At 68.5% G+C, this 57435-nt stretch carries 50 protein-coding genes, 1 tRNA gene, 2 pseudogenes and 1 other annotated feature (2 of these 54 cut by a window edge); of the genes and pseudogenes, 31 read left to right on the forward strand and 22 right to left on the reverse strand.

Annotated features, from left to right (window positions below; all coding sequences use genetic code 11):
* A protein-coding gene (locus QYM41_RS04970) for a fibrinogen-like YCDxxxxGGGW domain-containing protein (protein ID WP_368798640.1) crosses the window boundary here: on the reverse strand, window positions 1–131 show its start. The gene continues 3985 nt to the left of window position 1, outside the view; only the first 131 of its 4116 coding nucleotides appear in the window; it begins with the start codon at window positions 129–131; the stop codon falls past the left edge of the window.
* A 33-nt stretch (window positions 132–164) separates the two neighbouring features.
* Complete coding sequence (locus QYM41_RS04975; RefSeq protein WP_368798641.1) at window positions 165–878, reverse strand: hypothetical protein; 714 nt, start codon at window positions 876–878, stop codon at window positions 165–167.
* 393 nt (window positions 879–1271) lie between these two features.
* On the opposite strand from QYM41_RS04975, the gene QYM41_RS04980 reads away from it, so the two are divergent.
* Window positions 1272–2534, forward strand: a complete 1263-nt coding sequence (locus QYM41_RS04980) for an acyltransferase family protein (protein WP_368798642.1) — start codon at window positions 1272–1274, stop codon at window positions 2532–2534.
* 167 nt (window positions 2535–2701) lie between these two features.
* Window positions 2702–3148, forward strand: coding sequence for an FAD synthase family protein (locus tag QYM41_RS04985; protein WP_368798643.1), 447 nt, complete (start codon window positions 2702–2704; stop codon window positions 3146–3148).
* A gap of 3 nt (window positions 3149–3151) precedes the next feature.
* Here the strand turns inward: QYM41_RS04985 and QYM41_RS04990 are convergent, their stop codons facing one another.
* Window positions 3152–4849: a hypothetical protein gene (locus QYM41_RS04990; RefSeq protein ID WP_368798644.1), complete on the reverse strand. Its 1698-nt coding sequence runs from the start codon at window positions 4847–4849 to the stop codon at window positions 3152–3154.
* A gap of 215 nt (window positions 4850–5064) precedes the next feature.
* On the opposite strand from QYM41_RS04990, the gene QYM41_RS04995 reads away from it, so the two are divergent.
* Window positions 5065–6321, forward strand: coding sequence for a ScyD/ScyE family protein (locus tag QYM41_RS04995; RefSeq protein WP_368798645.1), 1257 nt, complete (start codon window positions 5065–5067; stop codon window positions 6319–6321).
* 92 nt (window positions 6322–6413) lie between these two features.
* Window positions 6414–6794 (forward strand): DUF1304 family protein, encoded by a 381-nt coding sequence (locus QYM41_RS05000; protein ID WP_368798646.1) that lies wholly within the window; start codon window positions 6414–6416, stop codon window positions 6792–6794.
* Window positions 6795–6814: 20 nt separating this feature from the next.
* Here QYM41_RS05000 and QYM41_RS05005 read toward each other — a convergent pair whose 3' ends face one another.
* Entirely contained in the window at window positions 6815–7999 is a 1185-nt protein-coding gene (locus QYM41_RS05005; RefSeq protein ID WP_368798647.1) for a phosphotransferase, read from the reverse strand.
* Between the two features lie 28 nt (window positions 8000–8027).
* Window positions 8028–9869, reverse strand: a complete 1842-nt coding sequence (locus tag QYM41_RS05010; protein ID WP_368798648.1) for an ABC-F family ATP-binding cassette domain-containing protein — start codon at window positions 9867–9869, stop codon at window positions 8028–8030.
* Between the two features lie 663 nt (window positions 9870–10532).
* Here QYM41_RS05010 and QYM41_RS05015 point away from each other — a divergent pair.
* The 6 genes from QYM41_RS05015 to QYM41_RS05040 all read left to right on the forward strand — a co-directional run bounded on the left by QYM41_RS05015 (window position 10533) and on the right by QYM41_RS05040 (window position 16312).
* Complete coding sequence (locus QYM41_RS05015; protein WP_368798649.1) at window positions 10533–11366, forward strand: calcium-binding protein; 834 nt, start codon at window positions 10533–10535, stop codon at window positions 11364–11366.
* A 293-nt stretch (window positions 11367–11659) separates the two neighbouring features.
* Window positions 11660–12427, forward strand: coding sequence for a hypothetical protein (locus tag QYM41_RS05020; RefSeq protein WP_368798650.1), 768 nt, complete (start codon window positions 11660–11662; stop codon window positions 12425–12427).
* Window positions 12428–12489: 62 nt separating this feature from the next.
* Window positions 12490–12562 (forward strand) — tRNA-Gln (locus QYM41_RS05025).
* Window positions 12563–12705: 143 nt separating this feature from the next.
* Window positions 12706–14241, forward strand: a complete 1536-nt coding sequence (gene glmU, locus QYM41_RS05030; protein ID WP_368798651.1) for a bifunctional UDP-N-acetylglucosamine diphosphorylase/glucosamine-1-phosphate N-acetyltransferase GlmU — start codon at window positions 12706–12708, stop codon at window positions 14239–14241.
* A 2-nt stretch (window positions 14242–14243) separates the two neighbouring features.
* Window positions 14244–15227, forward strand: coding sequence for a ribose-phosphate diphosphokinase (locus QYM41_RS05035; protein ID WP_368798652.1), 984 nt, complete (start codon window positions 14244–14246; stop codon window positions 15225–15227).
* A gap of 230 nt (window positions 15228–15457) precedes the next feature.
* Entirely contained in the window at window positions 15458–16312 is an 855-nt protein-coding gene (locus QYM41_RS05040; RefSeq protein WP_368798653.1) for a chitinase, read from the forward strand.
* Here QYM41_RS05040 and QYM41_RS05045 read toward each other — a convergent pair.
* The 4 genes from QYM41_RS05045 to QYM41_RS05060 all read right to left on the reverse strand — a co-directional run bounded on the left by QYM41_RS05045 (window position 16278) and on the right by QYM41_RS05060 (window position 23866).
* Complete coding sequence (locus QYM41_RS05045; protein WP_368798654.1) at window positions 16278–17747, reverse strand: acyltransferase family protein; 1470 nt, start codon at window positions 17745–17747, stop codon at window positions 16278–16280. The two genes, QYM41_RS05040 and QYM41_RS05045, sit on opposite strands and share 35 nt — an antisense overlap.
* On the reverse strand, window positions 17734–20166 hold the full coding sequence (locus QYM41_RS05050) for a bifunctional polysaccharide deacetylase/glycosyltransferase family 2 protein (protein ID WP_368798655.1): 2433 nt from the start codon (window positions 20164–20166) through the stop codon (window positions 17734–17736). Before QYM41_RS05050 ends, QYM41_RS05045 begins: the two co-directional genes overlap by 14 nt.
* Window positions 20167–20804: 638 nt before the next feature.
* Window positions 20805–21986 carry a CAP domain-containing protein gene (locus QYM41_RS05055; protein WP_368798656.1) on the reverse strand — a complete coding sequence of 394 codons (1182 nt, stop codon included), beginning with the start codon at window positions 21984–21986 and terminating at the stop codon, window positions 20805–20807.
* The gene (locus QYM41_RS05060; RefSeq protein ID WP_368798657.1) at window positions 21983–23866 is read right to left on the reverse strand and encodes a GH25 family lysozyme; all 1884 of its coding nucleotides are present in this window, start codon (window positions 23864–23866) and stop codon (window positions 21983–21985) included. Before QYM41_RS05060 ends, QYM41_RS05055 begins: the two co-directional genes overlap by 4 nt.
* 334 nt (window positions 23867–24200) lie before the next feature.
* Between QYM41_RS05060 and QYM41_RS05065 the strand changes: the two genes are divergently transcribed.
* Window positions 24201–24812, forward strand: a complete 612-nt coding sequence (locus tag QYM41_RS05065; RefSeq protein WP_368798659.1) for an arsenate reductase/protein-tyrosine-phosphatase family protein — start codon at window positions 24201–24203, stop codon at window positions 24810–24812.
* Between the two features lie 91 nt (window positions 24813–24903).
* On the opposite strand, the gene QYM41_RS05070 is transcribed toward QYM41_RS05065, so the two are convergent.
* Entirely contained in the window at window positions 24904–25146 is a 243-nt protein-coding gene (locus tag QYM41_RS05070; protein ID WP_095650412.1) for a hypothetical protein, read from the reverse strand.
* A 53-nt stretch (window positions 25147–25199) separates the two neighbouring features.
* Between QYM41_RS05070 and QYM41_RS05075 the strand changes: the two genes are divergently transcribed.
* The 3 genes from QYM41_RS05075 (at window position 25200) to QYM41_RS05085 (ending at window position 29139) form a co-directional block, all read left to right on the forward strand.
* Entirely contained in the window at window positions 25200–25529 is a 330-nt protein-coding gene (locus QYM41_RS05075) for a hypothetical protein (protein WP_368798660.1), read from the forward strand.
* A 120-nt stretch (window positions 25530–25649) separates the two neighbouring features.
* Window positions 25650–27839, forward strand: a complete 2190-nt coding sequence (locus tag QYM41_RS05080) for a M36 family metallopeptidase (protein ID WP_368798661.1) — start codon at window positions 25650–25652, stop codon at window positions 27837–27839.
* A gap of 10 nt (window positions 27840–27849) precedes the next feature.
* Window positions 27850–29139: a M28 family metallopeptidase gene (locus tag QYM41_RS05085; protein WP_368798662.1), complete on the forward strand. Its 1290-nt coding sequence runs from the start codon at window positions 27850–27852 to the stop codon at window positions 29137–29139.
* 38 nt (window positions 29140–29177) lie between these two features.
* Here the strand turns inward: QYM41_RS05085 and QYM41_RS05090 are convergent, their stop codons facing one another.
* Complete coding sequence (locus QYM41_RS05090) at window positions 29178–31592, reverse strand: ATP-binding cassette domain-containing protein (RefSeq protein ID WP_368798663.1); 2415 nt, start codon at window positions 31590–31592, stop codon at window positions 29178–29180.
* Window positions 31593–31788: 196 nt separating this feature from the next.
* Here QYM41_RS05090 and QYM41_RS05095 point away from each other — a divergent pair, with 196 nt between their 5' ends.
* On the forward strand, window positions 31789–32409 hold the full coding sequence (locus tag QYM41_RS05095; RefSeq protein ID WP_368798664.1) for a ClpP family protease: 621 nt from the start codon (window positions 31789–31791) through the stop codon (window positions 32407–32409).
* On the forward strand, window positions 32406–33008 hold the full coding sequence (locus QYM41_RS05100) for a ClpP family protease (RefSeq protein WP_368798665.1): 603 nt from the start codon (window positions 32406–32408) through the stop codon (window positions 33006–33008). Before QYM41_RS05095 ends, QYM41_RS05100 begins: the two co-directional genes overlap by 4 nt.
* A gap of 24 nt (window positions 33009–33032) precedes the next feature.
* Here QYM41_RS05100 and QYM41_RS05105 read toward each other — a convergent pair whose 3' ends face one another.
* Window positions 33033–33425 carry a helix-turn-helix domain-containing protein gene (locus QYM41_RS05105; protein WP_368798666.1) on the reverse strand — a complete coding sequence of 131 codons (393 nt, stop codon included), beginning with the start codon at window positions 33423–33425 and terminating at the stop codon, window positions 33033–33035.
* 130 nt (window positions 33426–33555) lie between these two features.
* Here QYM41_RS05105 and QYM41_RS05110 point away from each other — a divergent pair, with 130 nt between their 5' ends.
* The 3 genes from QYM41_RS05110 (at window position 33556) to QYM41_RS05120 (ending at window position 35378) form a co-directional block, all read left to right on the forward strand.
* Window positions 33556–33849 carry an ArsR/SmtB family transcription factor gene (locus QYM41_RS05110; protein WP_368798667.1) on the forward strand — a complete coding sequence of 98 codons (294 nt, stop codon included), beginning with the start codon at window positions 33556–33558 and terminating at the stop codon, window positions 33847–33849.
* Window positions 33846–34253: a VOC family protein gene (locus tag QYM41_RS05115; RefSeq protein ID WP_368798668.1), complete on the forward strand. Its 408-nt coding sequence runs from the start codon at window positions 33846–33848 to the stop codon at window positions 34251–34253. The genes QYM41_RS05110 and QYM41_RS05115 overlap by 4 nt, the downstream gene beginning before the upstream one ends.
* A 591-nt stretch (window positions 34254–34844) precedes the next feature.
* Window positions 34845–35378: a hypothetical protein gene (locus tag QYM41_RS05120; protein ID WP_368798669.1), complete on the forward strand. Its 534-nt coding sequence runs from the start codon at window positions 34845–34847 to the stop codon at window positions 35376–35378.
* Window positions 35379–36045: 667 nt separating this feature from the next.
* Here the strand turns inward: QYM41_RS05120 and QYM41_RS05125 are convergent.
* From QYM41_RS05125 to QYM41_RS05140, 4 genes are all read right to left on the reverse strand, one after another.
* Window positions 36046–37749: a tyrosine-protein kinase domain-containing protein gene (locus QYM41_RS05125; RefSeq protein ID WP_368798670.1), complete on the reverse strand. Its 1704-nt coding sequence runs from the start codon at window positions 37747–37749 to the stop codon at window positions 36046–36048.
* 44 nt (window positions 37750–37793) lie between these two features.
* Window positions 37794–38795, reverse strand: a complete 1002-nt coding sequence (locus QYM41_RS05130) for a GDP-L-fucose synthase family protein (RefSeq protein ID WP_368798671.1) — start codon at window positions 38793–38795, stop codon at window positions 37794–37796.
* Between the two features lie 14 nt (window positions 38796–38809).
* Entirely contained in the window at window positions 38810–39841 is a 1032-nt protein-coding gene (gene gmd / locus QYM41_RS05135; protein WP_368798672.1) for a GDP-mannose 4,6-dehydratase, read from the reverse strand.
* Window positions 39842–39920: 79 nt separating this feature from the next.
* Entirely contained in the window at window positions 39921–41156 is a 1236-nt protein-coding gene (locus QYM41_RS05140) for a glycosyltransferase (protein ID WP_368798673.1), read from the reverse strand.
* 174 nt (window positions 41157–41330) lie between these two features.
* Between QYM41_RS05140 and QYM41_RS05145 the strand changes: the two genes are divergently transcribed.
* The 9 genes from QYM41_RS05145 (at window position 41331) to QYM41_RS05185 (ending at window position 48903) form a co-directional block, all read left to right on the forward strand.
* Window positions 41331–41945, forward strand: coding sequence for an LbetaH domain-containing protein (locus tag QYM41_RS05145; RefSeq protein WP_368798674.1), 615 nt, complete (start codon window positions 41331–41333; stop codon window positions 41943–41945).
* Entirely contained in the window at window positions 41887–42807 is a 921-nt protein-coding gene (locus tag QYM41_RS05150) for a glycosyltransferase family 2 protein (RefSeq protein ID WP_368798675.1), read from the forward strand. The genes QYM41_RS05145 and QYM41_RS05150 overlap by 59 nt, the downstream gene beginning before the upstream one ends.
* 45 nt (window positions 42808–42852) lie before the next feature.
* Entirely contained in the window at window positions 42853–44088 is a 1236-nt protein-coding gene (locus QYM41_RS05155; RefSeq protein ID WP_368798676.1) for a glycosyltransferase family 4 protein, read from the forward strand.
* Window positions 44088–44648, forward strand: a complete 561-nt coding sequence (locus tag QYM41_RS05160) for a DapH/DapD/GlmU-related protein (protein WP_368798677.1) — start codon at window positions 44088–44090, stop codon at window positions 44646–44648. Before QYM41_RS05155 ends, QYM41_RS05160 begins: the two co-directional genes overlap by 1 nt.
* 156 nt (window positions 44649–44804) lie before the next feature.
* Window positions 44805–46043 (forward strand): MATE family efflux transporter, encoded by a 1239-nt coding sequence (locus QYM41_RS05165; protein ID WP_368798678.1) that lies wholly within the window; start codon window positions 44805–44807, stop codon window positions 46041–46043.
* Window positions 46044–46068: 25 nt separating this feature from the next.
* Complete coding sequence (locus tag QYM41_RS05170) at window positions 46069–46251, forward strand: helix-turn-helix domain-containing protein (RefSeq protein WP_368798679.1); 183 nt, start codon at window positions 46069–46071, stop codon at window positions 46249–46251.
* A gap of 5 nt (window positions 46252–46256) precedes the next feature.
* On the forward strand, window positions 46257–47201 hold the full coding sequence (locus tag QYM41_RS05175; protein WP_368798680.1) for an IS3 family transposase: 945 nt from the start codon (window positions 46257–46259) through the stop codon (window positions 47199–47201).
* Window positions 46535–46649: a sequence feature (AL1L pseudoknot), on the forward strand. It overlaps the preceding gene by 115 nt.
* Window positions 47202–47468: 267 nt before the next feature.
* Window positions 47469–48557 carry an IS110 family RNA-guided transposase gene (locus QYM41_RS05180; RefSeq protein ID WP_368798681.1) on the forward strand — a complete coding sequence of 363 codons (1089 nt, stop codon included), beginning with the start codon at window positions 47469–47471 and terminating at the stop codon, window positions 48555–48557.
* A gap of 37 nt (window positions 48558–48594) precedes the next feature.
* A complete protein-coding gene (locus tag QYM41_RS05185) occupies window positions 48595–48903 on the forward strand; it encodes an integrase core domain-containing protein (RefSeq protein WP_368798682.1) in 309 nt (102 codons plus the stop codon).
* Between the two features lie 8 nt (window positions 48904–48911).
* Here QYM41_RS05185 and QYM41_RS05190 read toward each other — a convergent pair.
* The 3 genes and pseudogenes from QYM41_RS05190 to QYM41_RS05200 all read right to left on the reverse strand — a co-directional run.
* Window positions 48912–49100 (reverse strand): annotated as a pseudogene (locus QYM41_RS05190) (IS256 family transposase); the annotation flags it as partial.
* Between the two features lie 77 nt (window positions 49101–49177).
* Window positions 49178–49921 (reverse strand): SGNH/GDSL hydrolase family protein, encoded by a 744-nt coding sequence (locus QYM41_RS05195; protein ID WP_368798684.1) that lies wholly within the window; start codon window positions 49919–49921, stop codon window positions 49178–49180.
* A 151-nt stretch (window positions 49922–50072) separates the two neighbouring features.
* Window positions 50073–50782: pseudogene (locus QYM41_RS05200) on the reverse strand (transposase); the annotation flags it as partial.
* On the opposite strand from QYM41_RS05200, the gene QYM41_RS05205 reads away from it, so the two are divergent.
* Window positions 50763–51089 (forward strand): hypothetical protein, encoded by a 327-nt coding sequence (locus QYM41_RS05205; RefSeq protein WP_368798704.1) that lies wholly within the window; start codon window positions 50763–50765, stop codon window positions 51087–51089. The pseudogene QYM41_RS05200 and the gene QYM41_RS05205 sit on opposite strands and share 20 nt — an antisense overlap.
* Before the next feature lie 259 nt (window positions 51090–51348).
* Here QYM41_RS05205 and QYM41_RS05210 read toward each other — a convergent pair whose 3' ends face one another.
* The 3 genes from QYM41_RS05210 to QYM41_RS05220 form a co-directional block, all read right to left on the reverse strand.
* Window positions 51349–52638 carry an O-antigen ligase family protein gene (locus tag QYM41_RS05210; protein ID WP_368798685.1) on the reverse strand — a complete coding sequence of 430 codons (1290 nt, stop codon included), beginning with the start codon at window positions 52636–52638 and terminating at the stop codon, window positions 51349–51351.
* Between the two features lie 276 nt (window positions 52639–52914).
* Window positions 52915–54450, reverse strand: a complete 1536-nt coding sequence (locus QYM41_RS05215) for a sugar transferase (protein WP_368798686.1) — start codon at window positions 54448–54450, stop codon at window positions 52915–52917.
* A gap of 302 nt (window positions 54451–54752) precedes the next feature.
* Window positions 54753–55214 carry a hypothetical protein gene (locus QYM41_RS05220; RefSeq protein ID WP_368798687.1) on the reverse strand — a complete coding sequence of 154 codons (462 nt, stop codon included), beginning with the start codon at window positions 55212–55214 and terminating at the stop codon, window positions 54753–54755.
* 635 nt (window positions 55215–55849) lie between these two features.
* On the opposite strand from QYM41_RS05220, the gene QYM41_RS05225 reads away from it, so the two are divergent.
* Complete coding sequence (locus QYM41_RS05225) at window positions 55850–56455, forward strand: hypothetical protein (protein ID WP_368798688.1); 606 nt, start codon at window positions 55850–55852, stop codon at window positions 56453–56455.
* 304 nt (window positions 56456–56759) lie between these two features.
* A protein-coding gene (locus tag QYM41_RS05230; protein ID WP_368798689.1) for a Mur ligase family protein crosses the window boundary here: on the forward strand, window positions 56760–57435 show its beginning. It continues 923 nt past the right edge of the window; only the first 676 of its 1599 coding nucleotides appear in the window; the start codon lies at window positions 56760–56762; its stop codon lies beyond the right edge, outside the window.

Consider the following 57435-nt stretch of genomic DNA (forward strand, 5'->3'; position numbering starts at 1 on the left):
GACGGGGCGAAGGTCAGCAGCGTGGCGGCGACGGCCATCACGGTGCCGATGCTCAGGCTCGCCCGGGTGCGGGCCGTGCGGGCCCGGCGCCGGGCCCGGTCCGCCCGGGGCGGGGTGTTCGTGTTTCCCATGGTGTGGTTCCTCAACAGGTTCGTGCGGACGGGTCAGCAGGTCGGGTCGTCGGGGAAGCCGTGCTGGACGACTTGCCAGGACTCGCCGGGCTGACGGAAGAGGTCGTAGTTGTGCAGGGCCTTCCGGCCCTTCTGCGGGCCGCTGACGACCACGCCGGCACGGTCCACCACGGTGACCGCGGAGGAGTCGAGGCAGACCGTCACGCGCACGGCCTCGCCCTCGTCCGTGGGCAGTGGGGCGGAGACGGGTTCGCCGACGACGACGGGCGTCCCGCGTTGCTCCCAGCCCTGGTGCTCGTACTCGGCCAGGGACGCGAGGATCTCCTGGAGCGCGGCGCCGGCGGCGGACTCCTGGGCCACCGCGACGGCGGCCGGGTCCAGCTCGGCGGGCTCCTCCCCGGCGTCGAGCTCCGCGGAGGACTGCGGGTTGCCCGGGTTCTCCGGGGCCGGCTCGTCCGAGGGGACGAAGGCCTCGTGGACCTCGAGCGCCGCCTGGATCTGCTCGACCTCCGGGGCGTCGGCGGCCACGGGCTCCGCCGAGGGCAGGTCCTTGGCGCGGACCTCCTGCGGCGTCTCCAGCTCCACCACGGTGTTGGCCTCCAGGGCCTCGGCCGCCGGGTCGTCGCCGGCGCCGCCGGCTCCGCAGCCGGCCAGCAGCCCGGCGAGCACGAGCCCGCCGAGCACCCGGTGCGCCGTTCGGACAGTGGGACCTCGAGTGCTCGATGCGCACGACAGGTCAAGGATCATGTCAGCTCCCCCCAGATCTGAACTTCCGGCGCCGAACAGCCGGCGCCGCGGTGATCCGCCGCGGGTCGTGGGTCGAGGGACCCCCGCAGCCTCCCGGACGACCCCCCGTCCGGATTCATTGGATCGCATGGAGTCTAACCCCGGGGTTAACGATCGGGAACGGATCGGGATGTCCCCTTTTGTGGCCATCCTTTTCGGATGCAAACGCGGGTTTCTCCGCAGTAGGGTGAGGCGATCACCGGAGTTCCCTGAAGCAAACGGGGGCTCCGGACGCAGCACGGGACGGCCGCGGCTCGGGGGGAGCGCGGCGTCCGGCGAACGTAGGGGGACGATGTGGCGGGGGAGACACCGGGATCGGCAGGGGCGCGCCGGCGCCGGAGGACGCGGCTGCCCGTGCGGCAGTTCGCGCACCTGGACGCGATGCGCGCCGCCGCGGTCATGCTGGTGGTGCTCGCGCACGCCGGGCTGGAGCTGGTGCCGGGCGGCAGCGGGGTGACGATCTTCTTCGTCATCTCCGGCTTCATCATCACGCACCTGGTGCTCAAGGAGCACCGCCGCACCGGCGGCTTCGACATCGGCGGGTTCTACCGCCGGCGGGCCCTCAAGCTCGCCCCGCCGCTGCTCGTGGCCCTGGTGCTGCCCACCGCCCTGTACGCCTGGCTGGTGCGGCCGCTGAACCCCGGGGACGTCCTGGGGCAGGTCTTCTTCTTCTTCAACTGGCGCTACACGGACTCCCAGGTGGACGTCCTGCCCGGCTCCATCGTGGTGTGGAGCCTGTCCATCGAGGAGCAGTTCTACGTGGCGTTCGCACTGATCTGGCTGCTGCTGGTGGGCCGGCGCCGCCCGGCCACCGCGCTGGCCGTCCTCGCCGGGACCGCCGCGCTCGCCTCGGCGGGCGCGCGGGCGGCCCTGCACCTGGGCGGGGCGAGCGCGGACCGGATCTACTTCGGCACGGACACCCGGCTCGAGGCCATCGCCATCGGGGTGCTCGCCGCGGTCTGGTACGCCCGCGTCACCCGGGAGGGCGCGGCCGGCGCCCCGCCGTGGTGGGGCCGGGACCGGGTCCTGGTGCTGGCCGTGCTGCTCTACCTGGGGTCGCTGCTGATCCGCGACGAGCTCTTCCGTGAGACCGTGCGCTACTCGGCGCAGGCGGTCGCGGCCTGCCTGGTGGTGCTCTGGGGCCTGCACGGGCCCACCGGCCGGCTCGGCACCCGGGCCTTGGCGGTGATGCGGTGGACGCCGGTCCAGCTGCTGGGACTGGCCAGCTACAGCATCTACCTGCTCCACGTGGGCACCGGGCACGCACTGACCGCCCTGGTCGGCGAGCTGCCCGGCCCGGCCGGGGTGGCCCTGCGCGTGCTGGCCGGCACTGCCGCGGGCATCGCCTGCTGGTGGTTCGTCGAGGAGCCGGTGGCCCGCTGGAACCACCGCCGCCGCGCCGGCCGGAGCGCCACGGGCACGGCCGTCCCCGTCCCGGCCTCGCAGCCGGCAGGGCAGCCGGCAGGACAGCCGGCCGGGCAGCCGGCCGGGCAGTCGGCAGGCCGCCCGTCCGGAGAGCCGGCGGGGCAGCCGCGCGGGCAGCGCGCGTCCGGGCAGCCCTCGGGACAGCCGACGGGTCAGCCCGCGGAGCAGCCGGCAGGGCAGCCGTCCGGGTGAGCCGCGCCCGTCCGTCCGCTCCGGGCGGACGGGCCCACAGATTTCCGCCGCGCGCCTTCCGGGGCCCGCGGCGAGCAGACCGAGAGGGACTCCCGGCGTGGCCGGGGCGGTCCACCGGGCCGGGGCACAGGAGGCCCCGGCAGGATTCCGAGGGGGGAATGACTGACATGAGCACCGACAAGCAGGCACCGCGCGTGGGGTACGCGGCCGGGGCGTTCGACCTGTTCCACGTGGGGCACCTGAACATCCTGCGCCAGGCGAAGCAGCACTGCGACCACCTGATCGCCGGCGTGGTCTCGGACGACCTGATCGAGATCACCAAGGGCCACCGGCCGGTGGTCTCCCTGCGCGAGCGGATGGAGATCGTGGAGCACATCCGCTACGTGGACCAGGTCCACGCCGAGGTGCTGCTGGACAAGCTGGACACCTGGGAGCAGCTGCGCTTCGACGTCTTCTTCAAGGGCGACGACTGGCGCGGCACCCCGAAGGGCGAGCGGCTCGAGCGGGAGTTCGCGGCGGTGGGCGTGGAGGTCGTGTACTTCCCGTACACGGTGCACACGTCCTCCACGAAGCTGCGCGCCGCCCTCGAGGTGCTCTCGCTGCCGGTGGCCTGAGGATCAGCGCGGCGGCTCCGGGGGGAGTCGGCGCCCGGGGTCCTCCCCGGACCAAGGCGGCCGTGTCGGGTGCGAGGACCCCTCCGGCGGTGCCGGCGAGGAGCCCTGGGCCCGAGGTCCCTGCGGCGACCTCGGCCCCTGCGGGTGGTCCTGCGGGGAGAGCCCGGGGCCGGGTCGCCCCTGGGCCGGCTGCTCCGAGGGCGGGCCCCACCGGGGCGGCCCCGCCGGGGCGCCGTGGCCCGGACCGGCAGGGCCCCGGCCCACCGACCCGGCGGTCCCCGCCCAGGTGCCGGTGTGCCGCGGGTCGCCGGCCGCCGCGGCGCCGGGTGCGCCGGGGTGGTCGTCCCGGTCCGCGCGCCGGCGGGCCCGGCCGCGGCGCGCGGCGTCCCAGGCCCACACCACCAGGGCGCCCACGCCGAACAGCGCCACGAGCAGCGCGACGACGGCACCCAGGAAGGGCACGGCCCGCAGCAGCACGTAGATCAGCAGGCCGAGGGCCAGGGCGAGCACACGCTTGCCGAAGCGTGCCGGGTCCCGGTCCCGCAGCAGCAGACCGCCCGCGGTGAAGCTGACCACGACCGGTGCCAGCAGGGCCACGGCGAGCACCAGGACCAGGACCAGCACGAGGTCGAGGACCACGCCGGTGGTCACGACCGCGGCCGCCAGCCCGCCGAGGGTCAGCCATCCCAGGGCGATGGCCAGCAGGACGGCCACGACCAGCACGGCGAACAGGGCGACCGCCGTTCCCGCGACCGCCAGCGCGCCCCAGCCCAGGCTGAGCCAGGGACGGGCGCGGAGCACGCCCGCGGCGCCGCGGGTGGCCCGGGGCATCAGCCACAGGGCGAGCAGCCCGACCAGGAACAGCGTCACGAACAGGCGCAGACCGTCGATCAGCAGGGCGAGCGGACCGGCGGGTGCGACCGCCTCGTCCTCGACCACCACCTGCTCGTAGTCGACCTGCCCGGCGATCTCGGCGCCCGGGGCGATCGTCGCCTCTGTCCCGGACCGGTAGGACAGGTCCCCGTCGAGGCGCGCGCCGTCGGTGAGGGTCAGGCCCGGGTCCACCCGGGGCACGGCCACACCGGTCGTGGGCGCCCACGCGGCCCCGACCTCGTCGGCGGAGCCCACGTCCGCCTGCACGTCCCCGCCGATCGCCCCGGCCAGGGCGAGCGCGGCGGCCCCGGCGGTCACGTCGCCCTCGACCGTGCCGGCCAGCTGGGCCTGGTAGGCGCCGAGGAGCACGTCCCCGCCGATCTCGGCCCCCGGGCGGGTCTCGATGCTGTAGCCGGCGGTGACCAGGTCGTCGGTCACCCGGGCCCCCTCGCCGAGGAGGAGCACCTGGGAGGCCACGCGGGCGTCGTCGCCCACGGTGCCCTCGATCACCACGGTCTGGGCCGCGGCCATGAGGTCCCCCTCGACTGTGCCGTTGATCGTCACGGTCCCGCCGGCGACCAGCAGGTCGCCGCGCACGGTGCCGTCGACCACCACGTCCCCGCCGGTCACGTACAGGTCGTCGTCCACGACCTCGTCGGCCGCGACCACCACGGTGTCCTCGCCGCGGATCTCGGCGGCCCCGGCGGCGGGGGCGGTGAGCAGGGCGCCCGTGAGGGCCAGGGCCAGCAGGGCCAGCAGGCTCAGCAGGGTGGGTAGGCGGCGGAGGAACGGGACGGGCGAGGTGCGGGGCACCGGCTGGGTCTCCATGCTCCCGAGTCCACGCCCGGGCCGGGACGGAGTCAAGGAACGGGCCAGTGTGACGGCCGCCCGCCGTGTACCAGCGCGTAGGTGTAGAGCTGGTCACGGTTGCGGATCGTCGCTGGTGGGGCGGGGGCCGCGGTCCTAGCCTGAGGCTGTCGTGCGGAGGGCGCGGCGGATCCGATCGGGGGTGGGTCATGTCAGGACAGAGACTCGGAGCAGGAGTGGCCGCGGCAGTCGTGGTGTTCGCGGGGCCGCTGCCGGCGGCGCTCGCGCACGGCGACGAGGACCCGCCGGGGCCGCGCGTGGTCGCGGAGGGCCTCGACAACCCGCGCCAGCTCAACCGGGACCAGGACGGCGACCTGGTCGTGGCCGAGGCGGGCCGCGGCGGCACCGAGTGCGTCGGTGCCCGGTGCGCGGGACCGAGCGCCGCCGTCACCCTCATCGAGGACCCGGGACGGGACACCCCCACGGTGACGACCGTGGTGGAGGGCGTGCTGTCCGTGGCGGCGCCGGACGGGAGCTTCGCGGAGGGACCCGGTGGCGCCGACGCCACGGACGTGGCGGGGCAGTACATCGTGGCGGGCTACGACCCCGAGCGGCTCGACCTCTCGGTGTTCACGGCCCGCGGTGGGGCGATGCTCGTGGCCGGCACCGAGGAGAACGGGGAGAAGTACCTGGTCTCCTACGCCGATCTGCAGGCGGCCGAGGAGGAGCTCAACCCGGACGGCGCCCAGATCGACTCGAACCCGTACGCGGTGCTCTACGTGGACGAGGACGACGAGGCGTCGCCGGACGGCTACGCGCTCGTGGCTGACGCCGCCGCCAACACGGTGTGGAAGATCGAGCCGGACTTCTCCACCGCGACGGATGACGCCCCGCCGGAGTACGAGATCACCGCGTGGGCCGCGTGGCCGACCACGGCCCTACCGGACGGGACGGACGACCCCCAGGGCCCGGCCGAGTTCGTGCCGACGTCCCTGACCGCCGACCCGCACGGCAACGTGTTCGTGGGCGGTCTGGGCTCGGAGCGTCCCGGGGAGGCCTCGGTCGTGCAGTTCGACGCGGACGGCACCGAGCTGGACCGCTGGGACGGCTTCACCGCGGTGACCGGTGTGGCCGTGGACCGCGGCCACCTGTACGTCTCGCAGCTGTTCGGGCTCACGCCGCCCATGCCTCCGGGGGAGACCCCGGCGGCGGAGGCGCCGCCGACCCCGGGGGAGGTCCCCGGCCAGGTGGTGGTCGTGCACCGGCACCATGAGGACGCCCCGCGATACGCGATTGACGTCCCCCTGCCCGCCGGTCTCGCCACCGGACGGCACGGCGAGGTCTACGCCTCCGTGAACAGCGTGGCCCCGGCCGAGGGCATCCCGGCGGGTCCGCAGAACCCGTTCGGTGCCGTGGGCGGCGGAGCGGTCTGGGAGCTGGACTTCTCCGACGCCTACCGCGTGGAGGTCCCGGCCCCGGCCGACGACCAGTAGGAGAGATCCGTGCGGAACGCCCGACGGCGGTAGCACAACGCGATCCGGCCACCGCCGTCGGGCGTTCCGTCCAGGGAACCGAGGGCACTCCGATGAACCTGCTCAGCCAGATCGCCGCCGGCGTCACCGTGGCCGGGCTCGCCTTCGCCTTCGTGCTGGAGGTCTTCTTCCACCGCGATCCACGGACGTACTCCTTCACGCTCATCCGCCCGGAGGACGTGCCGGCCGTGCGGCTGTGGGTGATCTTCATCGGCCTCTACAACCTGTGCTTCGCAGCCGGCATCGCCGCGGGGCTAATCCTGCTGAACACCGGCGCGGACGCGGCGGGACGCGCCCTGGTGCTCTTCGGCTGCGGAAGCCACATCCTGCTGGCTGTGCTGTTCCCGTTCGTCGAGCGCCGCCTGTGGCGCAACGCGCTGATGGAAGGGGTGCCGCCGCTGATCGCCGTCGTGGCCTACGTCCTCTGGGGGTGACACCTGTGGGTGCCGGCCGGCTACCGCGGGGAGCGGGCGCCCTCGCTCAGGAACCGCTCGGCGACCTCCAGGCGGCGCCGGGCCCGGTCGGGTGGGCCGCCGGAGCGGCGGGCGCCGGCCACCAGGGACAGGGCCACCCCTGCGCAGCGCACCCGCAGGGCCGCCGGGTCCACGACGTCGTCGAACCCGGCGAGCAGGCGCGCCACGGCCGCCGGGGCCTGCGTGTAGCGGCCGTGGACCGTGGGCAGGACCGCGAGGTGGGCCGCCAGGCAGGCGAGGTCGTCCACGCGGTGGCCGGGGCCCACGGCGTCCACGTCCAGCAGCCCCGACAGCGGCCCGAACCGCCCGCGGGTGTCCGCGCCCACGAGCAGGTTGGCCTCGTAGAGGTCCCCGTGCGCCGGAACGGTGGGGCCGGGGTCCGTGTCCCGGCGGGCGTGCTCGATCGCCGCGGCGAGCCGCTCGATCCGCGCGTGCTCCTCGGGCAGGGCCACCGCGGCCGCGTGCCCGTAGTCCAGGATCCGGTCCGTCCAGGACGGGCGGGAGGGCAGCTGGAGCACGGTGGCGGGCAGGGCGTCGAGCAGCGCGAGCACGTGCTCGGGGCGCAGGGCGGCCGCGCCGTCGTCCCGCACGGACGCGGCCAGCGGGGCGCCGGGCAGCTGCCGGAGCACCACCACGTCCCGGACCGGCTCGCCGCAGGGCGCCGGCACGGGCAGCCCCGCCTCCAGGAGCATCCGGTGCCGGGCGTGCAGCGCCGCGGCCCGGCCCTGCCGCAGCACCTTGAGATAGCGCACCCGGGACCCGTGGACCGCCCGCAGCACCGCCCGGCGGGTGGGCCGGTAGGAGACCTCGGTGAGCTCGGCGGGCACGTCCGCGGCGAACACCTCCCGCCCCACCTCCCCGGGCGAGGACGCCCAGACCAGACCGGGCAGCCACGGGTCCGCCGGGTGCCGCCACGCGACGAGCTCCAAACCCGAGTGCCGGCTGCGCACCGCGCCCGGGAACGCGCCGGCGGGCGGGGAGGCGGTGCTCACGCAGACCACCTCGGCGGTGGGCCGCGCGCCGTCCCGGGCCACGACGTCGAAGACCGCGGTGACCCCCGCACCGGGGCGGTGGTGGACCCGCCGCCGGGTCCAGCGCTGCACGGACATCCCGGCCAGCGCCTCCTCCAGGACCGGGCCCATGCCCGCGCCCGAGAGCAGTGCCACGGCCCGCTGTTCCGGGCCCGTCACCGGTCTAGACCAGGTCCTCGGACAGTTCGAGCCAGCGCAGCTCGAGCTCCTCGATCTCGTCCTGGACGGCGTTCAGCCGGGCGGTGATCTCGCCCAGACCGGTGTAGTCGGACTGGTCGTGCGCCGCCATCTCCGCGTGCAGGGAGTCGACCTTGGCGGCGAGCTTCTCCAGCTTCCGCTCGATCGAGCCCACCTCCTTCTGCGCGGCCCGGGCCTGCGCGCCGGAGAGCTTCGGCCCGTCCTCCGCCGTCGTCCCGGGGGAAGAGGCCGCCCCCGTGGCCGCCAGAGGATTGGACGCGCTCGCGGAGCCGACGGCGGTGCCGGTGCGGGACTGGGAGGCGAGCTCCAGGTACTGCTCCACGCCCCTCGGCAGGTGCCGGAAGCGGCCGTCGATCACGGCGTACTGCTGGTCGGTGACCCGCTCCAGGAGATAGCGGTCGTGGGAGACCACCAGCAGCGTTCCGGGCCAGGTGTCGAGGAGGTCCTCCATGGCCGCGAGCATGTCGGTGTCGAGGTCGTTGGAGGGCTCGTCGAGGATCAGCACGTTCGGCTCGTCGAGCAGGATCATCAGCAGCTGCAGCCGCCGCTTCTGCCCGCCGGAGAGGTCCTTGACCGGGGTGGCGAGCTGCTCGTTGGTGAAGCCCAGGCGCTCCAGGAGCTGGCCCGGGGTCATCTCCTTGCCGTCCGCGAGGTAGGTGCTGCGCTTGGACGCGACCACGTCCGAGACCCGGTCCTCGGCCACGTCCTCCAGCTCGGAGAGCTGCTGGGTCAGGGTCGCGATCTTCACGGTCTTCCCGCGCTTGACCCGCCCGCTCGTGGGCTGCACCTCGCCCGTGACCAGGCCCAGCAGCGTGGACTTGCCCGCGCCGTTGACGCCCAGGATGCCGGTGCGCTCGCCGGGGGCGATCAGCCACGTGACGTCCCGGAGCACCTCCCGCGGGCCGTCGTCCTCGGTGGGGTAGGAGACGGAGACCTTCTCCAGGTCCACCACGTCCTTGCCCAGCCGGGAGACCGCCAGCTGGGACAGGGCCACGGTGTCGCGCGGCGGGGGGACGTCGTTGATCAGCTGGTTCGCGGCCTCGATCCGGAACTTCGGCTTGGCCGTGCGGGCCGGAGCGCCGCGGCGCAGCCACGCCAGCTCCTTCTTCATGAGGTTCTGTCGCTTCGACTCCACGGTGGCGGCCTGCCGGTCCCGCTCCACCCGCTGCAGGACGTACGCCGCGTAGCCGCCCTCGAAGGGCTCCACCATCCGGTCGTGCACCTCCCACGTGTCGGTGCACACGGCGTCCAGGAACCACCGGTCGTGGGTGACCACGGCCAGGCCGCCCTGGTTCTTCGGCCAGCGGCTGCCGAGGTGACGGGCCAGCCAGGTGATGCCGTCCACGTCCAGGTGGTTGGTGGGCTCGTCCAGGAAGATCACGTCCCAGTCCCCGGCCAGCAGGGCGGCGAGCGCCACTCGGCGCTTCTGCCCGCCGGAGAGCTCACCCAGCTTCGCGTCCCAGTCGAGGTCCTTGACCAGCCCCGAGATCACGTCCCGTACCTTCGCGTCCCCGGCCCACTCGTGCTCCTCGCGGTCGCCGACGACGGCGTGCCCCACGGTCAGCTCCGGGTCCAGCACGTCGGCCTGGTCGAGCATGCCGATCCGCACGCCCGAGCGCACGGTCACCCGGCCCCCGTCCGGCTTCAGGCGTCCGGCGAGCAGCTTCATGAGCGTGGACTTGCCGTCGCCGTTGCGGCCCACGATGCCGATCCGGTCGCCCTCGTCGATGCCGAGGCTGACGGAGTCGAAGACCGTCTTGGTGGGGAATTCCAGGTGCAGGTTCTCGCCGCCGAGTAGATGTGCCACCCGTCAAGGGTACTCGCGTGCCCACCCGCCCCGACCCGCTCCGCCGAGCCCCGGGTTCCTCGCCCCTGGCGCGCCGAGCCCCCACCCTCCGGACGCGTGGCCCGCCGAGTCCCCAGCCTCGCGGGCCTCTGGCGCGTCGAGCCCCCAGCGCTCAGCCTTCTGGCGCGTCGAGTCCCCAGTCCGGACGCCTCTGGCGCGTCGAGTCCCCATCACCGGGCCCTTGGCGCGCCGAGTCCCCAACTTCTCGGGCTCCCTCGCGTCGAGCCCCCAACGCTCAGCCTTCTGGCGCGTCGAGTCCCCAGTCCGGTCGCGTTTCCCCAGGAAAATTCGTGGGGACACGGGAGGCAATTGGGGGCTCGGCGGAGCGGGGCGGGCTGGGAAGGCGCGGGCGGTCACTATCCGGGCAGACATCCGCGGATGTAGCCGATTCCTCATGCCGGGGGTGGACGCTTCGTGAATGCATGACTCCGCATCCTGTAGATGGCGTCACGAGGCGCCGCAGGGAAGACCAGCACATGCGGAGGCACCACCATGGAACCATCACAGCAGTCCGGCGCGGCACGACCCTGTCCGGATGGAGCGGGGGACCGGGGATCGTCGCGCCGGCGGCTCGCCGGAGTCCTTGCGGCCGGAGTCCTGGCCGGGTCCACGCTCGTCGTGGGGATGGCACCGGCCCAGGCCGTGAGCACCGGAGTGGCGGTGCAGAACGGCGTCCTGAAGATCGCGGCCAGCCCGGGCAAGAACAACGCCATCACCGTGACGCCCTACGTGCAGGGAGGGAGGGCCTACTACCGGGTCACGGACACCGGGGACTCCGTGGTGGCCGGGAACCAGTGCCGCAGGTTGAGCAGCACCACCATCCGGTGTGCCGCCGCGGGCGTCTCGTCCGTCCGGGTGGACACCGGCAGCGGCAACGACACCGTGAACCTGTCCGCCGTGAGCCGGCCGTCGGTCGTGGTGGCCGGGTCGGGCAACGACGTGGTCCACGGCGGGACCGCCAGGGACGTCGTCCACGGACAGGACGGCAACGACACCCTGCGGGGCCGGGCGGGCCACGACCACCTGGACGGCGGGGCGGGCACCGACTACCTGCTCGGTGGCAGCGGGAACGATGTCCTGCTGGGTCAGGCCGGCATCGACCACCTGTACGGCGGAACCGGCAACGACCACCTGCTGGGCGGAACGGACAACGACCGACTCACGGGTCAGGAAGGCAACGACATCCTGCGCGGGCAGGACGGCGACGACACCCTCTACGGCAGCGCCGGGGACGACACCCTCTACGGCGACGCCGGGCGGGACAGGCTCCACGGAGAGGCGGGGAAGGACCGGCACTACGGCGGCCCCGGCAACGACATCCTGAAGGGGGTGGACCGAGTGGCCTTCAACGACTACCTGAACGGCGAGCAGGGCTTCGACAACTGCGAGGCCGACGGCGGTGACACCGTGCTCAACTGCGAGATCAGGAGGTTCGTGGCTCCCTCCGTCACGGCATGACGGGTGCAGCGTAGCGCAGTGCAGTGCAGTGCGGCGGTGGCGGCGGGGCTCGCGCGCTCGTGAGGCACCGCCGCCACCGGCAGCTGATCCGCCGAGCCCCCACCCGTCACGAGGGCGGCCCACCGAGTCCCCCGTCCTGTCGCGTTTCCCCACGAACAATCCTGGGGATGCGCGACAGGACTGGGGACTCGGTGTGTCGGGGCTCAGGGATGTGGGCGCTCGGCGGGTGGGCAGGGGGTGTGCGATCAGAAATTTCTCAGCGGCGACACAAGCGTGGATGAGACCATGAGGCCATGGAGCAGAACCCTGCGGAGCGATCCTCCGCGACCCCGAGCACGCGTCCCCTGGGCACCCGGCTGGACGGCGTCAAGGACCTGGAGACCGCCGTCCGGACCGTGACGGAGCACCCCGGACCGGTGGAGATCCCGGCCGGACCCGGCCAGCTGGTCGGGCGCCACCTGGGCTCGGTGCCGCAGCGGCAGGTCGGCGAGGCCCTGCGCGGGGCGGGGGCCGACCCCTTGATGCTCCGGGCGGACATCTCGATCGACCAGGACATCCCGGACGAGGGCGTCATCGCGGTCCTGGACGACCACCTCTCGCTGGCCGCCGGCGTGGGCGCCGAATACCTCGTGGTGCCCCGGGCCGGCGTGGGCGGGCGGGGCCGCAGCGAGGACCGGATCTACTCCATGCTCGCCGCGCTCGCCGAGGCCGCCTCGGCCCACCAGGTGCACCTGATCCTCGAGACGGAGGGCGCCACCGCGGACGAGGTGGAGCTGGTCCAGTTCCTGGAGCAGGCCCGCGCGGCGGGCACCCTGGACGTGGACCCGCACTACCTCGCGTCCGTGGCCTGGAACGTCGCCGCGTCCTCGGAGGCGGGGGAGGGGCCGGCCGCCGCGTTCGAGCGGATGCGGCCCCTGCTGGACCTCGCCCCGCTGATCATCTCGGGGGTGGACGAGGACACCGTGGAGGACCTGTTCGCCGCCGTCCCGGAGCTGCGGGAGGCGGCCGCCCAGGCCCGGATCATCGTGGTCCTGGGGCGCCCGGGGGCGGCGGAGGCCTGACCCCCGAGTGGTAGGGTGACTGCCTGTGCACTGCGTGCACCACTGCCGTTCCACGGCGGTGCTCCGCCTTGGTGTAATCGGCAGCACCCCGGCCTTTGGAGCCGTGGAGTCTAGGTTCGAGTCCTAGAGGCGGAACGTCCGCATCCCGCCAGACAGCCCGGAAGCTCGCGTCCTGCCGAGCCGACGAGCCCGAGTGCCAGTGAGACGGAACGGAGCCGGAGCCGGTGAGCCCACCGGCTCCTCTCCCACGACCGACGACCGAGGAGCTGCATCCCGCCGTGAGCACCCCCCAGACCCCCGCGCACCGTCCGGGGCCGGCCGCCGGGCCCGCCGCCGTCATCGTCCTGGCCGCCGGCAAGGGCACGCGCATGAAGTCCAAGACCCCCAAGATCCTGCACCGGATCGGGGGTCGTTCCATGGTGGGGCACTGCCTGGTGGCCGCCCGGAGCCTGCACCCGCAGCGGCTGGCCGCGGTGGTGCGCTTCGAGCGGGACCTGGTGGCCCCGCACGTGCTGGAGGAGGACCCCGAGGCGCTGATCGTGGACCAGGACGAGGTCCCCGGCACCGGCCGCGCCGTCCAGGTGGCCGTGGAGGCGCTCGACTCCCAGGAGCTGCTGACCGGCACCGTGGTGGTCACCTACGGCGACGTCCCGCTGCTGACCCCGGAGGTCCTGCGGCGGCTGGTCGCCCACCACGAGGAGCGGGCCAACGCGGTGACCGTGCTGACCGCGGACCACGAGCAGCCCGGCGGCTACGGCCGGATCCTGCGGGACGCCGACGGCTCGTTCCGCGAGATCAAGGAGGCCAAGGACGCCACCGAGGCCGAGCTCGCGGTTGCCGAGATCAACTCCGGCATCTTCGCCTTCGACGCCGCCGTGCTGCGGGACAGCCTCGCGAAGGTCACCTCGGACAACGCCCAGGGCGAGATGTACCTGACCGACGTCCCGCTGCTGGCCCGCGAGGCCGGCCACGCGGTGGACGCGCTGAAGATCGAGGACCGCTGGGAGGTGGAGGGCGCCAACGACCGCGTGCAGCTCGCCCAGCTCGGCGCCCACCTCAACCGCCGGGTGCTCGAGGACCACATGCGCAACGGCGTGACCGTGGTGGACCCCGCCAGCACCTGGATCGACGTGCAGGTGCGCATCGCCGCGGACGCCACGATCCTGCCGGGCACCCAGCTGCACGGGGCCACCCGGGTGGGCGAGGACGCCGTGATCGGCCCGGACACCACCCTCACCGACGTGGAGGTCGGCCCGGGCGCCCACGTGGTGCGCACGCACGGCTCCGGCTCCGTGATCGGCCCCCGCGCCAGCGTGGGTCCCTTCTCCTACCTGCGCCCCGGCACGGTGCTGGCGGACGAGGGCAAGATCGGCACGTTCGTGGAGACCAAGAACTCCCGGATCGGCACCGGCTCGAAGGTCCCGCACCTGTCCTACGTGGGGGACGCCACGATCGGCGAGCACTCCAACATCGGGGCGGCCTCGGTCTTCGTCAACTACGACGGCGTGCGCAAGCACCGCACCGTGATCGGCGACCACGTCCGGATGGGTTCGGACAACATGTACGTGGCGCCCGTGCACGTCGGGGACGGCGCGTACTCCGGGGCGGGCACCACGATCCGCAAGGACGTGCCGCCCGGGGCGCTGGCCCTGACCGAGGGGGCGCAGCGGGTCGTCGAGAACTGGGTCGTGGAGCACCGCCCCGGCACCGCCGCGGCCGAGGCCGCCGCGCGCGCCCTGGGCAACGGCGCGGCCGGCACGGCCGCGCACACCACCGCGGAGACCACTGGGGACACCACCGAGGAGAGCGAGTAACAATGACCACAGCCATCACCAACGCAGGTGCCAAGCAGCTGGTCCTGGTCTCGGGACGGGCCCACCCGGAGCTCGCCGAGCGCATCGCCGCGGAGCTGGGCACGGAGCTGATCCCCACCGACGCCTACGACTTCGCCAACGGCGAGACCTACGTGCGGTTCGGGGAGTCGGTGCGCGGCACGGACGCCTTCCTCATCCAGTCCCACCCGGCCCCGATCAACCAGTGGATCATGGAGCAGCTGCTGATGATCGACTCGCTCAAGCGGGCCTCCGCGAAGTCGATCACCGTGGTGTCCCCGTTCTACCCCTACGCCCGGCAGGACAAGAAGCACCGCGGCCGCGAGCCCATCTCGGCCCGCCTGATCTCGGACCTCTACAAGACCGCCGGCGCGGACCGGCTGATGTCCGTGGACCTGCACACCGCGCAGATCCAGGGCTTCTTCGACGGCCCGGTCGACCACCTGATGGCCATCCCGCTGCTGGCGGAGCACGTGCGCTCCGTCGTCGACGTCGACAACGTCACCGTGGTCTCCCCGGACACCGGGCGCGTGCGCGTGGCCGAGCAGTGGACCGAGCTGCTGGGCGGGTGCCCGCTGGCGTTCGTGCACAAGACCCGTGACATCACCCGGCCCAACCAGGCGACCTCCAAGGAGGTCGTGGGCCAGATCGAGGGCCGCACCTGCGTGCTGATCGACGACATGATCGACACGGGCGGAACCATCTCCGGCGCCGTGCAGGTGCTGCGCGAGAAGGGCGCCAAGGACGTCATCATCGCCGCGACCCACGCGGTGTTCTCCGACCCGGCCGTGGAGCGGCTGTCCACGTGCGGGGCCATCGAGGTGGTCGTCACGGACACCCTGCCCGTGCCCCCGGAGCACCAGTTCGAGAACCTCACGGTCCTCTCCATCGCCCCGCTCATCGCCCGGGCCATCCAGGAGGTCTTCGAGGACGGCTCCGTGACCAGCCTCTTCAACGGCAGGTCCTGATCCCCCTGCACAGCACCGACGACGACGACGCAGCCCCCCGCCGCCCGGCGGGGGGCTGCTCGGCGCAGATCCGGCGCCGGCGGCGGCCGCTGGCGCTGCTGGGCGTCGCCGGCCTCGCGCTCACCGGCTGCGGCCAAGACCTGAACGAGCCCTGGTTCGGCGGATACGTCAACGCCACGGCCTACCCGTACTTCGACTTCGGCACGGAGGCCGCCGGGCAGACCCACACGGTGCTCGGCTTCGTGGTGGCCGATCCGGAGGAGCCCTGCACGCCCTCGTGGGGCGGCTACTACGGGCTCGAGGAGGCGGAGTCCACGCTGCGGATGGAGGAGCAGATCGCGTCCCTGCGGGAGCAGGGCGGGGAGGTGGTGATCTCCTTCGGCGGGGCCGCCCGGGAGGAGCTCGCCACCGTGTGCACCGACCCGGAGCGGCTGCGGGAAGCGTACGCGGCCGTGCTGGACCGCTACGGGGTGAGCACCATGGACCTCGACGTCGAGAACGACGACCTCGGCGACCCGCAGGCCCACGACCGCCGCGCCGCGGCCCTGGCGCAGCTCCAGGAGGAGCGCGACGAGCCGCCGGCGGTGTGGCTCACGCTGCCCGTGTCCCCGCAGGGCCTGGACGACGACTCCCTGGACGTGGTAGCCCGGACGCTGGCCGCCGGGGTGGACGTGGCAGGCGTGAACCTCATGACCATGAACTACAGCGAGAGCCGCGCCGAGGGGCAGTCCATGGTGGAGGCCTCCGAGGAGGCGGCCCGCGCGGGGCACGCCCAGCTGACCGGGGTGTGGGCGGCCGCGGGCCAGGAGCTGTCCGCCGAGCAGATGTGGAACCGGATCGGGCTCACGCCCATGATCGGGGTCAACGACGTCCCTGGCGAGGTCCTGGACCTGGACGCCGCCGCCGAGCTCGCCGGCTTCGCCCGGGAGCAGGGCGTGGGCCGGCTCTCCTACTGGTCGCTGAACCGGGACCGGGCCTGCACCGCCGAGGACGGGGACCCGGCCGAGGCCAACGACTTCTGCAGTGGACTCGAGCAGGAGCCCGGGGAGTTCACCCGAGTCCTGAGTGAGGGCTTCTCGGGCTGACCGCGGGGCGTGCGCTCGCCTCCCGCACCGAGCGCGGGTAGAGCCAGGACCGGACGGGGGCGCCCCCGCCGGGACGGGCCGGCGCCGCAACCGTCGCCGGAGCAGGACCCGGCGCCGGGACCGCGGCGGCACCCGGCGCGAGTGCCGGAGCCTCGGCGTGCAGCGGTCCCGGAGCGGCAGCGCGACCCGTGGCCGGGGGAGTGGCAGGGCCCGGGGCGTGCAGCGGTCCCGGAGCAGCAGTGCGACCCGTGGCCGGGGGAGTGGCAGGGCCCGGAGCAGCAGTGCGACCCGTGGCCCCGGGAGCACCCGGGGTCGGGGGCGCAGCCGGAGCCGAGGCGCGGGCCGGGTGCACCGGCCAGAGGCGCGGCGGCCGGCCTGCGGCGAGGTCCTCCGCCCAGCCCACGGCCAGGATCACGGCACCGAGCAGCGGCCAGACCAGGACGAAGGACAGCCACGGGCTCTCCAGCAGGCCGGGCACGGCCGTGGACAGGGCGTCGCTGCGCCACAGCAGGTCCACGAGCAGCACGGTGAGCACCAGCAGCAGGTTGTGCCACAGGTAGACGGTCATGGCCCGGGCGTTGAGCAGGGTCACGGCGCCGTCCAGGAAGCGCAGCGGCCGGGGCAGCTCCTGCCACACCGGGGAGATCCGCAGCAGCACGGCGCAGAAGCCGAGCGACCACAGGGCCTGGGCGAGCGGGATCTCGTTGAGGTCCCAGCCCGCCTCGCCGAGGTGCCCGGCCGCCCACCACAGGCCCAGGCCCATCACCGCTGGCCCGGCCGCCAGGACGACCCCGCGGGGGATCCGGCGCAGCGCCCCGCTCTGGTGGGCGAAGCCCAGGACCCAACAGGAGCCGTAGGTCGCGGCGTCCGTCACCGGAGCCTCGGCCCAGGACGGCAGCGGCAGCAGGCCGAGGGCGAGCACCCCGCTGAGGGCCAGCGGGGCGAGCAGCACCGGCCACGGACGGGCCCGGAACGCCCGCAGCAGCAGCGGCGAGAGGAGCATGAACCAGACGTAGGTGCGCACGTACCAGAGGATCTCCCCGGCCTGCACCGGCCACGTGGGGTCCACCAGGCCGGACCCGGCGCTCTCGGGCAGGACCGGGTCGCCGATCGGGACGAACCACAGGATGAGCTGCCCCCAGGAGCCCTCCGCACCGGGGGACCAGCCCTGCGCCAGCAGCAGGACCAGGACCGTGGCGGCGTACACCCACAGCGGCACCAGCACCCGGCGGGCACGGGAGCGCAGCACCGTGCCCGCGGGCCGGGTCAGGGACCGGGCCATCAGGGCCCCGGCGAGGGCGAACATCACGCCCATCGCCGGGAACAGGAGACTGAAGACGGCGCCGGAGAACGTGTGGTAGGCGACCACGCGGACCAGCGCGATCGAGCGGAGCAGGTCCAGGTACCGGTCCCGGCGGACCTCAGACCCGCTCACCGCGCCGGCCCTCCTGCCACGGAGCCGTGCGCTCGGCGGGGTCCGCCGCGGGGGCCAGATCGAGGACGCTGTTGGTGCGCTCGGGCTTGTACCAGCCGATCATCTTCCCCTTCAGCGCCTGCAGCAGCGAGGCGTAGAGCAGGTAGGCGCGCAGGGGCTCGTAGATGAGCCGGTAGACGGGGACCACCAGCAGGTGGGTCCAGGACTCGCCGACCATGCGGATGGCGAGCACGCAGATGATCGCGTGGATGGCCAGCACAAAGGCCGCGAAGGCGGCGATGGGCTGCCAGTTGCCGGCGGCGAGGTTGATCACCGCCATGAGCACGGTCAGGGGCAGGAACACCAGCGGCACGAGCGTGGCCAGCAGGGTGTAGGGCAGGGCGACCATGCCCAGTGCCCCGTAGCGGGGGCGGAAGAGCATCCCGGCGTGCTTCCACAGCGCCTGGAGGTTGCCGTAGGTCCAGCGCAGCCGTTGCTTGGCGAGCCCGCGCACGGTCATGGGCGCCTCGGTCCAGGCCACGGCCCGGTTCTCCTGGACCACGGCCCAGCCGAGCCTCTGCAGGGTCATGGTGAGGTCGGCGTCCTCGGCGAGGGTGTCGTGGGAGTAGCCGCCGGCGGCCTGCAGGGCCTCCTTGCGCCAGGCCGCGCACGCGCCGGGGACGATGGAGATGGCCCCGGCCACGCCCTCGGCCATGCGGGTCACGCAGATCCCGGAGATGTACTCCAGGGACTGCCACATGGTCAGCAGGCCGCGGCGGTTGCCGACCTTCACGTGCCCGGCCACGGCCCCCACGGGACGCCGGCCCGGAGGGGCCATGAAATGGCGGGCGAACATCCGCACGGTCTGGGGCTCGAAGAGCGTGTCCCCGTCGAGGGTCACCACGATCTCCCCGCGGGCGGCCATGATCCCGTGGTTGGAGGCGATGGACTTGCCGCTGTTGGGCTGGGTGAGCACGCTCAGCGCCGGCCAGTCGGCGGCGGTGGCCTCCAGGACGGCCAGGGTGCGGTCGGTGGAGCCGTCGTCGACCGCGATGACCTCCAGGTTCGGGTAGTCGCTGGCGCGCAGGGCGGCCAGGGTGCGGGCGATGACCGGCTCCTCGTTGAACACCGGCAGGACCACCGAGACCAGCGGCAGCTCGTCCTCGGGCGGCTCGGGCCAGGCGCGGCGGGACTGGCGGCGGTGGCCGATCAGGGCCAGCACCACGTACAGGGCGGACATCAGGGTCAGGGATCCGATGCCGAACCAGAACAGCCAGCCCATCACCACGTCCGGGGCCACGGTGAGACCGGCCACGGCCAGGGCGGTGGCGTCGTCGGCCAGGACGGGGTCGATGCTCGCCACCGGCAAATACTGCTCGGGGACCACGGGGGCGAGGGTGGAGAACGTGTAGCCCTCGGCCTTGGCCTTGGTAATCAGCTCTTTCAGCGCGGCCACGGTGGCGGTGCGGTCCCCGCCGCCGTCGTGCATCAGCACGATGTGGCCCGCGCCGTCGAGCTCGGGCAGGTCGACGGTCGCCCCGGGCGTGGCCTGCCAGTCCAGGGTGTCGTAGTCGAAGTCCACGTGCAGGTAGCCCAGCTGCTGGGCCTCGAGGATGGGCAGGGCCTTGTTGTCGGGGTCGCCGGTGGGCAGACGGAACAGGTGCGTCGCGTAGCCGCCGATCGAGCGCATGGCCCGGTCGGTGCCGATGAGCTCCTCCCGGTTGCGCCGCTCGTCGTCCCAGACCGTGGTGTGCGTCATGGTGTGGTTGCCCACCATGTGCCCCTCCCGGATGATCCGGCGGAAGAGGTCGGGGTGCTCGACGACGTTGGTGCCGACCCCGAAGAACGTGGCCGGCACGCCCTCGGCCGAGAGCACGTCGAGGATCTGGCCGGTGAAGGCGGCGTCCGGTCCGTCGTCGAAGGTGAGCATGAGCTGCTTCTCGGGCAGCTGCCCGAAGCGCTCCATGGCGTAGGGGCTGTCCCCGACGAGCTCGCGCTCCTCGTCAGTGAGCACCTGGAAGACCTCGTCGCTGAACGGGCTGCGCAGCACCGTCCCGGCGTCGGTCTGCTCCACGAGCCCGATCCGGCTGAACGGGTTGGAGGCGTCCCCGAGCAGCGGGATGTTCTCCGCGTCGCCGGTGGCGATCAGCTCGCGGGGGTAGCTGCTTTCCTGGTGCAGCGGACGCTCCCACGGCTGGGCGAGTGCCTGCGGCAGGATCCAGGAGACGGCTCCGGCCACGAGCGCCACCAGCACCACGAGGGTGGCGAGAATGCGGTACCAGCGCTTGCCGCTGGGGTCGAAGAAGACCGGCGGGGAGGCGGCGCTCCCGGTGCGCTCGGTGCTTCCGCTGAGCTCGGTGCTGCCGCCGCGCTCCGTGCGCGGATTCCGTGCGGCGCGCCCGCGGCGCGGTGGTCGTCGGTCGTCAAAGGCATCGTCCACGGCACGCTCGTTCCCCCGGTCGGCGGTCCGCCCCCTCGACGGACCGGCCGGCGCGTCCCCCCGGACGTGCCGACCGGGTCAGCCTGCCAAGCCGGAACCCGGCTGTCACAGGTGCAAATACACCGTCACAGGAACCCAGCGCATCGGCATGCATCAAAGTGCGAATGCAAAGATGCAGGACTGCAGGTTTGTTGATTACGCGTTGGTACTTAATGAACGGGAACGTGGACGCGTTGGGGGACAGTCGTTCCGGCGGGCTGTCCCCGGAAAAGACCACGCGCCCAGCGGCACATTCACAGATTTGCTGGAGAGAACACAGTCACGGTCTGTCACGAAGGTGACCTGGACTACAGGCTGACCTGCGGACACGTGCACGTGCTGCCACGGGGAGGCGAGAAGCCGGGCCGGCCCAGACCACCTCTCGGGGGACACCGATGCCGGGGACCGGAGGAACACCGGCGGACAGCACCGTCCCGGGGTCAGCGCAGCACCAGCGGACGGAGCAGCACCAGCAGACGGCGGAGCCCCCGCGGACGGCACTGCACCCGCGGACGGCACAGTGCCCGGCCGGGGAGCCCGGCCGGGCGCTGTGCGGGTGGTGCGGATGAGGTGGTGCGGATGGGGTGGTACGAACTGGGTCAGCGGGTGACCCAGTTCCGCTTGGTGATCGAGGACCAGTGCACGGTGTAGCCGTTGGAGAACCGCTGGCGGACCTCCGAGCCGTAGCGGTACTCGTCGGTGACCGGGTAGCCGTAGCCGCGCTCGGCCCCGGCGGCCTTCCACCGCTGGCCGATGGCACCGGACTCCTTCACGACCTTCGCCCCGGTCCGGGGGCTCCACAGGACCTTGTGCACGGCGGTGCCCTTGCGGAAGACCTGGTAGGCGCCGCCGCCGGTGAGCCCGGTGATCTCCCGGGTGGTGGGGTAGCCGAAGCCGTTCTCCCAGCGGTGGGCGGCGAACTTGCGGCCGATGGCGCCGTTGAAGTTCACCGGCCACGCCCCGGTGCCGGAGCTCCAGTAGAAGGTGTGCTTGTTCGCGAAGCCCTGGAGGGCGCCGCCGTAGAGCAGCCCGCCGCGCTCGTTGCCGGTCGGGGCCCCGAACACGGAGGCCCCGCCCATCGCGTGGTACTGCCGGCCGATGGCCCCGCGCACCGCGTAGTCCACCGAGGTGATCGGCGCGGTGGTCGGGGTGGGCTTGGGCGCGGGAGCCGGCGCGGGGGCCGTGCCCACCGTGGTGCGCGCGTCCGCCGGACCCTTGCCGTCCGGGTAGCCGTAGGAGGCGACCGTGCCCACCAGTCGCCAGCCCTGCTTGGACTCGGCCAGCGAGCCGTCCGCGTAGGTCAGGCCGATGCCGATGACGGTCATGTCCGGATCGGTGAGCACCTTGTTGTGCGCTTTCGAGTTCTTCCACCAGGTCATCAGGTCGCTCACCCGGCCCTGCCACGAGACCGCGTGGATCTCGCCCGCGGCGTTCCAGCCGGCGGCCCGGGAGTCCTTCAGGAACGTGTCGGTGTGGTCGATGACCTCCTCGCGGACCAGCCGGTCGGACTCGCCCTGGGCGATCCCCGAGACGGTGGCGGAGTACTTCACGGGGGCGAGGCCCTTGGACTTGCGGTGGGCGTTGATCAGCTCCAGCAGCTGCTGGGCGTCGGCCGAGCGGGTGCTCGAGGAGACCGTGACGATGTCCGAGGACGCCGCGGCGGCGGGGGCCGCCGTGAGGATCCCGGTGGCGGGGACCGCCAGGGCGAGGGCCGCCGCGGTGAGTGTCAGGGGGCCGGGGGTGCGGGTGCGCGCCGGGGCGCGGTGCTTGGCGTGGCTCATCGGGTCACCCAGGTCCTCTTCGTGGTGGTCGAGTAGTGCACGGTGAAGTTCTTCGAGAACCGCTGGCGGATCTCGGAGCCGTACCGGTACTCGTTGGTCGTCGGGTAGCCGTAGCCTCGCTCGGAGCCGGCGGCGATCCACTCGCGGCCGATCGCGCCGTTCTCCTGCACCGCGTGGGCGCCGGAGGAGGAGCTCCACAGGATGCGGTAGACCCTGCTGCCGTTGCGGAACACCTGGTAGGCGCCGCCGTAGAGCAGCCCGCCGCGCTCGGAGGTGACGGGGTAGCCGTAGCCGCGCTCGTGGCCGGCCCGCTTCCACGCCCCGCCGATCCCGCTGGTCTCCCGGACCGGCACGGCGCCGGTGGCGGGGCTCCACAGCACCTTGGTCACGTCGCGGCCCTTGCGGAACACCTGGTAGGCGCCGCCGTTCACGAGCCCGCCGGCCTCACGCGTGGTGGGGTAGCCGTAGCCGTTCTCCCAACGGTTCGCGGCGAACTTGCGGCCGATGGCGCCGTTGAAGTTCACGGGCCACGCCCCGGTGGAGGAGGTCCAGTAGAAGGTCTGCTTCTTGGAGAAGCCCTGCAGGACGCCGCCGTTCAGCAGGCCGCCGCGCTCGTTGCCGGTGGGGGTGCCGAAGACCGAGGAGCCGCCGAGGGCCCGGTACTGGTTGCCGATGGCGCCCTTGACCACGTACCCGGCGGGGGCCACCTCGGTGGGGGTCGCCGGTGCGCTGGCCGGGGCCCGTCCGCCGAGGGGCTTGTAGGAGGCGTTGCGGGCCAGGTCCCGCAGCTGCGTGGCGCTGCCGCGGTAGACGTTGGCGTCGATCTGCTCGGCGAAGCCGGCGTCGGTGTACTGCCAGAAGTCGTAGGTGGACCAGGCGCTGGGCACCGTGGGGGCCGCGGTCTCGTACGCGGCGATGTGCATGGGGTGGTCGTTGAAGGCGCTGGAGTTGCCCGTGCAGTCCCGCCACCAGTAGTAGTTCGTGTAGATCGCCGGCAGCCGCCCGGTGCGGGACTTGTACCGGTCGGAGAAGTCGCGGATCCAGCGCACCATCTCGGACGGGGAGAAGCCGTAGCAGGCGTTGCCGTAGAGGGAGGGGTACGGGTTGTTCTCGATGTCGAGCAGCCCGGGCAGGGTCCTGCCGTCCGCGGACCAGCCGCCGCCGTTGGCCAGGAAGTAGTCGGCCTGCTTGGCGCCGGAGGAGTCCCGGGTGGGGATCGCGAAGTGGTAGCCGCCGCGGTACATGCCCACGGCCCCCGCCCCGGCGTACTGCTGGGTGAACAGGCTGTTGCGGATGCTGTCGCCCTCGGAGGACTTCACGTAGGCGAAGCGGGAGCCCTGGTTCCACAGGCTCGACCAGTTCAGGGACGGCTGCCAGTTGGAGACGTCCGTGCCCTTGATGCCGCTCGGGGCCCAGGAGGCGGCAGCACCGAGGGCGGAGGCCGAGGCGACCCCGGCGCCGGCCTCGGCCGCGGGGTCGACGTCGTCGGCGGCAGCGTCGTCGGCGTCGTCGTCGGACTCCCCGGCGAGCTCCGCGGCGGTGCGGGCGGAGTTCGCGGCCAGCTGCTCGAAGTGCCGGTCGGACTTGGCCCACTGACCCAGCACGGCCCCGCCGAGGGGGTCGCCGGCGGCCGGCTGGGTGCCCGCCTGCTCCGGGTCGGGGAGCACGGCCTCGCCGGTGGTCCCGTCCACGAGGGTGGAGACGACCTCGCCCTCGGACTCCACGAGCTGGGAGACCAGGTTGCCCTCGCGCTCCTCGGAGAGGGTGGTGGATCGGGTGGTGGCAGCCTCTTCCAGAGCCGCGACCGGGGTCAGGGTGGTGATGGCCAGCACCGCCGCCGTGAGGGCGGCAGGCAGCGTCAGTCGGGGGGGTGCTTTCACGCTGGAACGCCTAACTCGCATGGATCGTTGGGGGAACGACTCGTGCAAGGCCATCGGGATGGGGGGAAGATCCTCAGAGCCACGACGAGTATAAAGGCGCGTTTGCATAAATAATCAATAACGATGGGCCGTGTTACGCACCCGTACATCTCTGGCCGTAGTGATTCTGTCCGCTGGGTGCGTTGCGGGGGAGGCGTGCCGGGGAACGACGACGACGGGACCCGGCGCGGCGCGGGTCCCGTCGGCGGCGCGATCCCGGTGGTCGGGTGAAGACCCAGCTCAGGACCCGGTGCCGGATACGATGAACCGGACTCGACCCCCCCAGAGGAGAACCATGGCCCCCACGCGCATCCTGACGGTCTGCACGGGCAACGTGTGCCGCTCGCCCATGGCGGCGGTCGAGCTCGACCACGGCCTCAACGAGATCTCGCCCGGCGGCTTCGAGGTGACGAGCGCCGGGATGCACGCGCTGGTGGACGAGGGCTTCGAGCACCGGGTGGGCAGGCTGGCCCAGGACCGCGGCCTGGAGGCCGCCGCCGCGCACCGGGCCCGGCAGGTCACCCCGGACGTGCTGAAGGACATCGACCTGGTGCTCGTGATGGCCCGGGAGCACACCCAGCCGGTGCTCCAGCAGTCACCGCGGCTGCTGAAGAAGGTCTTCACCCTGCGGGAGTTCGCCCGGATCCTGCAGTACCTCTCCACCGACCCGGAGCTCGACCGCGCGGTGCCGTCCGACCGTGCCGAGCGCTGGGCCTGGCTGGTCCAGCAGGCGCCGCGGCTGCGGCAGCGGGTGCCGGTGCGCCACCCCGAGCGCAACGACGTGATCGACCCCTACCGCCAGGAGGACGCTGTGCTCCAGCAGATGGCGGACGAGTTGTTCGAGGCCACGGACGCGATCCTCGCCTTCGAACGCCGCTACGCGGAGCCCGCGCCGGTGGCAGAGTAGTACTGCGTCAGGTGTGTTTTGCGCGGGTGCCTGTTCCACCCGGGTGGGGCGCCTTGTGGGGCGGGGAGTCCTGCACCGACCGCGCGGACGTTCAGTCCTGACCGAACCTCTGCTGGGCCGCTTGGCGCGTCGTGTCGAGAGCGGAACCGATCAAGGCCCAGGAGTCGCCGGCCGCACGGGCGGCCTTCACCGCCTCCCGCAGTTCGTTCTCCGCCTCGGTGATGTGCTGCCGAGCGGCCAGGATGCGCCGGAAGTGCACGGCGTCACGAGCGGGGTGCGACGACACGTCGAGCTCGTCCAGTCCTGTGCGGTCGTGCGCGGTTGCGATATCCATGGAATTCCACCTCATCTCAAATAGTCGTAGAACTTCGGTCTGAGCAGATCGGCGTGGATGATCCTCGTCGGTTCTCCGGCTGGTACGGCGACCAGCTCGAGGAGCCTGCCGTGTTGGTCGGGCCCGATGACCAGGAGGCGGTCTTCGCCCTGGTACTCGTACTCGACCAGACGGATCGCATTTACCCACGCGTGCTCGATGTCGGCGTCGTCGATGCCGTGCTTCCGCGCGGATCCCCGAACCTCCATTTCTCCAGTGTGCCGGACCGCCCCGGGCGTGTCAAGATGAAATTGACGCCAACCGCCATGATGGGCGCGCTCCGCCGCCGCGGGCTGGTGACGAGAAGGACGAACGGGCACGTCACACGCCTGTTCGCTGCTTGACCGATGAACGGGACCGGTTCCTTAATGGAGCCCAGGTCGGCCACGCCTGCGAGGAGAACCCGTTCCCGGTCACGTGGGCGATGACCAGGTGCTGCACCGATCGTTCGCGAGGAGTTCCTGATGGCCGCTGACCGAGCACTCCCCGAGGACTTCCACGCGCTGTACGACGCCGGCGTCCGTAACGCCCGCGGCACCGCGCCGCCGGCTGCTCCGGCTCCTGGGTCGCCGGGCCACCTCCGAATGGACGCGCAGCTCGGCGACCTGGAGGTGGACTACGACCAGGCGACCGCGCTGCCGAACCGCATCGCACGGCGGGCCCCGGCCGCCGGGCTGTCGGGGGAGGCGGGCGCATCGCCGGAGGAGACCGTCCAGCGCTTCGTCACCGAGCACGGCGACCTGTGGCGGCTGTCCGAGGCGGACGCGCAGGGCGTCACCATCGTGTCGGTGAGCGGACGGGGGCTGCGCACGGTGCAGCTCGTGCAGCGGGCCGACGGCCTGGAGGTCTTCAACTCCGAGGCGACGGCGGCCATCGGACCGGACGGCGACGTGATGTCCGTGGCCGGCCAGTTCTTTCCCGGCGCCGCGCAGGCGGCCGGTGCCCGCGCGGCCAGCACCACCACCGGCGTCACCACGGCGGAGGAGGCGATCGCGGTGGCGGCGTTCGACCTGACCGGGGTCGAGTACCCCGCCACGGCCTTCACCGGGACGAGCACGGCGAGCGCGGCGAGCGCCGAGGACGCCGGGGGTACTGAGACCGGCGACACCGCCGGTGGCGGCTACCGGTTCTACCGCTTCACCGAACCGGCCGGCGCCGAGCCGACCGACACCGAATCGGCTGGCACCGAACTGGCCGGCGCCGGGCGGCCGGCGTTCGAGCGGGAGGTCCGGGTGAAGGACGTGCTGTTCCCGCTGGGGGAGGAGCAGTTCACCCCCGGCTACTACCTGGAGCTGTGGATCGAGGGCTTCCCGGCGTTCAGCTACGTGATCGACGCGCTCGGGGAGCCGGAGGTGCTGTTCCGGAAGAACCTGCGGGCGGACGCCGCCTTCACCTACCGGGTGTTCAACACGGGGGACGCCCTGTTCCGCCCTGAGGACGGGCCGGCGCCCGGCTCGCCGCACCCGACCGGGCGCCCGGACGGGTTCCAGGCTCCCACCATCCCCGACCGGCTGGTCACGCTCGAGAGCCTGCTCCCGGGCGCCCCGTGGCTGCCCGAGGGCGCCTCGACCACCCGCGGCAACAACTGCATCGCCTACGCGGACGTCCGGGCCCCGGACGGGAGCAGCTCCGGTGACGTGGACGGCCGGGCCACCAGGGCGCGCACCTTCGACCACGCCTACGACCACGCCCGGCCCGCGAGCGACCCCACCAATCTGCAGGCCAGTCTCGTCGGGATGTTCTTCCACGTGAACTGGTTGCACGACCGCTGGTACGAGGCGGGCTTCGACGAGGCGGCCGGCAACGCCCAGCAGGTGAACCTCACGGGGGCGGGCCTCGGCGGGGACCCGATCCTGGCCGAGGGCAACGACTTCAGCGGCACCGACAACGCCAACATGCAGACCCCGGCCGACGGCGCCAGCCCGCGGATGCAGATGTACGAGTTCCGCGGCGTCGCCCCGCTGCCGTCCCGCACCAGCAACTTCGACGCGCTGATCACCTACCACGAGCTCGGGCACTACATCACCAATCGTCTCGTCGGCAACGCCACTGGGCTGGCCAACCAGCAGGGCCGGGCGATGGGCGAGGGCTGGGGCGATTTCTTCGCGATCACCATGACCTCCCAGGCCACCGACGAGTTCGGCACCGGCGCCTTCCCCGCCGGAGGGTGGACCGACCTCACCCCCACCTTTACGGACAACTACTACTTCTCCATCCGCCGCTACCCCTACTCCGCGGACCTGGGCAAGAACCCGCTGACGTTCAAGCACATCAGCAACGGGGTGGTGCTCCCGCCCGGCCCGCCGCGCCGTCCGCACGGCGGCGGGCCGAACAGCGAGGTGCACAACGCCGGCGAGGTCTGGTGCGCCGCCCTGTGGGAGGTGTTCGTCAACCTCGTCGCCGCCCACGGCCACGCCGAGGCCGAGCGCCGCGTGCTCGAGTACGTGGTCGGCGGGCTCAAGCTCACGCCCAGCATGCCGACCTTCACGCTCGCGCGGGACGGCATCGTCACCGCGGTCGCCGCACTGAACCCCGGGGACCTCGGCGCGGTGTGGCGCGGTTTCGCCAAGCGCGGCCTGGGCGCCGGCGCCGTGTCCCCGCCCAGCACGTCCACGTCGCTCGCGGGCGTGGTCGAGAGCTTCAGCACGCCGTAGGAGGCGCACCATGACGGCCCTCCGCTTCGACCTGGGGAAGACGCCGGGGAACGACGACGTGCCCCGCGCCGCGGCGCCGGACGCACTGCGGGCACTGACCGCCGCGGCCGCGGGCGCCGGCGCCGCCTGGACGCGGCTCGGCGACACGCTCCTGGTGACCGGGGCGCCGGCCCAGCTGGAGCGGACGGCCGCCGGCCGGACCCCCGCGGAGCGGATCGAGGTCCCCGCCGCCCGCCTGCACCTGGTGATCCAGAACGGCCGGCAGTTCCAACAGGCCCATCCCGAGGTCCCGGTCCTGGTCGACCGGGGACGCTTCCTCGTCGTCGACCTCGACCCCGCCGAGGCCGGGAGGTTCGTCGAGCCCTCCGAGCGGCACGTGCCGTGCTTCGGTGTCCGCCCCCTGCCGGCGAACACCGTGGTGTTCGAGCAGCGATCACCGGCACCGACACCGGCATCTGCACCGACACAGACGCGGGCCGCGGCGGAGCCGCTCGTCGCCTCCGTGTCCCGGGACGCGTTCGCAGCGGACCTGCGCACGCTCGCCGAGTTCCGGACGCGGCACTCGACGAGCACCGAGTTCCGCACCGCCCTCGACTGGGCCGAGGGCGTGCTGCGCGGCCTGGGCTTCGCGACCCGGACCCAGATGGTGGTTCTCCACGGCGGAAGCACGCAGAACCTCATCGCCGAGCGGCCGGGGCACGGCGGCGACGGCGGCGCGGTCCTCGTCACCGCGCATCTCGACTCGATCAACAGCAGGGACGGCGCCGCAGCCCCGGCCCCGGGCGCGGACGACAACGGGTCCGGCGCCGCCGGCGTGCTTGCCATCGCCCGGGCGCTACGGGACCACCCCGGCGCCCGCGATCTGCGGCTGATCCTGTTCGGGGGCGAGGAGCAGGGACTGTTCGGCAGCCGCCACTACGTCGCTGAGCTGGATCACCAGGCCCGCGAGCGCATCCACGCGGTGGTCAACATGGACATGATCGCGTCCCGGAACACGCCCGCGCCCACGGTGCTGCTCGAGGGCGCCACCGTGTCCCAGGCCGTGCTGGAGGAGCTGGCCGCCGCGGCGCAGGCGCACACCGGCCTGACCGTGCAGACCAGCCTAATGCCCTTCAACAGCGACCACGTGCCGTTCCTCGACGCAGGCATCCCCGCCGTGCTCACGATCGAGGGGGCCGACGGCGCCAACGACCGCATCCACACCGCCGGCGACACCCTGGAGCACGTCGACCATGACCTCGCCCTCGAGATCCTGCGGATGAACGTCGCCTACCTCGTCCAGGCCCTCGGGTCGGCCTGAGCCAGGACCGGCACCACCGGAGCGAGCGGGACGGCTGCTCAGGCGCCCACGTAGGCGGCGAGGTGCTCGCCCGTCAGCGTCGAGCGGGCGGCGACGAGCTCGGCGGGGGTCCCCTCGAAGACGATCCGGCCGCCGTCGTGGCCGGCGCCGGGGCCGAGGTCGATGATCCGGTCCGCGTGGGCCATGACCGCCTGGTGGTGCTCGATCACGATCACCGACTTGCCGGAGTCGACGAGCCGGTCGAGCAGCCCGAGCAGCTGCTGCACGTCGGCCAGGTGCAGGCCCGTGGTCGGTTCGTCGAGGACGTAGACGCCGCCCTTCTGGCCCAGGTGGGTGGCCAGCTTGAGTCGCTGGCGCTCGCCGCCGGAGAGCGTGGTGAGCGGCTGGCCGAGGCTGAGGTAACCCAGGCCCACATCGGCGAGCCGGTGCAGGATGGCGTGGGCGGCCGGGGTGCGCGCGTCGCCGGCGCCGAAGAACGCCTCGGCCTCCTCGACCGGCATCGCGAGCACGTCGGCGATGTTCCGCCCGCCCAGGGTGTACTCGAGCACCGCGGCCTGGAACCGCCGGCCCTCGCACTCCTCGCAGGTGGTGGCCACCCCGGCCATCATCACCAGATCGGTGTAGATGACGCCGGCACCGTTGCAGGCCGGGCAGGCGCCCTCCGAGTTGGCGCTGAACAGCGCCGGCTTCACCCCGTTGGCCTTGGCGAAGGCCTTGCGGATCGGGTCCAGCAGCCCCGTGTAGGTGGCCGGGTTGCTGCGGCGGGAGCCGCGGATGGCGCCCTGGTCGATCGAGACCACTCCTTCCCGGCCGAGCACCGAGCCGGTGATCAGCGAGCTCTTGCCGGAGCCGGCCACCCCGGTCAGCACCGTGAGCACGCCGAGCGGGATGTCGACGTCGACGGACCGCAGGTTGTGGGTGTCGGCGCCGCGCACCTCCAGCACCCCGGTGGGGGTGCGCACGGAAGCCTTCAGGGCGGCGCGGTCGTCAAGGTGCCGCCCGGTGAGGGTGTCACCGGCGCGCAGCCCCGCCACGGTGCCCTCGTAGCAGACGGTGCCGCCGGCGGTGCCGGCGCCGGGGCCGAGGTCGACCACGTGGTCGGCGATCGCGATGGTCTCCGGCTTGTGCTCCACGACCAGCACCGTGTTGCCCTTGTCCCGCAGGCGCAGCAGGAGCTGGTTCATCCGCTGGATGTCGTGCGGGTGCAGTCCGATGGTCGGCTCGTCGAAGACGTAGGTGACGTCGGTGAGCGAGGAGCCGAGGTGGCGGATCATCTTGGTGCGCTGGGCCTCGCCGCCGGAGAGCGTGCCCGAGGGCCGGCTCAGCGAGAGGTAGCCGAGCCCGATCTCCACGAACGAGTCGAGGGTCTCGCCGAGTGCGGTCAGCAGCGGCGCCACGGACGGCTCGTCCAGGGCGCGCACCCACGCGGCGAGGTCGCTGATCTGCATCGCGCAGGCGTCGGCGATGCTGATCCCCTGGATCTTGGAGGACCGGGCCGCCGCGCTGAGCCGGGTGCCGCCGCACTCGGGGCACGCGGTGAACGTCACGGCTCGCTCCACGAAGGCGCGGATGTGCGGTTGCAGGGCGTTCACGTCCTTGGACAGGAAGGACTTCTGGATCCGGGGGATGAGGCCCTCGTAGGTGAGGTTGATGTCGTCGACCTTGATCTTGGTCGGCTCCCGATGCAGCAGGTCGTGCAGCTCCGTGTCGGTGTAGTCGCGGAGCGGCTTGTCCGGGTCGAAGTAGCCGCAGCCGCGGAAGATGCGGCCGTACCACCCTTCCATGCTGTAGCCGGGGATCGTCAGCGCACCCTCGTTGAGGGACTTGGAGTCGTCGTAGAGCGCCGTGAGGTCGACGTCGTTGACCCGGCCCATGCCCTCGCAGCGCGGGCACATGCCGCCGGTGATGGAGAAGCTGCGCCGCTCCTTGACGGTCTTCCCGCCGCGCTCCATGGTCACGGCACCGGCGCCACTGATCGAGGCGACGTTGAAGGAGAACGCCTTGGCAGTGCCGATGTGCGGATTCCCCAGGCGGCTGAAGAGGATCCGCAGCATCGCGTCGGCGTCGGTGGCGGTGCCCACGGTGGAGCGGGCGTTGGCGCCCATCCGCTCCTGGTCCACGATGATCGCGGTGGTGAGGCCGTCGAGGACGTCGACGTCGGGTCGGGCCTGGGTGGGCATGAAGCCCTGCACGAAGGTGCTGTAGGTCTCGTTGATCAGCCGCTGCGACTCCGCGGCGATCGTGGCGAACACCAGGGAGCTCTTGCCGGAGCCGGAGATCCCGGTGAACACGGTGAGCCGGCGCTTGGGGAGCTCCACGCTGATGTCCCGGAGGTTGTTCTCGCGGGCGCCCTGGACGCGGATCAGGTCGTGGCGGTCGGCCACGTGCGGCGCGGAAGGCCGCGCAGAGGACGATGCAGGGGAGTGCGGGTCCTGGCTCGGGGGTGTGCTCATCGTGTCTCCATCCCTGGGGCGCCTGCGTCAGGACTCCCGACGACGCGGCCCGGTTCGATCCGACCGGTTCCGAGCTTACGTCCGGTCCGCCCGCCGCTCGAGGATTCAGCGCCGCCGACAGCGGAGCCGCTCAGGGCAGAGCCGCGCACAGCAGAAACGGGTTCCGCGCGAGGGAGCCCGGGTCCACGCTGGGCCCATGAACACCACCACCGCACCACCCCGGACCCCGATCGACGACGAGCTCGCCTCCCGGCTGCTGGAGCAGCGCATCATCGTGCTGGGCGCCGAGCTGGACCAGGCCACCGGCAACCGGCTGTGCACGCAGCTGCTGCTGCTCTCCGCCCAGGACCCGCGGCGGGACATCAGCCTCTGGATCAACTCCCCGGGCGGCTCCGTCCCGTCCATGCTCGCGATCATGGACGTCATGCGGATCATCCCCAACGACGTGTCCACCCTGGCCATGGGACTGGCCTGCAGCGCCGGGCAGTTCCTGCTCTCGGCCGGCACCCCGGGCAAGCGCAGCGCCCTGCCGCACGCCCGGATCCTGCTGCACCAGGGCTCGGCCGGGATCGGCGGCACGGCCGTGGACATCGCCATCCAGGCCGAGGACCTGCGCCACACCCGGGACACCGTGCTCGGGCTCATCGCCGAGCACACCGGTCAGCCGCTCGAGCGGATCGTAGCCGACTCCCAGCGGGACCGCTGGTTCACCGCCGAGGAGGCCCTCGCCTACGGCTTCGTGGACCGGGTCATCGCCGGGCTCGACGACGTGCGGCCCCGCTCCGCCGCCACGGCCGCCGCGGGGGTGGGGTCGTGAGCAGCTACGCCGTGCCCTACGTCGTCGAACGCACGCCGAACGGCGAGCGCAGCATGGACGTCTTCAGCCGGCTGCTGGTGGAGCGGATCGTCTACCTCGGCACCGAGATCGACGACGGGGTGGCCAACGTCCTGATCGCCCAGCTGCTCTACCTGGACTCCTACGGCTCCGATCAGCCGATCGGCTTCTACATCAACTCCCCGGGCGGTTCCACCACAGCGATGCTCGCCGTCTACGACGCCATGCAGCACGTGGGCGCGCCCGTGGAGACCACCTGTGTGGGCCAGGCGGCCTCGGCCGCCGCGGTGCTGCTGGCCGCCGGCGCCCCGGGGCGGCGCTCGGTGCTGCCCCACGCCCGGGTGGTGCTGCACCAGCCGGCCGCGCAGGGCCAGGGCACCATCCCGGACCTCATCCTCGAGGCCGAGGAGATCGCCCGCACCCGGGAGCAGCTGGAGCAGGTGCTCGCCCGGCACACCGGGCGCAGCGCACAACAGATCCGGGAGGACACCGACCGGGACCTCGTGCTCACCGCCGAGGAGGCGGTGGCCTACGGGGTGGCCGACCGGGTCGTGACCCCGCGGGAGGCCCGGGCCCGGTGAGACCGGGGGGACCGGGGTGAGCGCTCAGACGGCCAGGGCCACCGGCCCGGCCAGGCAGACCGGACCGCCCCGGACGGCACGGGCGGCCGGGGCGCTGTGGAGCAGCACCCCGGTGGTCCCCTCGGTGAGATCAACGAGATTCAGTCCCAGGGCACCGACCACCGCGGCGATGATTTCCGACGAGGGGTCCTTCACCCCGCGCTCGATCTCGGAGAGGTACTGCGTGGAGACCCCGGAGACGCGGGCCACCTGCGCCAGCGTCAACCCCTGCGCCAGGCGGTGGCGGCGCAGGAACATCCCCAGCACGGACCGCCACAGCGGGTCCACGGGCGCTCGCGGCGCGGCACGCTCCCTCGGCGCGGGCGACGGGAGGTAGGCCGGCGACGAAACGGATGTGGGGCGGACCACGCTGCTCATGGGCTCATGGTAGATCCGCCCCGGGCCGCGAGCGCCGCCGCTCTGCTGTGAGCAGACGACGCCGTGGGCGTCAGGTCGAGGAGCATGCACCTTCTTGACCGGCAACCAAAAGGTTGCCTAATCTGGTGGCGTGGACATCGTGTTCCAGGCCCTGGCCCATCCCGCGCGGCGGATCCTCCTCGTGGAACTCGCCGCGCGGGACGACCAGAGCCTCTTCGAGCTCACCGTGCGGCTCATCAACGACCACGGCCTGGCCATGACCCGCCAGGCCGTGACCAAGCACCTGGCCGTGCTGCGCGAGGCCGGCCTGGTGACCACCACCGTCCAGGGGCGCACCACGGTGCACCACCTGGACACCTCCCCGCTCACCGACGCGCGGCAGTGGATGGACTCCCTGCCGCCCCCGCCGAAGGACACGCCGTGATCATCACCTACGCCTCCGTCTTCGTGGACGACCAGCAGAAGGCCCTGGAGTTCTACACCGACAAGCTCGGCTTCCAGCTCAAGGTCGACGTGCCGACCGGCCCCTACCGGTGGCTGACCGTCGTCTCGCCGCAGGCCCCGGACGGGGTGCAGCTGCTGCTCGAGCCCTCTGAGCACCCGGCCGTCCACCCGTTCAAGGACGCCCTGGTGGCCGACGGCATCCCGTTCAACAGCTTCGGCGTGGAGGACGTGCAGGCCGAGTACGAGCGGCTCACCTCCCTGGGCGTGCGCTTCGTGCAGGAGCCGACCGCGATGGGCCCGGTCACCACCGCGGTGCTCGACGACACCTGCGGCAATCTCATCCAGATCGCCCAGCTGAACGTCCCGGAGGCGGCCGGGCAGTAGTACAGGCATCTGGCGGAAATGGCCAATGTCATGCCAGACACGCGCGCACGATTATGGTCATGTGTCGCGTGTCTACGTGCGGCAGCCCGTGACGAAATGGAGCCATGACTCATGGCCGCTGATGCGCTAACGACGCCAGAAGCTCGCGGGGAGGATTGAGTGGTTGACGCGGTCGAGTTCCACCAGAACCGCCGATCAGTGTCCAATCCGCCGGTGCGCTGACGCGTTGGTCCACCGCGAGTCCGGATGGTCGATGAGGCGGCGCGTGACTGGATAACGTATCCGTGCACTTGTTCCGGCGCCTCCAACGGATGGTGCTATGGAGCGCCAGTCGTGGCACAGCGGAGACGAACTGCGTCCCCTCTTATTGCCTGGATCGAGAAGTACAAGCGCCGATAGCGATGACAGAATATTCACCTTCGCACAGGTTAAATAGCTGTGACGCCCTTATTCAGATGCATACTCGACGGTATTTATCACGTTCTTGTCACCATCGAGTTGCTCCATTGCTTGTGTTAAGCAGATTTGTTCATGCTGAGCGAGGCAATGCACCAGTCCCGTCACCAGCACGGGAGCAACTAAGGGGGAACCATGCACGCAAGAATGAAAGTGGCTCGGGGAATCAGTGTGGCTGCGACGGCAACTCTGCTGGGCGGGGCGACATTGATGGGCATGACACCCGCCTACGCCGCCCCCACTTTCGTGCTACCACCGAAAGATGCGTGCGAAGCCCAGGGATTCTCTCTGGGAGTTGAATTCGTCGGAGACGCTCCTGAGATTCGGGAGTTCTTCGACAAAAAGGGCAACAAAGTGCGCGAAATTCAAGCTGGCCGTGGTAGGACGATTGTCTACACCAACGAAACGACCCCAACCGCGGATGACACCATCACGGTTAAGACCCCGGGGTCTGTCACTCGACGCGAGTTCAACTCCGACGGCTCTTACACTGCCTACGCGACCGGGTTCAACGGACTAATCCTCACTTCTGGCGACGAGGGCGACCCGAGCGCCAAGCACTACAAGGGCCGCCTGGTGTACACCGTCAGCGCGGACGAGGTGTTCGAATTCGTCAGCTTTAGGGGTCAGGAGCGCGATATTTGCGCAGAGCTGGATTCTCTCGCCTAAACGACCCAGTAGTTAATGTCGCATATTCATGGATCAGCACCTGCTGGACCGATCGAGAGATCGGTCCAGCAGGTGCTGATCCAAAGTTCAAACGTGCTACGTGCCGCGTCGACAGATCAACACGTACTCCCACCTGCCTTTCCCAGCGACGGCTCTTTCGAGGTCGAACCCAGACCAAACTCTTAAAGTTCAATTTAAGGGACTATTCCCACTTTTGAACAGGTGACGATCATGGCGGCCGTGACGAGGCAGAAGTTCTTCTGCGGCTGATCAGGGACCAGTTATGAATGTTGATAGAAACGGTGACCCCGCCTCTTGCGCCGATAAAAAATGAGCCGACCGGCACGCGGTGGGTCGAGGACCGCACGGTGGACGGGGACCTTATTTGAGGCCGAAGACGACATTGCCTATAACCACTGCTCATTGAGCTGGGATTCGTCCCGGGATCGTCCCGAGCGCCGAGTTCGTACCTGTCAGGAATCCGGGGCGCGGAAGAGACTCCACCACACCGTATTTGAGCCGCTCGGCCGTGGTGGTCTGATCGGCTCGTCGGAGGTGCCTTTGGACTCGTGAGCGTCCGGGCAAATAAGAGTCATTGCTAAAAAGCGGGGCGCCTTTCCTATTGGGAAAGGCGCCCCGCGGACAGCCGAGCCAAGTTCGGCCGAGGTCAGTGCCCCGTCGACGTGGACCCGGTGGACGAGCCCGACCGGCCCCAGGCCTCGAGCCCGAAGGTCTCGTGCTCGGCAGAGCCCGGGACGTCCGGCTGCTCGGGGCGCGTGGGCGCAGGCGCCGCGTCCTCGGCCGCCGGAGCCGTGGGCTCCTGCTGGGCCCGCGGAGCGGCGGGCGGCTGGGCCGCGGCGGGCTCCGGTCGCAGCTCGGTGCCCCACGGCTGGTGCTTGCCGACCGGGGCGGGGACGACCGGCTGCGCGCCGGTCTTCGGCGCCGCCTTCTCGTCCGCGTTCGCGTAATAGGACTTGCCGTAGTAGCCGTAGTAACCGGCGTCCGCACCGGTGGTGGGCACCCGGTTGAGCACCACACCGAGGACGTTGCCGCGGACCTGGTGCAGGTTCTCCAGGGCCTTGGACAGCTCGTCCGTGGTGGTCTTCTGCGCGGTGGCCACGATGAGCGCGCCGTCGGCGGAGGCCGTGAGCAGCGCCGCGTCGGTGACCGGCAGCAGCGGGGGAGCGTCCACCAGGACCAGGGCGTCCTCGGCGAGGGTCTCGAGCATGGTGTGCATGGCCTTCGAGGACAGCAGCTCCGTGGGGTTGGGTGCGGTCTTCCCGGCGCCGAGCACCTGCAGGTTCGGGAAGGCGTCGTAGGTCTGGAGGACCTCCTCCACCTGCACCTGCCCGGTCAGCACGTCGGTGACGCCCACGCCGGCCACGAGGCCGAACAGATCGGTCATCACGGGGCGGCGGAGGTCGCCGTCCACAACGACGACGTTGCGCCCCGTCGAGGCGATGGCCACCGCCAGGTTGGCCGTGATCGAGGACTTGCCCTCACCCGGCAGGGACGAGGTCACCACGATCATCTTGGGCGGGTTGTCCACGGAGACGAAGCTGAGGTTGGTGCGCAGCTCGCGCAGGGCCTCGGCGAACTCGTGGTGGCCTCGGCCGGCGGAGATGCCGGTCTCGACGATCGCGCGGTGGTCGGACAGCCGGTCGTCGGTCGGAATGACACCGAGCACCGAGACGCCGAAGCCGTCCCGGATCTCCTCGACCGACTTGATGCGGCGGTCCATCTTGTACCGGGCGAAGGCGTACAGCAGACCCAGCCCGAGACCGCCCACGAAGCCGAGGGCCAGGTTGAGCTTGAGGTTCGGCGAGGACGGTGCCAGCGGCAGGGAGGCGTTGCTCAGCGGCTGGACGGCCACGCGGTTGATCGCGTCCTCGTCGCCCTGGCTCTCGAGCTCCTGCACCTGACCGGCCAGTGCCACGACCCAGGCGTTGGCCAGGTCGGCCGCCTCCGTCGGGTCCTCGGCGTCGGCGGTGATGCGCAGCTCCGGGGTGTCCACGGGGACATCAGTGGCGATGCGCGGCAGGATCTGCTCCGGCGTGGCGTCGAGGTCGAGCTCGTCGATCACCGCCTCGGCGACCGGCCGGGAGGTGGCCAGCGACTCGTAGGACACGGCTTTGGACTGCGCCAGGTTGTTGCCCGCCAGTGCGCTGGCCAGATCCTGCTCACCCGTGGCGACGACCAGACCCGACGCAGTGGCCGAGTAGATCTTCGGCTGGAGAAGCGTCCAGCCGAGCGCCAGCAAGGTGCACAGCAGGGTGATCAGCGTGATGGCCCGCCAGTGCGTGCGCACGAGCCGGAGGAGGTCCCGTGCATCGAGAGCGGGGGCTTCCCGCTCTGCGTCAAGGTGCTCCATGGTTCTCCTCGGGATCGGCTCGGGGGTGGGGGAATGGGTAGAAGTCACTCGCGGATGCCGTCCTGGTGCTCTCGGAACCACTCGACGGTGGACCGGAGCCCCTCGCGCAGGGGGATGCGGGCGGTCCAGCCCGCGTCGGCGAGCTTGGTGACGTCCATGAGCTTGCGCGGGGTGCCGTCGGGCTTGGTGGTGTCCCACTCGATCCGACCCTCGTAGCCGACGGCCTCGGCGACGAGACCGGCGAGTTCCTTGATGGTGACGTCGGTGCCGGTGCCCACGTTGACGTGCTCTGCCCCGTCGTAGTGCTCGAGCAGGTGCAGGCAGGCCTCGGCCATGTCGTCGACGTGCAGGAACTCCCGCAGCGGGGAGCCGGTGCCCCAGTTGGTCACTGACTCCGCCCCGGACAGCCGGGCTTCTTCGTAGCGGCGGATCATGGCGGGCAGCACGTGGGAACCGGTGGGGGAGAAGTTGTCCCCGGGCCCGTAGAGGTTGGTCGGCATCGCCGAGATCCAGGGCAGCCCGTACTGGCGGCGGACGGCCTGGATCTGGAGGATCCCGGCGATCTTGGCGATGGCGTAGGCGTCGTTGGTGGGTTCCAGGTGCCCGGTGAGGAGGTATTCCTCCTTCAGCGGCTGGGGCGCCAGCTTCGGGTAGATGCAGGAGGACCCCAGGAACAGGACCCGTTTGACCCCGTGCTCGAGGGCGGCGTCGAGGACGTTGACCTGGATCCGCAGGTTTTCCGACAGGAAGTCCACGGGAAAGGTGTTGTTGGCGAGGATCCCGCCGACCTTCGCCGCGGCCAGCACCACGTACCGGGGCTTGGCCTCGGCGAAGAACGCGAAGACGGCGTCCCGGTCCTTCAGATCCAGCTCGGTCGAGGTGCGGCCGATGAGGTCGGTGAACCCCTCGGACTGGAGTCTGCGCCAGATGGCGGAGCCGACCAGGCCCCGGTGGCCGGCCACGTAGAACGGGGCGGTGCGGTCGAGCGGGCCGGGGGTGAACGAGGCGGTCGCGTCGGCGGTCTTCTCGGTGGTGTCTGCTGTCATGGTGGGGTCCTGTCTCACTTGGCCCAGGAGGCGAGGTCGACGGTGTCGATCCAGGCGTCGTTCTCGAGCAGGGCGATGTCGGCGTCGACCATGAGCTTCGCGAGTTCGGGGGCCTTGACGGTGGCTTCCCAGCCGAGCTTGTCCTTGGCCTTGGCGGGGTCCCCGATGAGGGCGTCGACCTCGGTGGGTCGCAGGTAGCGCTCGTCGAACTCGACGTGCTCGCGCCAGTCGAGGCCGGCGTGGTCGAAGGAGATCTCCAGGAACTCCCGGACCGTGCACGGGTGGCCGGTGGCGAGCACGAAGTCCTCGGGCTCGTCGGCCTGGAGCATCCGCCACATGCCCTCGACGTACTCGGCGGCGTAGCCCCAGTCGCGGATGGCCTGGAGGTTGCCCATGTAGAGCTTGTCCTGGGTGCCGGCCTTGATCGCTGCCACGGCCCGGGTGATCTTGCGGGTCACGAAGGTCTCGCCGCGGCGGGGGGACTCGTGGTTGAAGAGGATCCCGTTGACGGCGTACATGTCGTAGGCCTCGCGGTAGTTCTTGGTGATCCAGTAGGAGTAGATCTTCGCCGCCCCGTAGGGGGAGCGGGGGTAGAAGGGGGTGTCCTCGTGCTGCGGGGGCGGAGTCGCGCCGTAGAGCTCGGAGGTGGAGGCCTGGTAGTAGCGGGCGTCCACATTGGCCAGGCGCATCGCTTCGAGCAGCCGCACGGTGCCCAGGCCGGTGGTGTCCCCGGTGTGCTCGGGCTCTTCGAAGGAGACCTTCACGTGGGACTGGGCGGCGAGGTTGTAGACCTCGTCGGGGCGGATCTGCGCCATCAGCGTCACCAAACGAGATCCGTCAGAGAGGTCGCCGTAGTGCAGGAACAGCCTCGCATCCGATTCGTGCGGGTCCGAGTACAGGTGGTCGATCCGGTGGGTGTTGAACGTCGAGGCGCGACGGATCAGCCCGTGCACCTCGTAGCCCTTGGCGAGCAGCAGCTCCGCCAGGTAGGAGCCGTCCTGACCGGTGATCCCGGTGATGAAAGCCTTCTTGGGGGTGGCGTGCATGATCGTCCTTCGGGGGGATGAGGCGTGGGCCGTTGAGGGGACAGCTTTATGCTAGTGAATGAACGGGCAAAGCCGGTGATCAGCGCCGGACATGTTGCGTCAAAGATCGGAGCACCTCGTCCCACCGACGCATCGCGGCGTCCGCGGCGAGGTGCTCCGCAACATATCCGGGACCGCGCCCGCCGATCTCCGAGGCCACAGCCCGGTCACTGCCGAGTTCCTCAGCGGCCTGCAGCAGTCCCGCGGGGTCGCCGGAAGGAACCACCCTGCCGGCCCCGGAGGACTCGATCTCGCCGGCGGACGAGCTCTCGTCGTCCACCGCAGCCAGGACAGGACGCCCGGTCGCGAAGTAGGACGTGAGCTTGCTCGGAACGCACATCTCCCGGAGCTCGGGCTTCTCATTGACGAGGAGGACGTCCGCTGCGGCCAAGGCCGCGGTGTACTCCTCGTCGGGCAGGGGATCGACGAACTCGAGGCTCTCCACACCGGCGGCCAGCTCTTTAAGTCGCGGCAACTGGCTGCCTGCGCCGAGCAGGACGAACCGGACACGGGAGTTCCGCTCATCGGCCAGCCGGGCGGCGTCCACCACGTTCTCGAGGTACTGCTTCACGCCCATGTTGCCCGCGTGGAGCACGACCACCTCGTCCTCGGACCAGCCCCGACTGGTGCGGACCGCCGCGGTGTCGATCGCGTGCTGCGGGGTGATATGGGACCAGTTCCGGTGGATAAGTGCCCGCTCTGAAGCCACACCCAGCTCGTTGACCGCATGGCGGCGGAACCGGTCGTGAATGACGATCACGCGGTCCATGGCGCGGAGGACCAGTCCCTCAACCTGTCGCATGACGGGAGCCAGAGCGGCGGCCGAGGTGTGCACCTCCTCGAGGCCACGGGAGTACAGGTCCTGGATCCAGATCGCCGTCCCGGGACGGCGCCGGCCGAGTTTGGCCCGCAGAGCTGCCACGCCCGAGGAGAACAGCCCGGGGTTCACGAAGAGCACCACGTCGGGGCGACCCCAGTTCGCTACTGCCGCGCGGACACCGAAGTGGACTTCCATGAGCAGCCGGTTGAGCAGCTTCGGCTCCGCGGGCACGTAGTGACGCAGGCGCAGGATGTGGACCCCGCCGTGATCCTCTTCCAGCGTCCGGCCTTCGTAGCCGTCATAAACCTGCCACTGCGGGTAGTGCGGAAAACCGGTGAGGACCCGGACGTCCCACCCGAGCTCGCTCATGCCCTCGGCGAGGGCCGTGGTGTAGGGAGCGTTGCCGCTGGACTCGGGAGCGTAGTTGATGCCGATGATCGTCAAACGAGGGGGCATGGAGATGCTTTCGTCACACTGGGAGCAACGCCGAGGGGGATCAGCGGCCCACCGGAGGGGATGGGGTATAAATCAGACAATACATGTGAGCGCATTCAGCTCTGGGACGACGCCCCACGTCGCCCCGTGGTTCAGCTCACATGACCTCCCCGCCCCCCACAAGCAGAGGTATTCATGGCCACCGCCGCTGAGCGCAGCCCTGCCGACACCGACGTTCCTGTGATCGACCTCTCCCAGGCGCCCGGCGAGGGCGAAGCCTGGAACAGGCCAAAGTGGATGATCTATCTGTGGTCAGCCACCGAGCTCGTTCTGGTCACCAACCCGTGGCAAATCAGCTCCCGCCTGCGGACGAAGGCACTCCGCGCCTTCGGTGCCAAGATCGGCGACGGTGTCATCATCCGGCCCCGCACGCGCATCAAGTTCCCCTGGAACCTGGAGATTGGCGACCGATCGTGGATTGGCGAGGGCGTATGGATCCACAACCAGGACCAGGTCACCATCGGACACGACGCAGTCGTGTCGCAGGACACCTTTGTTACCACGGGAAGCCATGACCTTCGAAAAAATATGGCGCTGATTACGCGACCAGTCGTTGTGGAAGCAGGATCCTGGCTAACCACTCGATGCGTTGTCCTCGGCGGATCCCTGATTGGCAGGAGTGCGGTAATTACTCCGGGAACTACTGTAGGCCCTAATGCCCGCATACCCGAGAATACTATTTACGGACAAGGTGCACCCCAATATCTCGGACATCGCTTTACAAGTAATGACAGGGGCAATCATGAGTAACTATGATTCCACACCTTTTATGCAAGCTCCAATACCAGTAACAATACTTGTACAAACTAAAAACGAGGCAAACGGCATTCAGGCATGCCTAAGTGCGTGGAAAGGAAAAAGTGAAGAAATAATTGTAGTCGACTCTTTAAGCGAAGACGGCACAAAGCGGCTCGTTACTGAGATGGGCGTTCAAGTAATTAACTTTTCCTGGAACGGAAGGTATCCCAAAAAGAAACAATGGCAGCTTGACAATGTCAACACAAAAAATGAGTGGATCTTATTTATAGATGCGGATGAATATCCAACAGCGGAACTTGTGGAGGAACTTCAACAGTTGTTCTCTGATGAAAGAGTAAATCAATTTGCAGCATTCGACATCAGTCTGAACTACAGGTTTGCAGGCACGGTACTTAAACACGGACATACCGTCGTCAAAAGATGCCTTGTGCAAAAATCTCTAGTAGATTTCCCAGAGATGAACGATCTCGACGCGCCAGGCATGGGCGAACTTGAGGGGCACTATCAACCGAGTGCGCGAGGACGTGTTGGGAAGTTGAGGGGTCGGATTCTACATGACGACCACGACCCAGTAAGGTCGTGGTTTGACAGGCACAATAAGTATTCGGACTGGGAAGCACACCTACACACACATCCGTCCGCACGCAGGCAGACTCGAAAGGCACGTAGTCTTCAAGGGCGGTTTTTTGACCGGTTGCCTTTCAAACCTGTCGTGTTCTTTGTTTATTCTTACGTCATACGCCTAGGCTTCGCAGATGGGCGCGCAGGATTCGATTACGCTCTAGCTCTTAGCTTTTACTACTGGCAAATTCAGCTAAAAGTAAGAGAACTGAAAAACGGATGGATCACTTAGTCCCAAACCTGGTGCCCACAAAAACCGCATCGAAACAAACGAGGTGTGCAAGAGCCAGCCACAGCCAAGCATCTAACGGTTTCGTTTGCTGGGTACAACCATACAAAATGGGCTTTAACGGCCCGCATTTACCAAGTATTGTACATTTCGGTTGCTGAACCGATCAGTAAAATAACAGGAAGAAAGTATATTTTGCAAACGGGCAGATCCCCATATGCCATGTTTTTGGCCGTGCTTCCTAGTTATAGGACAAACTGTATCGAAATTCTCAAATCCCAATTTGGGAATCGACTGTCCATCGAAGTTAGCTCAGCGCACTTGGACCCTACAGTTAAAACGGGCATTCGGCCGTCTTTATTTAGAGCCGTACCCATGGTGCGATTTGGTAAAAAAGCCTTTATGCAAGTTCCGCTTAGCCTAAATCCTCTTTTGGCGGACAACCTGGTAGTCGATTTGAATCCTCGGAGTATCACGTCATGGGCGCTTCTTGTAATGAGGAGACTTTTAGGTCGGCGGACGCTTGTTTGGGGACATTTGCATCCACAGGCCGGCGGCTCCGTTCGCACGGCGATGCTTCGTCGCACGATGCGTCGACTTGCGCGCGGCACAATATCTTATACACATATTGACCGCACTGCGGCACTTGAAGAGATCCCTCACCAACCTGTCTGGGTAGCGCCTAACGCGATTTATATGGCCAAGGATATTAGGCCAGGCGACAATACAGGCGCAGTTCGAAATGCTGTCATTTACGTGGGGCGATTTCAACCGCAGAAAAAGGTGGCATTGCTTGTTCGAGGATTTGCAGAAGCTCGGAAACTAAAGCCCGAAATGCGACTCATTCTTGTGGGTGGCGGAGTTCAGGAACAGAACATCCGCGAGCTTGTAACCGAATTATCAATCTGTGGGGACGTCGAGCTTGCCGGATGGGTTGAAGACGTATCCCAACTTCGGTCACTTTATGATCGAGCATTTGCTTCCGCCTCACCCGGATTTGCAGGTCTCGGATTGACCCAAAGCCTTGGCTTTGGCGTACCCATGGTCATTGCTAAGGACGAACCCCACTCTCCTGAGATCGAGCTGGCGCAAGGCGGACCCGTCACGTGGTTTGAAACAGATAGTCCTTCAGATCTTGCCGCTGCCTTGGTCCGCTTGTGGGACTGCAGGGGAACTTTACCAGATGAAAATGCATCTGACCTTGTGCGCAGTCGATACTCAGCCGAAAGCATGGCAGCTGGTTTGGCCGACGCTTTACAAGGCCTTCAACGAAAGGAAGAATAATGGCAATTCCCGGGCACACAGGCATACCGCGACCATTGATTCATTTAGTTCGTAAAGCACTTGAAAGGATTGCTGTACATGAGAACGTGATTCTGGGGGCCAATTTCCGAGTGGGCCGCGGCGCGATTGTAAGTTCCCCACATGGGCTAAAGATTGGCAATAATGTTTCGATTGGTCCCCGCTCGATTATTCAAGTGGATGGCGAGATTGGAGACTGGACGATTATCGGAATGGGGGTGCAAATAGTTGGACGTTTAGACCACGCCATCAATGAAGTTGGAGTTCCCATTGCGCAATCTACGCGTGCGGCTGAAAGGCCCCAAAACGATCGAGATATTGTGACGATCGGACGAGACGTTTGGATCGGGGGTGCCTCCGTCGTCTTGAGCGGTGTCACGATTGGACAGGGTAGTGTGGTTGGTGCGGGGGCAGTTGTCACTTCTGATGTACCGCCGTATTCCATTGTGGGTGGAAACCCCGCCAGGGTGATAAAACGCCGGTTTGATTCCGAGGAACTGCGCTTAGCGCACGATGAAGGTATCCGTCTAGTTACAAAGTGACCAAAGTCATTTCACGTTTCGCATTCAATGCCCATGCGCATTTAAGGTGTAGTTTGTGGCGCGTGGGGTGGTGAGGAACCTGTTGCACTTAAGAGGGTTCATTGTGAATTCTGGCTGAAAGCGGTGTCGGACGCGGGTCCGCGGGAGACAGGCAAAATGTTGAAAGCGATGAGAAAACGGCTTCGTTCGCATTCGCGGATGCGGGCGCAGTCGTTGGGAAACGGAAAGACGCTCCTTCTGGTAGACCAAGTGGTGTGCAGCGGAAGTAACGCTGTCGCGGTTCTTGTAGCTTCCGTCTTTTTGCAAACAGAGGCCCTAAATGCTTACGTTTTGCTGCAGCTGTTGGCTACTACGGCGATTGGCTTTCAAAGGTCTATCTTGCTGGACCCCTCCTTGGTTGTGACTTCCAAATCTAACGTAGGCATAGCTTATGGACGATGGCTAGCCGCCTTTTTATTGACACCCGGGGTGGCGCTTCTTGCGGGTAGTGCACTAGGACTGTGGACGTTCTATTGGCCCTTCGTCTTTCTTGCGATTTCTTTCCCTCTTATACAAGATTGCTTTCGCTACAAATCATTTGCTTTAGGTCGCTATATTCGTGCTTTGCTTTCAGATGGTCTGTGGTTGTTATGCTTACTTATTGGCGCGTTTGTTGTGCATCCGACCAGTGTCTGGGAGATGATCGCGCTTTGGGGAGGTGGTGCTGCCTTGGCGTTGGTGCCTTTGGTATATCGCTCCCCTAAGCGCAAGGAAAAGGTTCTCAGCCCTGCTCTTGATCTTGGTAAGTATCAGGTGACAGAGTGGGCGGTTGCAAGTTTTACAACCGTAGTTCCCATGCTCCTTGTACAATGGTTGGTTCCGCTGGCAAGTGTATCGGCGTTTCGACTGGCGCAAACGTTTATGGGCCCGCTTAATACTATTACCTCGTACGTGTCAGTCCGTTACCTGCTTCAGTCTTCATTAATTTCTCGATCCTCCGTGGGACAAATGCATCGAGTCGTCGCTCGTACTTCGCGCGGACTAATGTTAGTTGCGTTCACCTACGGCATTGCAGTTGTCATTGCGTTCTATTGTTTGCGAAATTATGTCGATCCTGTCCTAGTGGATCAGTTGGTATATGCAGTTCCGGTCACGGTGCTGGCAGCGGTTATCGCGAGTCCATGTACTCCTTATTTGGGACTCACAAGGGCGCTATCTAGACATAGTTCGACCATCCTGCCCAGGATCCAAGTGCTGGGCACGAATGTGCTGGCGATTATTTTGGGTATAAGTTTATGGTTTGCGACCAATCTTGATCCGTTGGTCGTCACGGCGTTGATAACCGCCGCAGGGTCTTTTGTAGCTTATCGGAGACTGTTCAGGCGGACTATTGCTTTCGTGTCAGAAAATTTGTAACACGCTAGCCCATAGTTGTTCGACAATGGATATCTGCGGAAATGGCACCCCGGAGGGGCTCTACGGGTGGCGCAATTTGACGGCGCACCTGTGGCGGTACGGGCTGGCGCTCGTCCACTGCACGGTGGATCGGCTCATGCGCGGGCTTGGGCTGGCCGGGGTGTCCCGTGACGGGTCTGTTGGAGGCTTTCATTCCACGGAAGGATGAGAGTCATGGGAGCACCGAGGAAGTACCCGGACGAGTTGCGAGAGCGCGCCACCCGGATGGCGGTGGAGGCCCGGCGGGACCCGGCGACGAAGGCCGGGGCGCTGGCGCGGATCGGGCAGCAGCTGGGGATCAATCCGGAGACGCTGCGGAACTGGGCCAGGCAGGCCGCGGTCGACGAGGGATACCGGCCGGGGACCACCACCGATGACGCCCAGCAGCTGGCCGAGCTGGAGAAAGAAGTGCGGGAGCTTCGCAGGGCCAACGCCATTCTGCGGTCGGCTTCGGCTTTCTTCGCGGCGGAGCTCGTTCTACCCACACAACAGGTAGTGGCCTACATCGACGCCCACAAGGGCGAGTACGGGGTCGAGCCGATCTGCAAGGTTCTGCAGGTCGCCCCGAGCACCTACTACGCCGCCAAGACCCGGCCGCCGTCAGCTCGGTCGGTTAGCGACGCGGCCACGACGAAGGTGATCGCCCGCGTGCATGCGGAGAACTACGGGGTGTACGGGGTCACCAAGGTCCACGCCGAGCTGCGCCGGGCAGGTCACCAGGTCGCTCGGTGCACGGTGCACCGGCTGATGCGCGCGGCCGGGCTGCGCGGGGTCATCCGTGCCAAGGGCCCGCGGACCACGGTGGCCGGCACCGGCCCGGACACCCGCCCGGATCTGGTGGAGCGGTCCTTCACCGCCACCGCCCCGGACCGGCTGTGGGTCGCCGACATCACCTACTGCCGAACCTTCGCCGGATGGGTCTACGCCGCGTTCGTCATCGACGTGTTCTCCCGCCGGGTGGTGGGATGGCAGCTGTCGACCTCCCTGCGCACCGATCTGGCGCTGGATGCCCTCGAGATGGGGCTGTGGACCCGGGAGCGGGAGGACCACGACACCACTGGGGTCGTGCATCACTCCGACAGTAAGACTGTGAGGGCCAGGTGTTCCCGGGCGTCCTGACCCTCACAGCGATCGACCCCATGGGGCTACCGTGGTGCCGGAGGTGCTCTCGCAGCGTCCTGACCCTCACGCTGACCGACCCCTGATCGGTGTCATTCCATTGACGTGTCGGTCGCTCGGGAACACCTCCGGCGAGACCCTGAGGTCTCGCCGGCGCCGTGTGACTCAAGAAGGGCCTGACGGGGATCCGTCTCATTACTGTCGTGCCCAGGTGGCTGGTTCGACCCGGGGACACCATCCCCACGCTCAGAACCAGGAGCCACCGCCATGACGACATCACCATCGCTGCCGCACCATCGACCGGTCGTCATCGGCGGAGTCGACACCCACAAGGACCTGCATCTGGCCGCCGTCGTCGACACCGACGGCCACGTGCTGGCCACTGCGGCTTTCTCCACCACCCGTGCCGGATACCGGGCGCTGCTGCGCTGGATGCACACCCACGGCGACGTCGCCCGCGTCGGGGTGGAGTGCACCGGGTCCTACGGGGCCGGGCTGCTGCGCCACCTCGAGGCCGCCGGTGTGGAAGTCCTCGAGGTCATGGCCGGTGACCGGGCCGACCGGCGCCGACGCGGCAAGAACGACACCATCGACGCCGAGAACGCCGCTCGTGCGGCACTGCGCGGAATCCGCACCGTCACCCCGAAGACCCGCGATGGGATGACCGAGTCCCTACGGGTGCTGCGCGTGGCCCGCACCTCGGCCGTGCGTTCCCGGCGTGTAGCCCTGCAACTGATCCAGACGCAGATCGTCGCCGCTCCGGAAGAGCTCCGCGACCAGTTGCGCAACCTCACCCCCATGCAGCTGATCCGCACGATCGCCGCCTGGCGCCCGGATGCCACCGGCTATCGTGACCCCACCTGCGCGAACCGGATCGCGCTGAAGTCCATGGCCCGCCGCTTCCTGGAACTGCACGACGAGATCGCCGATCTGGACCAGATCATCCACAACATCGTCGACGAACTCGCCCCCACCCTGCTCGAGCGCCCCGGGGTCGGTTACGAATCGGCGGCCCAGCTGCTGATCACCGCCGGGGACAATCCTGACCGATTGACCTCGGAGGCTTCCTTCGCGATGCTCTGCGGAGCCGCGCCGCTGCCGGCCTCCTCCGGAAAGACCACCCGACACCGTCTTAACCGCGGAGGAGACCGGGCCGCGAACTCCGCCCTGCACATGATCGCCATCAGCCGCTGGCGCATGGACCCGGTCACCCAGCACTACGTCGAACGGAAGAAGGCCGAAGGCCATTCCAACATCGAGATCCTGCCGTGCCTCAAGCGCTACATCGCCCGAGAGGTCTACTACCTCATCCGCAACCAATACCGAGCCGCCGACCAGGTCCAATTCGCCGCTTAACGAACAGAAGGGCGTCAAGGGCGTTCAGTATGTCGCGGTGCGCTACACCCAGCGCCTGGGAGAGGCCGGGGCGGTGGCTTCGGTGGGATCCACCGGGGACTCCTACGACAACTCCCTCGCCGAGGCGTTCAACTCGCTGTTCAAGGCCGAGCTGATCCGCAACAAGGGCCCCTGGAAGAACTTTGACGACCTGGAGATCGCGGTGGCCGAGTACATCGACTGGTTCAACCACCGGCGCCTGCACGGCGAGATCGGCCTCGTGCCACCGATCGAGTTCGAGGACGCCTACTATCGTCACCACACCGCCCCGGTGACCGACGAAGCGGCACTACCAAGACTCCACTGAACCCGTCACAGGACGATCTTGATCAGCTGCTTCAGCAGCCCGCCGGGGCAAGTCAACACCGCCCCGCTGGCGCGTGCGGCGCCGACCAGTTCCTGGACGATGTCTTGGTCGGCCGCGCTCCGCTGCGCGTTCTCTTCCGGGTCATCACCGGGTGTCGGTGGGCTCACGTCCACCAGTGTCTCGATCTTCTCGCTCATGTCGACCCTCCAGCCCCTCCCGGGGTGATTGGGCCTCTTACATCCGTTACTGCGATAGTCCCGATGGCTAAAGTTGACTAGCGATCAAGCTGTTTAATGACGGCTGCGGCAATCAATTGGTAGCCGACATCGTCGGGGTGCACCCCGTCATCGATGATGTGCTCAGTCTGGTTTTTAAGCGGGTGTCCGATTTCGAGATACTCCCCGTCGACTGCTTCCACTTCGGACTGCATCATTTTTCCGAACTCACGCTTCGACTCCGGATAGCTGCCATCCCAGTGGAATGGCGATGTGGCAATGATGCGGGCGTCGGGGAGTTTATCCCGCAACGCCTGGAAGGTCTTGCGGATGCCGGGTTGCTGGTCAATGCCTAGTGTGTTGCCCGCTGAGGACACCACAACGATGTTCGGTCGAGACAGGACAAGATCCGTCAATCGATCGTGGTATGGGCGTCCGCCTTTTTGCTCGCCTGCGGTGGCGAAGTTGGTCCCGCCATACCCATAATTCAGCTCGGCCCAGCCTTGGTCCGCCGCCACGAGCGTCGTCCATCGTTTGGCCTTGATCGAAGAGCCGATTCCGACGTTGTAGGAATCACCTAGAAATGCTGCAGTTGTTGGCTTCTCGATTGGTTGCGGCGGGACTGGCGTATAGCTCTTGGCCGCTTCTGCGGCCTGAGTGGTGGCCTGATGATTCTGAGCCCATGCGGCGCCAAGTCCAGCGATGAGTAGGATCACCGCCGCGACGATCACCGCGTTGAAGCGGTTCCTTGCTTTCACGGTGAGAAATGGGCGTTGCCCAGTAGCTGGGGGGGTGCGTTGCATGCGTGAGATCTTACCGGGCAATTGTTCACATAACCGCCTACATGACACGACCACGAGCCACGCCATGGGCTGGCTCTTTAAATTGGAGGCCGCCCTGTCAGTTTGGAAGATCGCCCGGTACCTCGGCATCCGGGGGCCTCTATCGTTCTCGTCAAGCGGTCAGGGCGACCGGTGACGGGGTCTGAGGCTCGGCGGGGTCTTGGTAGAAAGTACCGTCCCGCAGCATCGCAAACAGGTCGTCGGTCCGTCGTCGAGCCAGGCCAATGATCCCTTGACTGCGGCGTTTGCCCTGGGCACGTTTCCGGTCGTAGTAGGTACGCGAGGGCGGGTGGTGCAGCGAGGCGAATACCGAAGGAATAGCGCCCGCTTCAGACGTTCGTTGCCGCCCTTGACGGCGTGTTAGCCGCGTTTCGAGGTTCCGAAACTGGGGGTGCCCGGGCGATCGCGGCTTAGAAGGGCCGGTGCCCGGCGTCGGCGAAGTCCTTGCCCAGGTTCTTGGTGAGGATCCTCGCGGCGGTCCTGACCCCTACTCCGGGCATCGAGGTCAAGACCGGGCAAAGAGGGTGGGCTTCCACGGGGGCCTCGACCGGGGTAGCTACCGTGGCGTGTTGATTGATCAGGGCGGCCAGCTGCCCGGCCGGGATCGGTACGACGGTGGCGGCAGCCTCGGTGCCGGCCACCACCACGGTCTGTTGCCCCAGCGCGGTGAAGATCTCCTCGGTCAAAAGATCAACCAGTCGCGGCCAGCTAGGCCGGAGTCGGATACCGGGTGAGAAGGTCGGCCACCGCCGGGTGGGTCACCCTCGGCCCCAGCACCCGCTCCAGGGCGGGATGGATCTGCGTGAGCATGCCCCGCGGGCGGACCGCGGGAGACCAGCAGTGGGGCAGGGATCTGCGCCTGTCACCAGTCGAGTACAACTCCTACAACTCCCGCGCCTCCTCAGGGCTCGGCTCGGCCAGCACTGTGGCGCAGTCCACCCAGGTAGCCGGGTACATCCGCCCGGTGTCGAACTTCGTCCTCGTCTCCCAGCACTACGGGTTCAACCCCATCGCCTGCAAGCCGCACCCTAGCTTCGAGAATCACCAGCCGCTGGGCCACACGGACATCGACTACGCCGCGGCTGTGGGCACGGACATCTGCTCCGTGGACCCTGGCACCGGGCTGTGAGTGGGGCACGCCGCGAACCTCCCTGGGGCGACTCCGTGGCCGGGTGCGCGTCACGGGGGTATCTGGCGCGGGACTTCGCCGGCAACGTCCTGGTGAGAAACCACGGCCCGTTCCTCGGCGTCTACGAGCACCTGTCCGCGTTTCCCGTGAAGAAGGGCAAACTCGTCGTCCAAGAGCAGCGCGTAGCGTTTACCGGATTTTGACAGTAGATACTATCTTTGTCGGGAGTATGGGTAAGATGACCCATTAATTAGTTAACTCACTGGGAATTTAGTTTTTGGGAACTGCTATGATTATTGATCAAAGTGTCAATCGGTCGAGTTTCCGACGTTTTAGGCGTTCGAGGCCAATACCTATTGCGTCCGTCTGTGTCTGAGGTTAGCGCTGCATGTACGATCAAAAACGTTAGGGGGATCCAAAAGTAGCGATTGTAAAAACTAGGTGCGCTCATCGCAAAGGTGATTGATACTAGCGCGCCGGAAATGGCTGCGTTTGACGCATGTTGCTTGCTCCGATGGGCCCATGCGACTAGCCCGCCCCCCAGGGCGGCGAGTCCTATACCGACTACAAACAGGCTGCCACCCTGGTACGCGGCGGCCAATAAAAAATTATGAACACCAAGTTCCCCAATCACACTAGCCGACCCCGGATCGAGACCTTCTCCTGTAAGTGGGTTTTCGAGAAATCCTTGAAAACCTAACTTGTACGTTTCCTGTCGAGAAGCTGCGGTATTGAGCGATCGGTCGCTCGCGCTTATTCCGGTTGCCTGAAGCAGTCGCTCCACTGGCGACAATGCGATTTTTGTTCCTTCTTGCAGAATGGTACTAACATATAGTCCACCAATTAGTAAAACGGAAGGAAAAACGAGGTGTACTAGTTTAAATCCTCGCAATAGCAATACTGCCGCAATGCCCATCATTGCCGACAGCATGCCTGCAACGCTCCCCGATAACACAAGTCCAATTACTCCACCGAAAAGAGCGAAGTAGTTGAGGAGCGTGCGTATTGACACATTCCACTTCTCAATGCTGCCAATAGACAGTACGACCGCAAGTGCTGTAATACCCCCCGCGTCACTGACGTGCCCTGTAAATCCAGAATATCGTCCAGCGCTAGTTACAATTGCGCCCGGGATCGCGTCGGCTCCAAGCGTGTATTGAACCAATGTTCCGTACCCCGTTATGCCAGCGCCAATTGCGAATGCAAGTATGGCATTTGAAAGACGCCTTTGAGTGTTAAGTAAAATAATGGCTTGCCAGGGGAGTATTGTCATTACATAGATTACTCTGATTAGGACAAACAGGCTATCCACTGGCGCCTCGGAAACGCTTGAGGCAAAAAGACCTCCAAATGCGACCAGGATCGTCGCATAAAAGCGAAGACGATGACCTGGTGGATTGCATCGTCTGGCAGGAAAGGTCAGTACAAGGAGAAAGGCGCTAAGCGCCAATAAGGCATCCCCAACATTTATGCCTCCGCCAATCCGAAGGGTGAGAATAGGCGCGAGCGTTAGGCCGAGGAGAAAGGTGATGTAGGCAAGTCCGCGCACCGGATCCCATTGTGCGACGTGGGTTACTTGTCTTGCCTGAAGCGGTGGTGCCAACCGAGTCCTTCCCCTTCTTAAAGGCTGCAACTTGATGTGGAACTCCTAATTTTTAAGAACTATTCTAGGCGGCGGTTGATTATGCGGTCGGATTTGAGGCTCGCTCCATGTAGCATCGCAATTCATGATGCGTTGTGGAAATGGCAAGTTATGTCTGTTAAATCACCGCTTGAGTGCGGAATCCAAACGTGTAGAGAGCTTATGGAGTCGCGGTCGGAGTGATTAGTATGCACCCTCTTTGGCTATGACTGCCTTGAAGGTCCGCCCGAGGATAAGCAAATCCTGCACCGGCGACCAATTCTCAACGTAGTAAAGGTCCAGCCGTACCGACTGTTCCCAGTCGAGGTTCGACCTGCCCGAGACCTGCCAGAGGCCCGTGATGCCGGGCTTCACGCGCAGCCGGCGGTGGACGTAGTCCTCGTACTGCTCCACCTCGGCAGGGAGTGGGGGGCGGGGGCCGACCAGGGACATCTCCCCCCTGAGGACGTTGAAGAATTGGGGGAGCTCGTCCAGGCTGTAACGGCGCATCCACTTGCCGGGGGCGGTGACGCGGGGGTCGTCCTTCATCTTGAACAGCAGGCCGGCGCCCTCGTTCTGCTCCTTGAGGCGCTGGAGTACTTGCTCGGCGTCGGTGCGCATGCTGCGGAACTTCAGCATCTTGAAGCGGCTGCCGTCCTGGCCGATGCGCTCCTGCGCGAAGAAGGCGGGGCCCTTGTCGTGGCTCTTGACGATCAGCGTGAGGGTGAGCAGGACGGGGGAGAGGACTAGGAGGGCGGCCCCGGAGCCGAGGATGTCCATGAGACGCTTGGTCATGGCGCGGCTGCGACTCAGCTTGGGGGTTGCCACGTGGATGAGGGGGAGACCGGCCACCTGCTGCATGTGGATGCGGGGGCCCGCGATGTCGGTGAGGCCGGTGTCCATGACCAGGCGGATGTGGGCGTCGGCGAGCTGCCAGCTGAGGTGGCGGATCTCCGTGGTGCCCAGGGGGACGTTGGAGGACAGGACGACGGTCTCGATGTCGCGCTCGTGGCAGGCGTCGACGATGCTCTCCACGGTGGGGCGCGCCCCCGGCGCGAGCGCGTTGGGCGGGAGGCTCATGCGCTGCAGCTCAGCGGGGACCGGCTTGCGGGTCTCGGGGACGTAGATGGCGGCCGCGTAGAGCCCCGAGGTCGGGTGCTGGCGCAGAGACTTGATGAGGTCGCACGTGCCGGCCAACCGGCCCACCACCATGGTCCTGGACAGCGCCTCACCCTTGTACCGGGCCTTGACCAGCCGATCCCGGACGATGAAGCGTCCGAGGATCAGGAATCCCAGGCCGAGGGGGAGGGCCAGCAGGACGTAGCTGCGGGCCGTGGGGAGGTCGAAGCCGAACGAGATGATCGCGATTGCGCCGAACAGGATGAGGCTCGAGTGCACCACCTGCCGGGTCTCCTCGAGACCGTGGCCGATGAGGCGGACGTCGCGGGCGCCGCGGGCGCCCAGATGCATCCACCAGGTCAGGGCCAGGGCGATGCCCACGATCCAGTAGGGGACCGAGAGGGGACCGAGGTCGAGGCCGGCGTTTTCCAGCTGGAAGCGGAGCAGGTGGGCGCCGATGAGGGTGACGAGCAGGGCCAGGCCGTCGGCCCAGCGCATGCGGGTGAGGTAGGAGGAGCGCCAGCCGGAGCGGGAGGCGGCGTCGCGAGCGGTGGTGCGGGTGCTGTTGAGCTGCGGACGCCGGTGGTCGTCCGCTCGGCTGATCTCGTTGACCTTGAGCATGGTGGTGCTCCCTCCCCGAAAAAGCACGCGGCCACCTGGGGTATCTCCTCCCAGCCCGTGGGGGAGACGGTGGACCGCGCGCTGCATTGCACTTGTCGCCAGTTTAGTGGCGCAAATCGATGAAACCGGCTCTATGACGAAAGGTGTTTGCACTTGCACCTGCCCGTGCCGGGAACTCGCGGGACGGCGTCATGCCTTGTGGTGACGGGGGTCACGTCGTCGGGCGGGGAAGTCGCCCCGACGGTGACGGTGCCATTTTCTGTCCCCCACTCGGGGGACCAAGGCATTGTGGAGCCAGCCGCTCAGGCGGCGCGAGCCTCCGGTGCGGTGTGTTCGGCGGTGCGGAGGTGTTCGGCCTTGAGGCGGCGGAGGTTCAGCGCCAGGCAGCTGGGGGCGTAGGCCGGGCGGATCACCACAGGGGTGCCCTCGTGGCCGTGGGTAGTAAGGATCTCGCCCAGGGCGGCCTCGTGGCGCTCGAGGACCACGTGGCCGAAGTAGTGGTCGTTGAAGAGGTCGGCCAGTTCCAGGGCGTAGGCCCAGGTGGGGGTGCCGACCTCCATGGACGCCTTCGGGCAGTCCCAATCGCTGGGGGTGCCGGCGGTGCGCAGCTGGGTGCGCAGCACGCGGTCGAGGGCCTCGGGGGTGAAGGCCAGGGTCAGCTCGGCGACGTCCTCGTCGATGTCGAGCTCCAGGAGGGTGAGACCCGCGGGGGAGCAGGACTCGAGGTAGTGCTGGATGTCAGTGGCAAGGGGGGAGGTGCGCATCGGATTCTCTCTTGTCCGTCGAGGGGTACGGATCTTCGGGTCCTCCGAGCGTATCGGGGCAACGGCCCTAGTGGGGGCCGTTTCTTGTCCCCACATGGTCCCCATCGGACCGGACAAAAGTCTATTGTCAGCCCCTTGTTCCTATGCGGAGAGTGGTTCGGTGTAGACCATTGTCCAGGCAGTATTTCCGGGGTGTGTCGGGGGCCACACAGCGGCTCTCCCGCTCAGGCTTCCTGTCGATGGACCAGCGGGTAACTGTAACTTTTCGATGGTTGTTCATCGACGCACCATTGATTCGCCCCCTGCGCGGGCGCACCCTGAATTCGGCGGACGATTCAGCAGGGATCTGTGAGGCTGGGTGGACTGATACCCGCACCCGGCTGTGCTCGCGAGTGGCAGGTCGCCCGCTCCGGCCTGTCGAGGCCGGCTCATCCGTTGTGGGGGGAATCATGTTCAAGAGAGCGTCAACGAGCGCAGTGGAGCCGTCGGGGGCCTGGGCCGGTCCGGGATGGCGGAGACGCGTTTCCAGCATCGGCCTCTCCGCCCTGCTGGCCGGCGGCGCCTCCGTGCCCGTGTCGTCGGCAGTGGCGGCACCGGAGACAAGCCGTGCGTCCGTGGTCAGTACCCAGCAGGCCGTGGCCTTCGTCGCTCGGCACGGGTTGACCGCCCGGCAGTACCAGGACGCCTTCAACCAGTACGTCGATCAGGGCTACCGACTGGTCCACGTGAGTGGATACGGGGAAGGCGATCGGACCCGTTATGCGGCCATCTGGGAGAAGCGACAGGGCCCGGCGTGGGTGGCACGGCATGGGATGACCGCCCGGCAGTATCAGGACGCCTTCAACCAGTACGTCGATCAGGGCTACCGACTGGTCCACGTGGACGGTTACGGGCAGGGTGATCGGACCCGTTATGCGGCGATCTGGGAGAAGCGATCGGGTCCGGCGTGGGTGGCCCGGCACGGGTTGACCGCCCGGCAGTACCAGGACGCCTTCAACGAGTACGTCGATCAGGGCTACCGACTGGTCCACGTGAGCGGATACGGAGAGGGTGATCGGACCCGTTATGCGGCGATCTGGGAGAAGCGATCGGGTCCGGCGTGGGTGGCCCGGCACGGGTTGACCGCCCGGCAGTACCAGGACGCCTTCAACGAGTACGTCGATCAGGGCTACCGACTGGTCCACGTGGAAGGCTACGGAGAGGGTGATCGGACCCGCTACGCGGCCATCTGGGAGAAGTAGTCTGCGCGCAGACGACGCCGGGGCCGGGCGGCAGCACCTGTCGTGACCGGTCCCCGGCGCCGTCCGGCCCATGCTTCGGCGGCCGAGCCGCGAGCAGCAAGGATCTCGTCCCGTGCGGCCTCGCGGCGCCCAAGGGCCCAGTATGCGGAGCAGTGCTCGTTGGGAAAGTGGCCGAGTGCGGACCATTGTCCGGTCCGGATCTTCGGAGGACGTCCGCGGTCGCGCAGGGGTACTGCTCACCCCAAGGAAAGACGTGAATTCATACGTGTACTGACTTCTTTCCGGGCGCGGATACGCTGGAACGGTGAATCCTCCTGAGCGGGCGCGGGGCCGGCGGTTGCCGTCCGGTGCAGTGCTCCTCGCCGATCTGGTGCAGGACATCGGTGGGACGATCGCCGCGGGTGACGTCCTTGGAGATCCGCTGGTGCGCCGGGTGGTGGAGGACTACCGCGAGGCAGGCCCGGGCGACCTCTTCGTGGCGCGGCAGGGTGGTCGCGGGCACGGCGTCCAGCACGCCGCGGCGGCGATCGAAGCCGGTGCGGTCGCGGTACTCACCGACCGCCGGGGGGTGCAGATCCTGGGGCGGTCGCCGGAGGTGCCGGTGGTCGTCGTCGACGATCCGCGCACCGTGCTGGGGCCGGTGGCGGCCCGGCTGCAGGGCCACCCGGCCGCGGACCTGACGATGCTGGGGATCACGGGCACCAACGGCAAGACCACCACCGCCTATCTCCTCGAGGCGGCCCTGGCCCGCCTGGGCCGGCGTCCCGGGCTACTGAGCTCCCCGGAGACCGTGGTGGGCGACCGTCGCCGGCCCAGCACGGTCACCACCCCCGCCGCCCCGGTGCTGCACGAGCTGCTGGCGCAGATGCGGGACGCGGGCAACGACGCCTGCGTCATGGAGGTCAGCAGCCACGCCCTGGACCAGCACCGGGTGGACGGCATCCACTACAGCGTGGTCGCCTTCACCAACCTCACCCACG

Source organism: Kocuria oxytropis (assembly GCF_040981195.1).
GTDB lineage: Bacteria > Actinomycetota > Actinomycetes > Actinomycetales > Micrococcaceae > Kocuria > Kocuria oxytropis.

Excerpts from the sequence above, each read along its gene's own strand:
- QYM41_RS04975 (WP_368798641.1), bottom strand. The coding sequence starts at position 878 with ATGATCCTTGACCTGTCGTGCGCATCGAGCACTCGAGGTCCCACTGTC.
- QYM41_RS04985 (WP_368798643.1), top strand. The coding sequence starts at position 2,702 with ATGAGCACCGACAAGCAGGCACCGCGCGTGGGGTACGCGGCCGGGGCG.
- QYM41_RS04990 (WP_368798644.1), bottom strand. The coding sequence starts at position 4,849 with ATGGAGACCCAGCCGGTGCCCCGCACCTCGCCCGTCCCGTTCCTCCGC.
- QYM41_RS05000 (WP_368798646.1), top strand. The coding sequence starts at position 6,414 with ATGAACCTGCTCAGCCAGATCGCCGCCGGCGTCACCGTGGCCGGGCTC.
- QYM41_RS05015 (WP_368798649.1), top strand. The coding sequence starts at position 10,533 with ATGGCACCGGCCCAGGCCGTGAGCACCGGAGTGGCGGTGCAGAACGGC.
- QYM41_RS05020 (WP_368798650.1), top strand. The coding sequence starts at position 11,660 with ATGGAGCAGAACCCTGCGGAGCGATCCTCCGCGACCCCGAGCACGCGT.
- QYM41_RS05035 (WP_368798652.1), top strand. The coding sequence starts at position 14,244 with ATGACCACAGCCATCACCAACGCAGGTGCCAAGCAGCTGGTCCTGGTC.
- QYM41_RS05055 (WP_368798656.1), bottom strand. The coding sequence starts at position 21,986 with ATGAGCCACGCCAAGCACCGCGCCCCGGCGCGCACCCGCACCCCCGGC.
- QYM41_RS05065 (WP_368798659.1), top strand. The coding sequence starts at position 24,201 with ATGGCCCCCACGCGCATCCTGACGGTCTGCACGGGCAACGTGTGCCGC.
- QYM41_RS05070 (WP_095650412.1), bottom strand. The coding sequence starts at position 25,146 with ATGGATATCGCAACCGCGCACGACCGCACAGGACTGGACGAGCTCGAC.
- QYM41_RS05080 (WP_368798661.1), top strand. The coding sequence starts at position 25,650 with ATGGCCGCTGACCGAGCACTCCCCGAGGACTTCCACGCGCTGTACGAC.
- QYM41_RS05085 (WP_368798662.1), top strand. The coding sequence starts at position 27,850 with ATGACGGCCCTCCGCTTCGACCTGGGGAAGACGCCGGGGAACGACGAC.
- QYM41_RS05090 (WP_368798663.1), bottom strand. The coding sequence starts at position 31,592 with ATGAGCACACCCCCGAGCCAGGACCCGCACTCCCCTGCATCGTCCTCT.
- QYM41_RS05095 (WP_368798664.1), top strand. The coding sequence starts at position 31,789 with ATGAACACCACCACCGCACCACCCCGGACCCCGATCGACGACGAGCTC.
- QYM41_RS05105 (WP_368798666.1), bottom strand. The coding sequence starts at position 33,425 with ATGAGCAGCGTGGTCCGCCCCACATCCGTTTCGTCGCCGGCCTACCTC.
- QYM41_RS05120 (WP_368798669.1), top strand. The coding sequence starts at position 34,845 with ATGCACGCAAGAATGAAAGTGGCTCGGGGAATCAGTGTGGCTGCGACG.
- QYM41_RS05125 (WP_368798670.1), bottom strand. The coding sequence starts at position 37,749 with ATGGAGCACCTTGACGCAGAGCGGGAAGCCCCCGCTCTCGATGCACGG.
- QYM41_RS05130 (WP_368798671.1), bottom strand. The coding sequence starts at position 38,795 with ATGACAGCAGACACCACCGAGAAGACCGCCGACGCGACCGCCTCGTTC.
- gmd (WP_368798672.1), bottom strand. The coding sequence starts at position 39,841 with ATGCACGCCACCCCCAAGAAGGCTTTCATCACCGGGATCACCGGTCAG.
- QYM41_RS05140 (WP_368798673.1), bottom strand. The coding sequence starts at position 41,156 with ATGCCCCCTCGTTTGACGATCATCGGCATCAACTACGCTCCCGAGTCC.
- QYM41_RS05145 (WP_368798674.1), top strand. The coding sequence starts at position 41,331 with ATGGCCACCGCCGCTGAGCGCAGCCCTGCCGACACCGACGTTCCTGTG.
- QYM41_RS05160 (WP_368798677.1), top strand. The coding sequence starts at position 44,088 with ATGGCAATTCCCGGGCACACAGGCATACCGCGACCATTGATTCATTTA.
- QYM41_RS05165 (WP_368798678.1), top strand. The coding sequence starts at position 44,805 with ATGTTGAAAGCGATGAGAAAACGGCTTCGTTCGCATTCGCGGATGCGG.
- QYM41_RS05170 (WP_368798679.1), top strand. The coding sequence starts at position 46,069 with ATGGATATCTGCGGAAATGGCACCCCGGAGGGGCTCTACGGGTGGCGC.
- QYM41_RS05175 (WP_368798680.1), top strand. The coding sequence starts at position 46,257 with ATGGGAGCACCGAGGAAGTACCCGGACGAGTTGCGAGAGCGCGCCACC.
- QYM41_RS05180 (WP_368798681.1), top strand. The coding sequence starts at position 47,469 with ATGACGACATCACCATCGCTGCCGCACCATCGACCGGTCGTCATCGGC.
- QYM41_RS05195 (WP_368798684.1), bottom strand. The coding sequence starts at position 49,921 with ATGCAACGCACCCCCCCAGCTACTGGGCAACGCCCATTTCTCACCGTG.
- QYM41_RS05215 (WP_368798686.1), bottom strand. The coding sequence starts at position 54,450 with ATGCTCAAGGTCAACGAGATCAGCCGAGCGGACGACCACCGGCGTCCG.
- QYM41_RS05220 (WP_368798687.1), bottom strand. The coding sequence starts at position 55,214 with ATGCGCACCTCCCCCCTTGCCACTGACATCCAGCACTACCTCGAGTCC.